This window comes from Patulibacter minatonensis DSM 18081 (genome assembly GCF_000519325.1).
GTDB lineage: Bacteria > Actinomycetota > Thermoleophilia > Solirubrobacterales > Solirubrobacteraceae > Patulibacter > Patulibacter minatonensis.
On record NZ_KI912613.1, the window covers coordinates 2581415 to 2636500 of the forward strand.

The 55086-nt window shown below is 73.3% G+C and carries 56 protein-coding genes, 1 tRNA gene and 1 pseudogene (1 of these 58 running past the window's edge); 29 read left to right on the top strand and 29 right to left on the bottom strand.

Features of this window, described 5'->3' with window-relative positions; genetic code table 11:
- Positions 1-470, bottom strand: a 470-nt coding sequence (locus PATMI_RS29475) for a TetR/AcrR family transcriptional regulator (protein WP_051471441.1), incomplete at its 3' end; no start/stop codon positions are given.
- A gap of 118 nt (positions 471-588) precedes the next feature.
- Between PATMI_RS29475 and PATMI_RS29480 the strand changes: the two genes are divergently transcribed.
- Genes PATMI_RS29480 through PATMI_RS0111910 form a run of 4 tightly spaced genes read left to right on the top strand, consistent with a single transcriptional unit; the run spans position 589 to position 4017 of the window.
- Positions 589-1326: a class I SAM-dependent methyltransferase gene (locus tag PATMI_RS29480; RefSeq protein ID WP_051471443.1), complete on the top strand. Its 738-nt coding sequence runs from the start codon at positions 589-591 to the stop codon at positions 1324-1326.
- Between the two features lie 14 nt (positions 1327-1340).
- Positions 1341-2621, top strand: a complete 1281-nt coding sequence (locus tag PATMI_RS29485) for a molybdopterin-dependent oxidoreductase (protein WP_211241728.1) — start codon at positions 1341-1343, stop codon at positions 2619-2621.
- The gene (locus tag PATMI_RS29490; protein WP_157260731.1) at positions 2618-3253 is read left to right on the top strand and encodes a hypothetical protein; all 636 of its coding nucleotides are present in this window, start codon (positions 2618-2620) and stop codon (positions 3251-3253) included. Before PATMI_RS29485 ends, PATMI_RS29490 begins: the two co-directional genes overlap by 4 nt.
- Positions 3250-4017: a DUF427 domain-containing protein gene (locus PATMI_RS0111910; RefSeq protein WP_026911059.1), complete on the top strand. Its 768-nt coding sequence runs from the start codon at positions 3250-3252 to the stop codon at positions 4015-4017. The genes PATMI_RS29490 and PATMI_RS0111910 overlap by 4 nt, the downstream gene beginning before the upstream one ends.
- 24 nt (positions 4018-4041) lie before the next feature.
- On the opposite strand, the gene PATMI_RS0111915 is transcribed toward PATMI_RS0111910, so the two are convergent.
- The 4 genes from PATMI_RS0111915 to PATMI_RS37925 form a co-directional block, all read right to left on the bottom strand.
- On the bottom strand, positions 4042-5103 hold the full coding sequence (locus PATMI_RS0111915) for a fatty acid desaturase (protein WP_051471446.1): 1062 nt from the start codon (positions 5101-5103) through the stop codon (positions 4042-4044).
- 204 nt (positions 5104-5307) lie between these two features.
- Positions 5308-5541, bottom strand: a complete 234-nt coding sequence (locus PATMI_RS0111920) for a hypothetical protein (RefSeq protein WP_157260732.1) — start codon at positions 5539-5541, stop codon at positions 5308-5310.
- Positions 5542-5656: 115 nt separating this feature from the next.
- On the bottom strand, positions 5657-7054 hold the full coding sequence (locus PATMI_RS0111925; RefSeq protein ID WP_026911062.1) for a wax ester/triacylglycerol synthase domain-containing protein: 1398 nt from the start codon (positions 7052-7054) through the stop codon (positions 5657-5659).
- Positions 7055-7162: 108 nt separating this feature from the next.
- Positions 7163-7375, bottom strand: coding sequence for a hypothetical protein (locus tag PATMI_RS37925; protein ID WP_211241729.1), 213 nt, complete (start codon positions 7373-7375; stop codon positions 7163-7165).
- Between PATMI_RS37925 and PATMI_RS29495 the strand changes: the two genes are divergently transcribed.
- Complete coding sequence (locus PATMI_RS29495; protein WP_211241730.1) at positions 7346-7708, top strand: NAD(P)H-dependent oxidoreductase; 363 nt, start codon at positions 7346-7348, stop codon at positions 7706-7708. The genes PATMI_RS37925 and PATMI_RS29495 overlap by 30 nt on opposite strands.
- A 3-nt stretch (positions 7709-7711) precedes the next feature.
- On the opposite strand, the gene PATMI_RS0111940 is transcribed toward PATMI_RS29495, so the two are convergent.
- From PATMI_RS0111940 to PATMI_RS29510, 5 genes and pseudogenes are all read right to left on the bottom strand, one after another.
- Positions 7712-8050, bottom strand: coding sequence for a hypothetical protein (locus PATMI_RS0111940; RefSeq protein WP_026911063.1), 339 nt, complete (start codon positions 8048-8050; stop codon positions 7712-7714).
- A 130-nt stretch (positions 8051-8180) separates the two neighbouring features.
- On the bottom strand, positions 8181-8996 hold the full coding sequence (locus tag PATMI_RS29500; protein WP_051471451.1) for an XdhC family protein: 816 nt from the start codon (positions 8994-8996) through the stop codon (positions 8181-8183).
- Entirely contained in the window at positions 8993-9331 is a 339-nt protein-coding gene (locus tag PATMI_RS0111950) for an XdhC family protein (protein ID WP_026911064.1), read from the bottom strand. The genes PATMI_RS29500 and PATMI_RS0111950 overlap by 4 nt, the downstream gene beginning before the upstream one ends.
- Before the next feature lie 104 nt (positions 9332-9435).
- Positions 9436-9909, bottom strand: a pseudogene (locus tag PATMI_RS29505) ((2Fe-2S)-binding protein); the annotation flags it as partial.
- A 9-nt stretch (positions 9910-9918) separates the two neighbouring features.
- Positions 9919-12414 (bottom strand): molybdopterin cofactor-binding domain-containing protein, encoded by a 2496-nt coding sequence (locus PATMI_RS29510; protein WP_084269891.1) that lies wholly within the window; start codon positions 12412-12414, stop codon positions 9919-9921.
- A 396-nt stretch (positions 12415-12810) separates the two neighbouring features.
- Between PATMI_RS29510 and PATMI_RS0111965 the strand changes: the two genes are divergently transcribed.
- The 3 genes from PATMI_RS0111965 to PATMI_RS29520 all read left to right on the top strand — a co-directional run bounded on the left by PATMI_RS0111965 (position 12811) and on the right by PATMI_RS29520 (position 15299).
- Positions 12811-13461, top strand: coding sequence for a LuxR C-terminal-related transcriptional regulator (locus PATMI_RS0111965; protein ID WP_157260733.1), 651 nt, complete (start codon positions 12811-12813; stop codon positions 13459-13461).
- Positions 13461-14135 carry a nucleotidyltransferase family protein gene (locus PATMI_RS29515; RefSeq protein ID WP_051471453.1) on the top strand — a complete coding sequence of 225 codons (675 nt, stop codon included), beginning with the start codon at positions 13461-13463 and terminating at the stop codon, positions 14133-14135. Before PATMI_RS0111965 ends, PATMI_RS29515 begins: the two co-directional genes overlap by 1 nt.
- Before the next feature lie 228 nt (positions 14136-14363).
- Complete coding sequence (locus PATMI_RS29520; protein ID WP_036725740.1) at positions 14364-15299, top strand: hypothetical protein; 936 nt, start codon at positions 14364-14366, stop codon at positions 15297-15299.
- A 12-nt stretch (positions 15300-15311) separates the two neighbouring features.
- Here PATMI_RS29520 and PATMI_RS36680 read toward each other — a convergent pair whose 3' ends face one another.
- The 4 genes from PATMI_RS36680 to PATMI_RS29530 form a co-directional block, all read right to left on the bottom strand.
- Positions 15312-15488 (bottom strand): hypothetical protein, encoded by a 177-nt coding sequence (locus tag PATMI_RS36680; RefSeq protein ID WP_157260735.1) that lies wholly within the window; start codon positions 15486-15488, stop codon positions 15312-15314.
- Positions 15489-15656: 168 nt separating this feature from the next.
- The gene (locus PATMI_RS34460; protein ID WP_051471455.1) at positions 15657-17219 is read right to left on the bottom strand and encodes a CYTH and CHAD domain-containing protein; all 1563 of its coding nucleotides are present in this window, start codon (positions 17217-17219) and stop codon (positions 15657-15659) included.
- A 111-nt stretch (positions 17220-17330) separates the two neighbouring features.
- The gene (locus tag PATMI_RS0111990; protein WP_026911066.1) at positions 17331-17540 is read right to left on the bottom strand and encodes a hypothetical protein; all 210 of its coding nucleotides are present in this window, start codon (positions 17538-17540) and stop codon (positions 17331-17333) included.
- A 273-nt stretch (positions 17541-17813) separates the two neighbouring features.
- Positions 17814-18779, bottom strand: a complete 966-nt coding sequence (locus PATMI_RS29530; RefSeq protein ID WP_169738360.1) for an oxygenase MpaB family protein — start codon at positions 18777-18779, stop codon at positions 17814-17816.
- Here PATMI_RS29530 and PATMI_RS38205 point away from each other — a divergent pair.
- Together PATMI_RS38205 and PATMI_RS0112005 are read left to right on the top strand one after the other, a co-directional pair.
- Positions 18778-19623, top strand: coding sequence for a glutaredoxin family protein (locus tag PATMI_RS38205; RefSeq protein ID WP_245604159.1), 846 nt, complete (start codon positions 18778-18780; stop codon positions 19621-19623). The genes PATMI_RS29530 and PATMI_RS38205 overlap by 2 nt on opposite strands.
- A gap of 44 nt (positions 19624-19667) precedes the next feature.
- Entirely contained in the window at positions 19668-20702 is a 1035-nt protein-coding gene (locus PATMI_RS0112005) for a hypothetical protein (protein WP_026911067.1), read from the top strand.
- A 106-nt stretch (positions 20703-20808) separates the two neighbouring features.
- Here the strand turns inward: PATMI_RS0112005 and PATMI_RS0112010 are convergent, their stop codons facing one another.
- Entirely contained in the window at positions 20809-21624 is an 816-nt protein-coding gene (locus PATMI_RS0112010; RefSeq protein WP_026911068.1) for a ferritin-like domain-containing protein, read from the bottom strand.
- A 476-nt stretch (positions 21625-22100) separates the two neighbouring features.
- Between PATMI_RS0112010 and PATMI_RS29540 the strand changes: the two genes are divergently transcribed.
- The 3 genes from PATMI_RS29540 to PATMI_RS0112025 all read left to right on the top strand — a co-directional run bounded on the left by PATMI_RS29540 (position 22101) and on the right by PATMI_RS0112025 (position 25620).
- Complete coding sequence (locus PATMI_RS29540; protein ID WP_051471459.1) at positions 22101-23543, top strand: chloride channel protein; 1443 nt, start codon at positions 22101-22103, stop codon at positions 23541-23543.
- A 10-nt stretch (positions 23544-23553) separates the two neighbouring features.
- Positions 23554-24207 carry a TetR/AcrR family transcriptional regulator C-terminal domain-containing protein gene (locus PATMI_RS0112020; RefSeq protein ID WP_026911069.1) on the top strand — a complete coding sequence of 218 codons (654 nt, stop codon included), beginning with the start codon at positions 23554-23556 and terminating at the stop codon, positions 24205-24207.
- Between the two features lie 456 nt (positions 24208-24663).
- Complete coding sequence (locus PATMI_RS0112025; RefSeq protein WP_026911070.1) at positions 24664-25620, top strand: hypothetical protein; 957 nt, start codon at positions 24664-24666, stop codon at positions 25618-25620.
- A 516-nt stretch (positions 25621-26136) separates the two neighbouring features.
- Here PATMI_RS0112025 and PATMI_RS38515 read toward each other — a convergent pair.
- Together PATMI_RS38515 and PATMI_RS34475 are read right to left on the bottom strand one after the other, a co-directional pair.
- On the bottom strand, positions 26137-28206 hold the full coding sequence (locus PATMI_RS38515; protein WP_051471461.1) for an FG-GAP-like repeat-containing protein: 2070 nt from the start codon (positions 28204-28206) through the stop codon (positions 26137-26139).
- The gene (locus PATMI_RS34475; protein ID WP_051471463.1) at positions 28206-30362 is read right to left on the bottom strand and encodes an FG-GAP-like repeat-containing protein; all 2157 of its coding nucleotides are present in this window, start codon (positions 30360-30362) and stop codon (positions 28206-28208) included. Before PATMI_RS34475 ends, PATMI_RS38515 begins: the two co-directional genes overlap by 1 nt.
- A 224-nt stretch (positions 30363-30586) precedes the next feature.
- On the opposite strand from PATMI_RS34475, the gene PATMI_RS0112040 reads away from it, so the two are divergent.
- The 3 genes from PATMI_RS0112040 to PATMI_RS0112050 all read left to right on the top strand — a co-directional run bounded on the left by PATMI_RS0112040 (position 30587) and on the right by PATMI_RS0112050 (position 31725).
- A complete protein-coding gene (locus PATMI_RS0112040; RefSeq protein ID WP_026911071.1) occupies positions 30587-31018 on the top strand; it encodes an SRPBCC family protein in 432 nt (143 codons plus the stop codon).
- 154 nt (positions 31019-31172) lie between these two features.
- On the top strand, positions 31173-31358 hold the full coding sequence (locus tag PATMI_RS0112045) for a hypothetical protein (RefSeq protein ID WP_026911072.1): 186 nt from the start codon (positions 31173-31175) through the stop codon (positions 31356-31358).
- Positions 31359-31368: 10 nt separating this feature from the next.
- Positions 31369-31725, top strand: a complete 357-nt coding sequence (locus PATMI_RS0112050; protein ID WP_036725744.1) for a VOC family protein — start codon at positions 31369-31371, stop codon at positions 31723-31725.
- A gap of 16 nt (positions 31726-31741) precedes the next feature.
- Here the strand turns inward: PATMI_RS0112050 and PATMI_RS0112055 are convergent, their stop codons facing one another.
- Positions 31742-32104, bottom strand: a complete 363-nt coding sequence (locus PATMI_RS0112055; RefSeq protein ID WP_026911074.1) for a hypothetical protein — start codon at positions 32102-32104, stop codon at positions 31742-31744.
- 90 nt (positions 32105-32194) lie between these two features.
- On the opposite strand from PATMI_RS0112055, the gene PATMI_RS0112060 reads away from it, so the two are divergent.
- The gene (locus PATMI_RS0112060) at positions 32195-33727 is read left to right on the top strand and encodes an FAD-dependent oxidoreductase (protein WP_026911075.1); all 1533 of its coding nucleotides are present in this window, start codon (positions 32195-32197) and stop codon (positions 33725-33727) included.
- A 54-nt stretch (positions 33728-33781) separates the two neighbouring features.
- Here PATMI_RS0112060 and PATMI_RS34480 read toward each other — a convergent pair whose 3' ends face one another.
- Positions 33782-34006, bottom strand: coding sequence for a hypothetical protein (locus PATMI_RS34480; RefSeq protein ID WP_026911076.1), 225 nt, complete (start codon positions 34004-34006; stop codon positions 33782-33784).
- A 70-nt stretch (positions 34007-34076) separates the two neighbouring features.
- Positions 34077-34346, bottom strand: a complete 270-nt coding sequence (locus PATMI_RS34485) for a hypothetical protein (protein WP_026911077.1) — start codon at positions 34344-34346, stop codon at positions 34077-34079.
- A gap of 262 nt (positions 34347-34608) precedes the next feature.
- Here PATMI_RS34485 and PATMI_RS0112075 point away from each other — a divergent pair, with 262 nt between their 5' ends.
- From PATMI_RS0112075 to PATMI_RS37445, 4 genes are read left to right on the top strand one after another with little or no spacing between them, the layout of a single operon-like run.
- On the top strand, positions 34609-35697 hold the full coding sequence (locus tag PATMI_RS0112075; protein ID WP_169738361.1) for a phosphotransferase: 1089 nt from the start codon (positions 34609-34611) through the stop codon (positions 35695-35697).
- Positions 35698-35732: 35 nt separating this feature from the next.
- Entirely contained in the window at positions 35733-36812 is a 1080-nt protein-coding gene (locus PATMI_RS0112080) for a ResA-like WAxxUGC motif-containing protein (protein ID WP_036725746.1), read from the top strand.
- 55 nt (positions 36813-36867) lie between these two features.
- A complete protein-coding gene (locus PATMI_RS0112085) occupies positions 36868-37869 on the top strand; it encodes a DUF7064 domain-containing protein (protein ID WP_026911080.1) in 1002 nt (333 codons plus the stop codon).
- Entirely contained in the window at positions 37866-38273 is a 408-nt protein-coding gene (locus PATMI_RS37445; RefSeq protein WP_026911081.1) for a nuclear transport factor 2 family protein, read from the top strand. Before PATMI_RS0112085 ends, PATMI_RS37445 begins: the two co-directional genes overlap by 4 nt.
- 20 nt (positions 38274-38293) lie before the next feature.
- Here the strand turns inward: PATMI_RS37445 and PATMI_RS0112095 are convergent, their stop codons facing one another.
- The 6 genes from PATMI_RS0112095 to PATMI_RS29565 form a co-directional block, all read right to left on the bottom strand.
- A complete protein-coding gene (locus tag PATMI_RS0112095) occupies positions 38294-38758 on the bottom strand; it encodes a tautomerase family protein (protein WP_026911082.1) in 465 nt (154 codons plus the stop codon).
- A 117-nt stretch (positions 38759-38875) separates the two neighbouring features.
- A complete protein-coding gene (locus PATMI_RS0112100) occupies positions 38876-40030 on the bottom strand; it encodes a CaiB/BaiF CoA transferase family protein (RefSeq protein ID WP_026911083.1) in 1155 nt (384 codons plus the stop codon).
- Positions 40027-40815 (bottom strand): enoyl-CoA hydratase/isomerase family protein, encoded by a 789-nt coding sequence (locus tag PATMI_RS0112105; protein WP_026911084.1) that lies wholly within the window; start codon positions 40813-40815, stop codon positions 40027-40029. Before PATMI_RS0112105 ends, PATMI_RS0112100 begins: the two co-directional genes overlap by 4 nt.
- Entirely contained in the window at positions 40812-41282 is a 471-nt protein-coding gene (locus PATMI_RS0112110; RefSeq protein WP_051471466.1) for a Zn-ribbon domain-containing OB-fold protein, read from the bottom strand. Before PATMI_RS0112110 ends, PATMI_RS0112105 begins: the two co-directional genes overlap by 4 nt.
- A complete protein-coding gene (locus tag PATMI_RS0112115) occupies positions 41279-42487 on the bottom strand; it encodes a thiolase family protein (RefSeq protein WP_026911086.1) in 1209 nt (402 codons plus the stop codon). Before PATMI_RS0112115 ends, PATMI_RS0112110 begins: the two co-directional genes overlap by 4 nt.
- Entirely contained in the window at positions 42484-43596 is a 1113-nt protein-coding gene (locus PATMI_RS29565; RefSeq protein WP_051471469.1) for a thiolase C-terminal domain-containing protein, read from the bottom strand. The genes PATMI_RS0112115 and PATMI_RS29565 overlap by 4 nt, the downstream gene beginning before the upstream one ends.
- Positions 43597-43652: 56 nt before the next feature.
- Between PATMI_RS29565 and PATMI_RS29570 the strand changes: the two genes are divergently transcribed.
- From PATMI_RS29570 to PATMI_RS29580, 4 genes are all read left to right on the top strand, one after another.
- Entirely contained in the window at positions 43653-44228 is a 576-nt protein-coding gene (locus PATMI_RS29570) for a TetR/AcrR family transcriptional regulator (RefSeq protein WP_036725749.1), read from the top strand.
- Between the two features lie 77 nt (positions 44229-44305).
- Positions 44306-45862, top strand: coding sequence for an aldehyde dehydrogenase family protein (locus PATMI_RS0112130; protein WP_051471474.1), 1557 nt, complete (start codon positions 44306-44308; stop codon positions 45860-45862).
- A complete protein-coding gene (locus PATMI_RS29575) occupies positions 45859-47520 on the top strand; it encodes a GMC family oxidoreductase N-terminal domain-containing protein (RefSeq protein WP_084269900.1) in 1662 nt (553 codons plus the stop codon). Before PATMI_RS0112130 ends, PATMI_RS29575 begins: the two co-directional genes overlap by 4 nt.
- Complete coding sequence (locus PATMI_RS29580; protein ID WP_036725751.1) at positions 47517-49349, top strand: AMP-dependent synthetase/ligase; 1833 nt, start codon at positions 47517-47519, stop codon at positions 49347-49349. Before PATMI_RS29575 ends, PATMI_RS29580 begins: the two co-directional genes overlap by 4 nt.
- Before the next feature lie 150 nt (positions 49350-49499).
- On the opposite strand, the gene PATMI_RS0112145 is transcribed toward PATMI_RS29580, so the two are convergent.
- Positions 49500-49572: transfer RNA gene (locus PATMI_RS0112145), tRNA-Thr, on the bottom strand.
- 65 nt (positions 49573-49637) lie between these two features.
- Here PATMI_RS0112145 and PATMI_RS0112150 point away from each other — a divergent pair.
- From PATMI_RS0112150 to PATMI_RS0112165, 3 genes are all read left to right on the top strand, one after another.
- Positions 49638-49910 carry a GlsB/YeaQ/YmgE family stress response membrane protein gene (locus tag PATMI_RS0112150; protein ID WP_026911088.1) on the top strand — a complete coding sequence of 91 codons (273 nt, stop codon included), beginning with the start codon at positions 49638-49640 and terminating at the stop codon, positions 49908-49910.
- Between the two features lie 128 nt (positions 49911-50038).
- Entirely contained in the window at positions 50039-50986 is a 948-nt protein-coding gene (locus PATMI_RS0112160; RefSeq protein WP_026911089.1) for an oxidoreductase, read from the top strand.
- Between the two features lie 8 nt (positions 50987-50994).
- Complete coding sequence (locus PATMI_RS0112165) at positions 50995-52353, top strand: hypothetical protein (protein ID WP_026911090.1); 1359 nt, start codon at positions 50995-50997, stop codon at positions 52351-52353.
- 7 nt (positions 52354-52360) lie between these two features.
- Here the strand turns inward: PATMI_RS0112165 and PATMI_RS0112170 are convergent, their stop codons facing one another.
- A complete protein-coding gene (locus tag PATMI_RS0112170) occupies positions 52361-53842 on the bottom strand; it encodes an MFS transporter (protein ID WP_026911091.1) in 1482 nt (493 codons plus the stop codon).
- Positions 53843-53979: 137 nt separating this feature from the next.
- On the opposite strand from PATMI_RS0112170, the gene PATMI_RS34490 reads away from it, so the two are divergent.
- Positions 53980-54468, top strand: coding sequence for a MarR family winged helix-turn-helix transcriptional regulator (locus PATMI_RS34490; protein WP_051471476.1), 489 nt, complete (start codon positions 53980-53982; stop codon positions 54466-54468).
- An 18-nt stretch (positions 54469-54486) separates the two neighbouring features.
- On the opposite strand, the gene PATMI_RS0112180 is transcribed toward PATMI_RS34490, so the two are convergent.
- A protein-coding gene (locus PATMI_RS0112180; protein WP_026911092.1) for an ATP-binding cassette domain-containing protein crosses the window boundary here: on the bottom strand, positions 54487-55086 show its 3' portion. 1104 nt of this gene lie beyond the right edge of the window; only the last 600 of its 1704 coding nucleotides appear in the window; its start codon lies off the right edge, out of view; its stop codon occupies positions 54487-54489.

Here is a 55086-nt window from a genome sequence, read left to right on the forward strand (position 1 = left end):
CCGGGGCGGAGCTCGCCGCGGTCCGCCATCGCGCGGAAGCCGTCGGCCAGCGGGCGCTCCCAGGCGTCGAAGGCCTCGGCCAGCACGGCGCGGGCCTCGTCGTCGTGCTCGGAGAGCTGCGCCACCAGACCGCCGAGCGGACAGCCGCGGCGGCCGTGGGGGCCCGCCTGGGCGTCGACGATGTCGTCGCACCACGCCTCGAAGCGCTCGACCTGCCCGAAGCCCTGCTCGACGTGGCCGTCCTGCGCGCCGAGGACGAGGCACGCCGTGTTCCTGGCCACCGCCCGCAGCAGCTCGCGGCGGCCCGGGAAGTACAGGTAGAGCTGGCTCTTGCTCGTCCGCGAGCGCTCGCGGACGTCGTCCAGGGCCACCGCCGCGACGCCGCGCTCGGCGATCAGCTCGGTGGCGCTGTCGAGGATCCGCCGACGGGTGGCCCGGCCGTTGGCGGTTCGCGGGAGGAGCTCGGGCACGACCGCCAGCGTAGTGGACCTGGACCATGAGGTCCAAGTTCGTGGGTGACGGTGTAACGCCCGGCCGTGACGGTGGACCGACGGGGAACGCCCGCAGTCCGAAGGAGCAGCAAGAGCGATGCCGAGCAGCACCCAGACGCGCGTCCCCCGGGACGCCCCGCAGCCCGCACCGCCCGCCACGACCGGCGGGCTGCGCGTCGTCGGCCGCACGGACGCCGTGGACCCCATCGCCCTCTTCGGGGACCTCCTCGACGCCGCGCCGAGCAGCGCGACGCTCCGGACGATCGACGGCGGGGTCCGCGAGATCGGGATCCGGCGGTGGCTCGGGCCGGCGTGCCCGATCGACGAGCGGGTCCTCGATCGGGCCGACGGCCCGGTGCTCGACGTGGGCTGCGGACCCGGGCGCCACCTCCACGCGCTGGCGCGCCGCGGCGCGGTCGGCGTCGGCGTCGAGGTCTCCCCGGCCGCCGTCCGGCACGCCCGGGCCGGCGGGGCGGTCGTCCTGCAGCGCTCGATCTTCGACGTGCCCGCGACGCGACGGTGGCGGAGCGCGCTGCTCCTGGACGGCAACGTCGGGATCGGCGGCGACCCGGTCGCGCTCCTCGCCCGTGTCGGCGAGCTCCTGCATCCCGGCGGCCGGATCCTCGTGGAGCTCGAGCCGTCGGGCGGCGCGTGGCCGCCCGGTCCGGGGCCGACGATGGTCCGCATCGAGTCGGACGCCGAGGTCAGCCGGTGGTTCCCGTGGGCCTGGGTGACCTCCGCCGGCGTCGACGCCGTCGCCGCCGGGGCGGGCCTCACCGTGGCCGAGCGCTGGGCCGACGGCGGCCGCGAGTTCTGCGCGCTGGAGCGCTCGTGAGGCTGCCGCGCTTGGTGCCGAAGGATCCGCCGCCGGGTCCCGCACGCCCGGACTTCTGGCGCTCCCCGGTCCGGGGCCCGTGGCTGACCGCCATGTTGGGGATCGTGCTGCTGATCGGGTTCCCGATCGTGTTCGTGACCGGGGTGCTCTCGCACGCCGCGTACATGCCGCAGCTGGGCAACAACGACGTGTTGCCCAGGGATCTGGACCTGCAGTTCATCACGTTCGACTGGCCCACCAACCCCGTCTGGCTCTACGCGCTGAACCAGGGCGCGCACGTCACGATCGGGATCCTGCTCGTCCCGGTCCTGATCGCGAAGCTGTGGTCGGTGATCCCGAAGCTGTTCGCGTGGCCTCCGGCTCCGAACGCCGCGGAGGTGCTGACGAAGCTCGCGAACCTGCTGCTCGTCGGCTCCGCGTTCTTCCAGCTGGCGACGGGGATCGCGAACATCCAGCTCTGGTACCCGTGGCAGTTCAACTTCGTGGTGGCGCACTTCTACGGCGGCTGGGTCCTGATCTTCTCGATCCTGCTGCACGTCGCGATCCGGATGCCGAAGGTCCGCGCCGCGATGCGCACCAACAAGGACCTCAAGCCGCTCCGCACCAACCTGCAGAACACGCGGCCGGAGCCGTACGAACCGCACGGCCTCGTCTCGCCCAACCCCGCACCGGCGACGATCTCGCGGCGCGGCGTCGTCGGGCTGGTCGGTGCCGCGTCCGGCGCGCTGCTGGTGACGACCGTCGGCCAGTCCGTCGGCGGACCGCTCCGCAGCCTCGCCGTCCTCGCGCCCCGCGGCAACGGGATCGCGAAGGACGGCCCGAACGGGTTCCCCATCAACAAGACTGCCCACGTCGCGAACATCACGAGCGCGATGGTCGACGGGACGTGGGCGCTCCAGCTGTCGGCCGACGGCGAGGAGCTCGAGCTGGACCGGCAGGCGCTGCTCTCCGGGAAGCTCGTCCCATTGCGCACCTACGACCTGCCGATCGCGTGCGTCGAGGGCTGGTCCACCACCCAGTCGTGGACCGGCGTGCGGCTCTCGGACCTCTCGCGTCTGGTCGGTGCTGACCCCGGACACGTCCTGCACGTGGAGTCGCTGCAGCCGCGCGGGGCGTTCCGGCAGACGACGCTCTCGAAGAACCAGGCGCACGCGGACAGGTCGCTCCTGGCGCTCCGCGTCAACGGGGTCGACCTGTCGATGGACCACGGGTTCCCGGCACGCATCATCGTCCCGGCTCTGCCCGGGGTGCACTGCACGAAATGGGTCTCCGGACTGGAGTGGTCGCACGCATGAGCGACGAACGGGCCGCCGACGACGAGGCGACAGGGGTGCCGGACGGCGAGGGCCTTCCGGGTGGCGGCTCGGGCGATCGTGACCGCGGCTCGTCGCACCCCGTCATGAACCTGTGGCGCCGCTCCTACGGTGCCTCGCCCGCCCACCTGCTCCTCCACCTCGGAGGCATCGCCCTGGCGGCCTGGGCGCTGTCGCAGTCCTTCGACGGCCGCTACTCGGCGGCGTACGGGAACCTCGTGGTCTGGATGGTCGGCGGAGCGATCCTCAACGACTTCGTCGCGCTCCCGCTGTACGTCGGCGCGGACAAGGCCGCGCGGTTCGTGTGGGGTCTCGTCCGTGGTGCGCGGCCCGGCGTCGCCGTCGCCGCGCCGCCGCGCTCCGCACCGCCCCGGGTCCTCGGCAACGGCCACGTCCGCGTCCCGCTCGTGATGTCGGCAGTGCTCCTGCTCGTGTACTTCCCGAACGTCGCGCACAAGGCGCCGCTGAACCACACGCTCGCGACCGGGCTGGCCGAGCAGCCCGACTACGCCGGCCGCTGGCTCGCGATCACCGCGGGCCTCATGATCGTGTCGGCACTCCTCTACCTCGCGCGCCTGGCGCGCGCCCGGACCCGGACGGCGACCACCACATGAGCACGTACCCGCAGCCGATCACGCCCGTCGACCACGTCGAGCCCGTTCCGCGGCGCATCCGCGCCACGCTGGCGGGCCGCACCGTGCTCGACACGATCCGCGCGCAGTACCTGTGGGAGTGGCCGTTCTACCCGCAGTTCCAGATCCCGATGGAGGACATCGACCCGGACGTCCTCGTCGACGAGGAGCACGAGCACCGCGTGAAGCGCGGGACCGTCGCGCGCTACGGGCTGCGCGTCGGCGACGAGCACCGGCCCGGCGCGGTGCGCCGGTACCTCGAGTCGACCGTCCCCGGGATCGCCGGGACCGCCCGCCTGCACTGGGACGCGCTGGACGCCTGGTTCGAGGAGGACGAGCAGGTCTTCGTCCATCCCCGCAACCCGTACGTCCGGGTCGACGCGCTCCGCTCGACCCGCCACGTGCGCGTCGAGCTCGACGGCGTGCTGCTCGCCGAGTCGACCGCGCCGGTCCTCGTCTTCGAGACCGGGCTGCCGACCCGCTACTACCTCGACCGCAGCGCGGTCGACCTGTCGCGGCTGGTCCCGACCGACACCGTCACGCCCTGCCCGTACAAGGGCCGGACGAGCTCCTGGTGGTCGGTCGACACGGGGAGCGAGGTGCACCGCGACCTGGCGTGGTCCTACGACTTCCCGACCCGCCAGCTCCTGCCGATCTCCGGCCTGATCGCCTTCTACGACGAGCAGGTCGACGTGACGGTCGACGGCGTCGCGCAGGAGCGGCCGGTCACGCACTTCCGCAGCTGAGCCGGCCGGGCTCGCGACGGCGTCCTACCGCGGCACGGCCGCGGCCTGGCGCCACGTCACGAGCCGGCCCTGCCGCGGGTCCCAGAGCTTCAGCCGCAGCGCCTTGACGCCGTCCCAGGCGGTCAGGACGGGCACCTCGCGCAGGATCGTCGTGTTGTCGTGCGCGGCCTGCAGGCGGTAGTTCGGCACCTTCGCCGACAGGTGGTGCACGTGGTGCAGCCCGATGTTGCCGGAGAAGAACTGCAGCACCCGCGGCAGCTTGAGGAACGAGCTGCCCTGCAGTGCGGCCTCGGCGTAGTCCCACGTGCCGGAGTTCTCCCAGTACGCGTCCTCGTACTGGTGCTGCACGTAGAAGAGCCAGATCCCGGCGGCGCCGGCGAGCCAGGTGATCGGGACCTGCACGAGCAGGAACTGCACCGGGCCCATGATCCAGCAGAGGACCGCGACGATGACGGCGAGCGCGACGTTCGTCCCGATGACGCTGCGCTTGATGCGCGTGCGGTCGGTGCGCTTCCAGATGCGCGTCTGGATCAGGAGCTCCCAGACCGGGCCGAGCGTGAGCATCACGGCCGGGCTGCGGCCGAAGCGGTAGAGCAGGCGCCGGTGCCACGGGAGCGCGCGGTACTCGTCGACGGTCAGCGTGGCCACGTCGCCCTCGCCACGGCGGTCGAGGTCCCCCGCGGTCGCGTGGTGGACGGCGTGGTGGTGCCGCCAGGCGGCGAACGGCGTGAAGACGATCAGCGCGGTGACCACGCCGACGACGTGGTTGGCCCGCTTGGACGGCAGGAAGCTGCCGTGCGCGCAGTCGTGGAAGACGATGTAGGTGCGGACCGCGAAGCCGGCGGTCGGGACCGCCACGAGCAGCGTCAGCCAGTACGAGACGTCGAGCAGGAGCGCCATCGCGGTCGAGAGCGCCAGGTACGGGACGACCGACGTCAGCAGGCCGGCGACGGCGCGCGGCGTGCTGGGCACGGTGTACGGGGCGAGGTCGGCCCTCCAGCCGCGCTTCGGCCTCGGGGCTGCTGCCGCGGCGGGGGCCTCGTGGCCGTCCACCGCCGGGGCGGGGTGCTGCAGGGTCGCGGACATGGGACCTCCGGGATCGTCGCGCGGGGTGCGACACCGGACGTCACGCCGAGGTGTCGGCCGTCGGTCGGGGACCGTCGGACTGCGTGCTCCCCACGCTAGTCGCGTCCGCGAGGCGTCTCGCTGGGGCATGCCCCCGACCGGCGCTCCACGTGGTGGGGCATGCCCCCGGAAGCCGTTCCCGGGCCGCCCCCGGTCGCCGTCGGGTCAGCCGACCCTGCGGGTCCGGGCGCGACCACGCAGCACGACGTTGTAGGCGATGGCGAACGCGGCCATGAACGCGCCGAAGATCGCGCCCTCCGCGAGGCCGTGGGAGACGTCCTTGGAGGCGGCCATGACGATCCCGAAGATCACGCCGGCCAGCAGGCCCTGCAGGAGGCTGCGCAGCACGAGCGCAGAGGTGGGGGCGTCGGGGGCGACGCGGATGGTCCAACGATGCATGCATGACCTGTACCCCGTATGCGCGCCCGTTTGCGCGACTCGGGACCTCCTCATCGCCTGGCCCTCGGGCGACAGGACGATGAACGTCGTCACGGCGATCCCGCCGCTGTGGCGCTCAGTCGCGGAGGGTCGTCCGGCTCCCGGTCGGCGCCAGGGCGAGGATCTCGTCGAACGCCTCGACCAGGCAGCGACGGAACGTGTCCGGCTCGGCGATCGCCGCCGCGTCGTGGTTGATCGTCACGCAGCACGTCGCGCCGTGGCTCATGAGGACGATCATCGCCGCGACGCCCGGCAGGGGCCCGAAGCCGTAGAGCCGCAGCACCTGGGCGCCGGCGACGAAGACCTCGGCGTCGCGGATCCCGGGGATGTTGCTGGCCTGCACGTCGCTGGTGGACGTCATCTGCCGGACGGCGCGCGCGAGGACCGGGGTCGGCAGGCGGGCGAGCGCGGGGGAGAGCCCGTCGAGGGCCTCGATCGCGGGCTCGTCGCGGATCGACCGCACGACCGACCGGATCGCGAGCATCCGCTCCGTCGGGTCGGCGATCCCGGTCGGGGCGCTCAGCCGCGCGGCGGCGAAGCGGTTGCCACCGCTCGTCTCCTCCGGCCGGCGGATCGAGATCGGGATCGAGAGCGGGAGCTCGTCGACCGGGCTCCCGACGGCCTCGTGGTAGCGGGCGAAGGCGCCGGACACGGCGGCGAGGTACGCGTCGTTGAGCGACGCGCCGGCCTGCTTCGCGGCGGCGGAGAGCCCGGGGAGCGGGACGTCCAGGGCGACGAACCGCCACGTCCCGCTGCGGTTCGCGAGCTCCGGGGACGGGGAGGCCGAGACCGGCCCGAGCACGCGCCGGAGCGACGCGAGGTAGCGCGCGGTCCGCGCGGGCCGGAGGGCCACGCTCCCGGTGGAGCGGAGCAGGCCGACGCCCTTGCCGGCCAGCGCGAGCTCCCGACGCACCGCCGACCGCAGCACGGCCGGCCGTCGCGGCTCGGGCGGGGCGGGCTGCGGCTTGTCCGCGGAGTGCTCGCGCTGCCGAGAGTGCAGCCCGGCGAACAGCTGCACGCCCGCCGCGCCGTCCAGCGTCGCGTGGTGCATCTTCAGGACATAGGCCGCCCGGCCGCCCTGCAGGCCGGTGAGGAGCAGGGCCTCCCACGGCGGTCGGGACGGGTCGAACGACGACTGCGCGACGGTCGCCGCGCGGTCGAGGACGTCCTGCCAGGAGGCTCCGGGCATCGCGGAGCGGAAGACGTGGTGCTCCAGCGAGAAGTCGCGGTCGTCGACCCACGCGGGGTAGCCGAGCGGACCGTCGACGACCCGCTGACGAAATCGGGGGACCATGCGGCTGCCCCAGTCGTGGGCCGTGAAGAACCGGTCCCAGTCCGGGGCCTGGTCGAGCTCCTCGACGGCCATGATCGTCGAGCTCAGCGCAGGGTCGGACTCGGCCTTCCACATGACCGCCTCGATGGCGTTGAACCCGGGGCTCCCCCACTGCATCGGTGCATCGGTGCGCTCAGGCATGCGGTTCCGGCTCTCCTCGGGTGTCCGTCGTCGTGTCGCGAGCCTACGGCAGGCGCGGTCGGCCGAGGACGTGCGGAGAGCCGCGTCGGAGGGCGTCGCGATGTGGCGTCAGACGGCCGCGGCGATGATCCGCTCGAGGGCCGTGCGGGCCGCGGCGTCGTCGATCTGACCGTGCGCCATGGCGCGAGCGACGCCGTCGGCGGCCCCGAGGACCGCGTGCATCGTGGCGTCGGTGATCGTGCCGCCGGTCGCGAACGGTGCGAGGAGCGGATCGAGCGGGCGGACGCCCTCGTGCTCGTCCTCCCGGTCTACTGGTGGCACGCCCCGGCCCTGCTCAAGGGCTGGATCGACCGCGTCTTCCAGTACGGCTGGGCGTACGGCGACGAGGGCGGGGGCCCGGTCCGGGGCGAGGCGATCGCCGCGCTGGACGTCCACCTCGTCGGGCTCGCCCAGGCCGACGCCGGCGTCTACGGGCGCCACGGCTACGCCGACTCCCTGCGCGTCGGGATCGAGCACGGGATCTTCGAGTGCTGCGGCGGTCGCGTGAGCTCCTCGCGCCTCGTCCACTGGGCGGACGGCGACGCGGGGCGGGCCGCGGACGAGGCCGCCGCCGCGGTCGTCGCGGAGGTCGGGCGGGCGCGGGCGGCGACCTAGGCCTCAGGCCGCCGCGGCCTCGTGCCCGAGCTCGAGGAACCGCCGGGCGTCGTGGACGATCTCGTGCCGCTCGATGCGCGGCTCGGTGCGCCACCCCTTCGGCCGGTACTCGAGGGAGGCGTAGGCCTCCTCGGTCTCGCGGTCGTGCCGCCGCATGCGGTCCTCGTCGTCCCAGAGCGAGACGGTCGTGACCGCTCCGGCGTCCCAGTCGACGAGGACGAACGCGTTCAGGCACCCGAACGTGTCGAGGGTCGACGGGATGGCGTTGCGCTCGAGGTCGTCGATCGTCGGCTGCATCCGGGCGGGCTCCAGGCCGGCGAAACGATGGAACGTGGCGAACATGGGGAACTCCTTCTTCGGTCCCTCGACGATACGCCGAAAATGGTCCGATCGGGGAATCTTCGTAGGGGCGCGAACGTGGCCGGGGAACGGTTCGCCGCCGCCGCCCGGGCGCGGCGACGGTGCCCCGGCGTCAGCCCCGCCGCACCGACGCGGCCACGGCCGCGTCCTCCGCGACCGGCAGCCCCGGGAGGGGGTCGGAGGTCGGCGGGTGCACCGGCCCCGACGCCGCCCGCAGCGCGCCGCCGGGCCGGCCGGCGCGGACGGCGACGATCTCGGCCACGATCGACAGTGCGGTCTCCGCGGGCGACGCGCCGCCGATGTCCAGGCCGCAGGGCCCGTGGATGCGGGCCCGGTCCTCGGCGCGCATCCCGGCCTCGTCGAGTCGGGCGGCCCGGCGGGACTGCGTGCGTCGGGAGCCGAGGGCCCCGACGTAGAAGGCGGGGGACCGCGTCGCCTCGACCAGGGCGGGGACGTCGAAGCGCAGGTCGTGGGTGAGGACGAGGATCGCGGCGTCGGTGTCGAGGCCGGCCTGCGGCAGCGCCTCCTGCGGCCATCCGAGGACGAGGCGGTCGGCCGACGGGACGCGCTCCTGCGTCAGGAACGTCTCGCGGGCGTCGACGACCGTCGAGCGCCATCCCATCCGCCGGGCGAGGAAGCAGAGCTCCTCGCCGATGTCGTAGGCCCCGACGACGACGAGGTGGACCGGGGGGCCGAAGAGCTCGGCGAGCACGCGGAGCCCGTCGTGCTCGATCGTGGTCGAGCGCCCGACGATCCGGACCTCGTCCACGGCGCCGGCGAGGGCGGCCGGCGCCGACCCGCTGACGGCGCCGGTCTCGAGGTCCACCACGAGCTTGCGACCGATGGCGGGGCCCTCGAGCACGGTGAACGCCACGCCGCGGTGCCCCGACGCCGCGAGCGCCGCGACGTCGTCGCTCTCGGTGCTCACAGCGCCTCCACGAAGATGTCGATCTCGCCCCCGCACGGCAGGCCGATCTCGAAGGCCTCGTCGTCGGCGATGCCGTAGGTCACGAGGCGCGGGGTCCCGGCGAGGAGGACCTCCTGCGCGACGCGGCAGACGTCCGCCTCGACGCAGCCCCCGGAGACCGAGCCCGCGACGGCGTCGTCGGCCCGCACGACCATCCGGGTCCCGACGGGGCGCGGGGCGGAGCGCCGCGTCGCGACGACCACGGCCGACGCGACCGGGTGGCCCTGCGCCTTCCAGCCGTGACCGACCGCGAGGGGATCGGTCGCCGCCGCGCCGGCGACCGCGGTCGTGCTCACTCGGTGGACCCGGTGATCTCGGCGCCGCTCTTGCTCGGCTTCCGCGCCGCCGGCTTCTTCTTCTTCGCCTTGCGCTTCTTCGGCTTGGTGACCTTCAGGACCGGCATCGCGGCCTCGCCCTGCCGGATGGCCTGACGGATGCGCGGGTAGGTCCCGCAGCGGCAGACGTTGCGGATCTGGTCGAGGTCGTCGTCGGTGACCTTGCGCTTCTGCCGCTGCGCCGTCTTGACGACGTCGACGGCGGCCATGATCTGGCCGGGCTGGCAGTACCCGCACTGCGCGACGTCGACGTCGAGCCAGGCCTGCTGCATCGGGTGGATCGCCTTGCCGACCGACGGCGCGAGCCCCTCGATCGTCGTCACCTCGTCCGTCGGCAGGATGTCCTTCACCGGCGTGACGCAGGGGTTGAACGCCTTGCCGTTGAGGTGGCAGGTGCAGGCACGGCAGACCCCGATGCCGCAGCCGTACTTCGGGCCGTGGATCTTCAGGACGTCCCGCAGCACCCAGAGCAGGCGGACGTCGTCCTCGACGTCGACCGAGACCTTCTTGCCGTTGACGATGAACGTGTGGTTCGGCATCGGGGTCCCCTACTTGCTCGTCGTGCTGGTGGACGTCCTGGTGGCGGGCTTCTTCGCCGCCGGGCGCTTCTTCTTCCGCGCCGCGCGCTTCTTCTTCGTGGTCTTGCGCTTGATGCCGGCGCGCTCGAGGCCGTCGGAGGGGACCTCCGGGACCGGGGGCGACGCCGGGTAGGGCGTGAAGTGCAGGGGCGAGTTGTGATTGATCGGGAACTCGGTCGGCATCTTCCCGGTGGCCCGCGCGTAGGCGCAGGCCACGGCGGCCATCGTCGTACCGACCGACGCCTCACCGGCGCCGCCGGCGACCTCGGAGGTCTGCGGCATGACGATGATCTCGACCACCGGCGGCACGTTCCACTGCCGCGTGTAGGCCGAGTTGTCCCAGCTCGCCTCGATGAAGTTCCCGTCCTTCAGGTGGTGGCTGTAGGTCAGCGCCTGCGCGATGCCGTCCATGCAACCACCCATCACCTGCGCCTTCAGCCCGAGCGGGTTGATCGGCAGGCCCACGTCGATGGCGAAGACGATCTTCGTGACGCGCGGGCCGGTGACGGCCTGACGGATCTTGCGGTTGACCGTCGGCGGCGTGCAGTCGATCTCGACGAGGCAGGCGGTCCGGCCCTTGTACTCGTTGCGCATGGCGATGCCCTGCGCGGTGTTCGGGACCATCTTCCGGCCCCAGTTGCCTGCCTTCTTCACCGCGTTGAGAACGCCCTTCATGCGCTCGTCCTTCGCGAACGCCAGGCGGAACTCCATCGGGTCCCGGCCGAACTCCTTCGCGACCCGGTCGACCATGAGCTCCGTCGCCGTCGCGACGTCCGGGCTGTAGACGTTGCGGACGCTCGACGTGTTGAACGTGTTGAACGCGTCGATCTCGTTGAGCAGCTGCGTGACGACGCCGAAGTTGTACGGCACGTTCGCGGTCGTCGTGAACACGGTCTCGGAGAACTGCGCGAAGTTCTGCAGCGGCAGGCGCGTCTCGGCCGCGGTCAGGTAGTCGCCGAGACCCTGGGTGAAGTCCGTGGGGACGGCCGTGTGGCGCTGGTCGTACTGGAGGACCGCCCCGCCCCCGGTCGTGATCCGGACCTTCGAGGTCGTCAGCGGGTGGTGGCGGCCGTGGCGCGCGTCGTCGGCCCGGTGCCACATGAGCTTCACCGGCTGCCCGATCGAGCGCGAGATGACCGCGGCCTCGAAGGCCCCGTCGCAGAACAGCCGGCGTCCGAAGGAGCCGCCTCCGTCCATGACGTTGACCTTCACGGACTCGACGTTGAGCTTCAGGAGCTCGGCGATCTTGCCCTGCGCCCACTGCGGCGACTTCAGCGGCGCCCAGATCTCCGCGCGGTCCTTCCGGACGTCGGCGACGGCGCAGTTCGTCTCCAGCGCGGAGCCGGAGCGGAAGTTGAAGGTGAAGGTCTCCTCGATGACCTTGCCGAGCGCCGGGGTCATCGGCAGCTCGGCCTTCGCGAGGTCCTGCTTGATCGACTGCTCGGTGCGCCCGGCGATCGGGCCCTTCGTCCAGCTGACCTTGAGCGCCCGGATCGCCTCGATGCACTGCCCGAAGGTCCGCGCGACGACGGCGACGCCGCCCTGGACGTCGTCGGAGTGCGGCACGAGGAGCACGTGCGTGACCCCGGGCATCTTCAGGACGGCGGCCTTGTTCTGGATCGCCGTGGCCGCCGCGTTGAGCGTCGGCGGGCGACAGATCATCGTCGGGCTGGCGTCCTTCGGCTGGAGATCCATCGTGAACGTCTTGCGGCCCATCACGATGTCGAGCGCGTCGACGCGCTTCTGCTCGGTGCCGATGAGCTTCTGGGCCGACGCCTTCTTCAGCTTCGGCTCGAACTCGATCATCCGCTTGACCGCGGCCTTCTCGGTCAGGGCGCCGAAGTCGATGCTGCCGCCGTGGCTCGCCGTGAAGACGCCGTCCTTCAGCGTCAGGTCGCGGCCGGGGACGCCGAGCTCGCGGGCGGCGGTCCGCTGCAGCTGGGTCCGGGCGACGGCGGCCGCGCGGCGGACGGGCTCGTAGAGCGTGAACACGCTGCTGGACCCGGCCGTCAGCTGATTGAACAGGAGCTTCGGCTCCGCCGGCATCAAGGTCACCTTGACCTTGCTCATCGGCAGGTCCATCTCGTCCGCGATGATCATCGTGAACGTCGTGGTGATGCCCTGACCGTTCTCGGAGCGGGGCAGTTGGAAGTGCGCGTTGCCCTGCTTGTCGATCGTGATCGCCAGGAGCCCGTAGGTCGGCGCGGCGACGACGTTGAGGACATCGGAGAGGTCGAAGAACTCCGGGATCGTCGGTCCCGGGAGGCCCTCGGCGGCCGCCGGCTCCGGGTCCATGAAGCGGGCGGCGGCGACGAGCGTCGGCGCGGCGAGGAGGTAGCCGACCATCCGCCGCCGGGAGATCCGCCTCTCGGTGGCATCGGGCAGCGACGACCCTTCGGGCGCGTCAGCGGCGTCCGGGCGGCGTGCCGCGGGACCCCCGTTCGTGGAACGGTCGGGGTCGGGCATGTTCGTGCTCCTTCGTGAGGGACCGGGGGAGTCCGGGTCGTGCTGCCGGTTGACCGTGCAACGACCGCGTTCCTGCGAGCTTCCTCGCGTCTGGGGACCCGATTCGGCAGTCCCGCCTTTTGGTGGTGTCGTGCCGGGGCACTGCTTGGGCACCGTGCAGCTCCGCGGTCCCGGGAGGGCGGCACGCGGTCGGCCGCGAACGCGACCTGCGGTAGCGACGGCCCGTTCGGGTACCGGAGAAGCGTGAACACGGGCACACACGGCCTGGTCCGGGAGAACGCGCCCGGCGAGCCGGCGACCACGGCGGACCGGTCGCCTTCCGACCCGTCCGCCGACGACCCGACCGGATCCGCGTCACCTGCTCCGACGTCCCGGGGCGGGGCGCGCGTCCGCGGGTTGCACGGTCTGGTCATCGACGACCAGGGCGTCGCCCGGCGAGGGATGCTGTCGCTCGCGTGCGAGGCCTTCGCGGACGCGGCGTCGTGGATCGGGGCGGAGTCCGGTGCCGCGGGCCTCGAGCTCGCCCGGCGGCAGCAGCCCGACGTCGTCCTGATGGACATGCACCCGCCGGACGTCCCCAGCGGGCCCGCCCTGCTCGGGCAGCTGCGGACGGTCGTGCCGGCGGCGCAGATCGTCGTGATGTCCGGTGGGACCCCCGGCGACGCGGTCAAGCAGTGCCTCGAGTCGGGCGCGGACGGCGCGCTCTGGAAGGGCTCTCCCGAGCAGGAGATCACCCTCCTCCTCCGGCAGGTCGCCGCCGGGGACCGGATCATCGACACCCGGGTCGCCGCGGCGCTGGCGGCGCGGGAGGAGGGCCGTCGCCGGGCCGCCGTGGCCCTGACCGACCGCGAACGCGCGGTGCTGGGGCTCCTCGCGGAGGGGTGCTCGAACCGCGAGATCGGGCGCCGGCTGCTCCTCTCGCCGGCCACGATCAAGGACCACGTCCGTCACCTGCTCCAGAAGCTCGACGCCTCGTCCCGGCTGCAGGCCCTGGTGAAGGCGTTCAACGCCGGCCTCCTCGACGACGGCAGCCGGTGGGTCCCGTAGTGGGTCGGACCAGGTCGGGGGCGGGCGACGCTCGATCGACGGGTCCGGACGGCGCACCGCCGCGAGCACGGCGGTTCGCGGTCGTCCTCGCCGCGGGGGAGGGCCGGCGCTTCGGCGCCGCCAAGCAGCTCGCGCAGCTCGACGGTCGGCCGCTCCTCCGTCACGCGATCGACGCGGTCGCCCCGCGCTCCGACGTCGACGGCACGGTCGTCGTCCTCGGGGCGCACGCCCCGGCGATCGTCGACGCGGTGGACCTCGACGACGTGTCGGTCGTGCATTGCGAGGCGTGGCGGTCCGGCCCGTCGGCGAGCCTCGCGACCGGCCTGGACGCTGCGCTCCGCCTCGGTGCGACCGAGGTCCTGATCACGCTCGGGGACCAGCCCCTCCTGCGCGCCGCGACGGTCGACCGCGTGCTCTCGCGACCCGGCGCCGTGGTCCGCGCCGTCCACGACGACCGGCCGGGACACCCCGTGCTGCTGCGCGGCGCCGCGATCGGGCGCGTCGCCGCGCTCGGCGACGACGACCGGCGGGCGTTCCTGGCCCGCTCGGCGGTGCGGGTCCCGGTCGGCGACGTCGACGCCGGGACCGACGTCGACCGACCGGGCGACCTCGCGGCGCTCGAGCGGACGTCCGCGGAGGGGCCCCGGGGAGGCGAGCGCGCGCCCCGACCGTGACGCACGCGCGAGTGCCGGCGGATTCGGCCCCCGCCGAGGATCGGGCGCCGGCCGGCACCGGGGTGATTCGTGCTCCGGGGTCTGGCGGGCCCGCGAGGTGGTCGGTACGGTCGCGTGGTGCGCGCGGGGGCAGCCATCGCGGATCGTGGTTTCGGGGCTCGGGCGCGCCGGGCGCGACGGCTCGCCCGTGACATCCACCGCGGGCACGTCGACCGTTCCGGCGAGCCGGTGATCGACCACGTCGTCCGCGTCGCGCTCGAGGTCCCCGCCGACGCCCGCGTCGTCGCGCTGGTGCACGAGGTGTGCGCGTTCTCGGCGGACCCGCCGTCCGAGGTCGCGTACCTCCTCGATCTCGATCGCCACGAACGCGAGGCGCTCGAGCTGCTGACGCCGGCGCCCCGGGAGTCGCTGACCGCGCACGCCCGCCGGATCGCGGGAGCGCCCGCCGGCTCGGGCAGGCGGATGGCGCTCGCCGTCCACGAGGTCGATCTCCGCGATCATCAGGCCCACGACCCGAGGAGCGCGTCCAGGTACGCCGAGGCGCGAGCGGCGCTCAGCGTGGAGGCCCTTGCGACGGCCGTTCCCGCTGCCGCCGAGGCGGCCGAACCACCGTCCGCCCGTCCGGCACCGGACCGGTCGGCGGACCCCGCGGTACCGCAGGTGGAGGAGGGACGGTCCGTGGCGGCGGCGGGCGAGGACCTCGAGCCCGGGGCGAACGAGTACGTTCCCGTACAGCGGGCCGTGGTCCGGCCCGGGATCCGGACGTCGGTGCAGGGGGATGCGGTGCGGTCGATGGTGCGCGGGATCGTCAGGTTCGCGAGGGGTGCCCGCCGGGGGACCTCCGACGACGCCGCGACGACGGGCGCACCATGCGACGAGCACGGATCGGGACTGCCTCGCGACGTCGTGCGCGCGCTCCGGCACGAGACGCTGGCCGTCCGGACGATGCTGGAGGACGTGGCACGCGGCGACGCCCCGCTCCCGACGACGGACCTGCAGACCGCGGCGGGCCGCATCGGCCTGCTGCGACGGGAGATCCAGTCGTGGACCGAGGTGGGTGTCCCGGCCGACACGCACGACGACCTGGAAGAGGCGCGGGCGGCGATCGAGCACTCGCTCCTGCTGGTGTGGCAGATCGCCGACCGTCTCGACCGGATCGGCTGACGCCCGGCGCCGCTACTCGTCCTCGGGCGGCGGGGCGTCGCCCGGAGGGGCGTCGGTCGCGGGAGCCTTCAGCGCCCGGTCGACCGTGTCGAGCGCGTCGACCAGCTCGTCCTTCAGGCGCGCGACGATCGTCAGGTCGTCGTCCTCGACGTCCTGACGATCGTCCCGGGGGCCGGGCGCGCCGATCACGAGCGGGTCGTCCCGCGCACACGGCAGCGCGCCGCGGGGCCTTCGGTGTCGTCCGGCGCGTGCATCCCCACTGGTCTACGTCGCCGACACGTCGATCGCGTATCGGGACCATGGCCGTCCGGTGATCGTGCGTTCCGGATGGACGGATGAGCGAGCCTGCGCGTCCGATCAGACGGGCGTCGCGGACCCCTGCCACTCGTCGAGGCACCGTCGAAGGCGCCTCGTGTGCGCCTTCGGGGTCTCGGCGTAGACGCGGCGCCCGAGGGTGAGCGCGTCGCCGAGCAGCTCGGCGCGGCGGCGGTCGACGAGGTCGAGCAGGCCGTCGACGTCGGCCGCGGGGTCGTCGATCGGTGCGCCGGTGAGCCGGTCGCGGAGGACCGCGAGGTCGTGGTCGTCGCCGAGCAGCTCGGAGAGGTGGTGGGCCTCCTCGGCCTGCGGCTGCAGGACAGCGGGCCAGGCGTTCTGGAGCAGCAGGCCGTGATACCAGAGGTCCTTCACGCGCTTGCGCCACTCGTGCAGCTCGTCGGCGGTGGGCCGGTCCCCGTCACCGGGGAGCTGCGCGTGGCCCGCCGCGTAGGCGCGTCCCTCGCCCTGGAGGACGCTCGTCACGGTCGTCGCGTCGAGGGGCCAGGACGGGATCCGCTCCAGCACGCCGCGGACGCCCGCGATCGCGTCGTCGACGGGCACCGCGCGGTCCGCGGACGCGCTTCCGGCGAGCGCGTCCCTGACGGCCGTGAACGCCGCGGCCGGCAGCCGGCCGGCGTAGCGGTCGGCGAGGGCCTCGACGGTCTGCACCAGGACGTCGGCGTCGCGGGCCGCCGACAGGGTCGCCGCGGCCGACCGGAGCGCGGCGTTCTCGCGGCGCGCGACCTCCCGGCCGATCGCGGGGCGCGAGAGCCGCAGGAGCGCCCGCGTCTTCTTCAGCCGCTTGCGCGCGTCGTGGACCGCCTTGCCCGGCTCCTCCGCGATCCGGCGCTCGAGCGCGTCGAGCGCCCCGGTGAGCTGGTCCGACGCGCTGCGCCGCAGGCCGTCCGCGAGCGTCTCGTGCGCCGCGACCTGGAATCCGGGGGCGGCGTCGCGCCGCGGCGCGGGCGCGCTCGCGGACCGCGCCTCGTCCCCGGCCGCCGCTCGGGCAGACCGGGGTTCGGCCGGCGGCCGCCCGGCACCGGCGAGCGCCGCATTGCGGTAGCGCCGGTCGGCGGTCACCTCGACGCGCAGGAACGGGGGAGGGACGAACGCGGCCGAGGCGTCCTCGCCGTCGAACTCGACCTCGGCCAGGACGAGGCCCGCGAGCGGTCCGCCGAAGCGGTCGACGGTGCAGAGCGGCGCGTCGGGCGCGCCGCCGAGCCGGTACTCCGTCCGCAGCTTCTCGATCCGGCGGCCGTCGGTGACGACCCAGAGCTCGTCGAACTCCTCCGCGGTGATCCCGACCTCGACCTCGGTCCGGACGACGGCGTCCTCGCCGGCGCCGGGTCGCGCGGCCTTCGTCGTCAGCTGCCGGACCACGGGCGCCTCCGCCGTGCCGGTCGGCGGGGCGGGCCCCTCGGACGACTCCGCGCCGGGGGTGGGGCCCGCGGCCGGACGCGTGAGCCGCACCCGGACCTCGGGGTCCGCGCCCGGCGGCGTGACGTAGCCCTGCCGGATCTCCCACGACCGCGTCTCCGTGACGGCCGGACCCCACGTGGCGGGGTCGTCGTCGACCAGGAACTTGCGCTCGATCTCGATCCCCACCGGTCGAGCCTGCCACACCGACGACCCCCGGATCATCCGGTCTCCACGTCGCGCGCCTCTGGCACCAGGGCGCCATGTCGACCGACCACGAGAAGCCGCTCGTCCGACGAGCTACGGGATCGGTGCGCGGTCGTCCGGTCCGCCCGCGTCCCGCCCGTGCTCGTCCAGGACCTCGATCCAGTCGTCCAGCTGGTGGAGCAGCGACGCGAGGCGCTGGTGCAGCTGCTGCGTGGCGCGGTGCAGGCGCTCCGCGTCGGCGGGCCGCGGCGCAGGGCGTTCGGGGTCCGGTACGGGACCGGGGAGCGACGACGGGCAAGGCAACGGTCAAACCTCAGGATGGGGCTCGGGGCGGCGCGCGAGCAGGGGAGGCCTCGGTGATCCCGGGGGAGGAGGGTCCCCGGGGCCGCCGGACGAGGGCGAGGGATCCGGCCACCGGAGCACGGAGACCGACGATCACCTCCTAGAACGCAGCCGCGGCCCGTGCGGTTGCCATGGCGTGCACCGCGCGCCGAGCTGCCCCGGCCGGAACCGGGGCGCGGTCCCGTGCGCGGTGCTCCGCCTTCGGGTCGGCCGACGTCGCCGGTCCGTCTGCGCCTAGAGCGGGCCGTCGACCGCGCGGCGGAACGACACGCGGTTCGCGCGGGCGAGGTCGCGGATCGCCCGGTGCGCGATCGGGTGGTAGCGCAGCACCGGCGGCAGGACGCCGTTGAGCCCGCGGATGCCGGTCCGCAGGACCGCCAGGAGCTGCTCGTCGCGGTCGCGCCAGCGCACGCCGAGCGTCTCCCGCGCGCTGGGCGGCAGCGCGCCGATGCCGACCCAGAGCCATGCGCCGAGGAGCGGACGCTGCACGAGCCGCCAGACGCCGTCGGGAAGCCCCGGCACCGGGCACGGGACCCCGTTGCGCGCCGCGTCGAGGATGCCCTGGGACGTCGCGTTGCGCTCGAGGACCTCGGCGCACATGTGCTCGAACCACGCTTCGAGAGCGGCGCGGTCGGCCGGGACGGCGGAGTCGTCGGCGCCGTACCGGCGGTACCAGAGCAGCGCCTCCGCCCAGAGCTGGTCGAGCTCCTCGTCGGTGAGCGGGACCCCGAGCCGCTCGGTGCCGGCGACGATGCCGTGGACGAACGTGACGTGCGCCCAGAAGAAGGTCTCGCCGTCCAGGGCGTCGTAGTCGCGACCTTGATCATCCGTGCCCCGGATCGTGCGGTGGAAGCCCCGCACGAGCTCGCCGGCGTCGGTCGGGCCGGGTGCTGCGTGGGGATCGGCGTAGACCACCCGCATGATGTGGGGGACCGAGCGCATGATCCGGTCGAGCGGGTCGTCGAAGAAGTTCGAGTGCTGGACGAGCGAGGCCCCGATCGCGGGGTGCATCGTCTGCAGCAGCCCGACGGAGCCCGCGGTCAGCGCCATGTAGGACTCCCCGAACAGGCGCCACGTCAGGGAGCCGGGCCCGAGACCGAGCGGCGGGCCGTCCCCCGGCGGGACCGACGGCTCCGAGCTCGGCTCCGGCGATCGGGGGCCGCCGATGCGCGGGAGCCGGACGGGGAGCGGGATCCGCATGGCGACGCTACGTGCGGCGGCGCCCGGCGGACGTCGGCCGTCGCCGCACCCGCGCCCCGGCATCGCGGGCGCCGACCGGAGCCGGCCGGGGAACGCTCGGACACTCGGGCTGGCCCGCCCGGCCCGCCCGGGCAGGACACCCCCTGATCGGGTGGTCGGTCGGGCGCTTTGGCGCATCGACGGTCGCCCTCCCGTGCTTCGAGGGGGCAGGATCGCGACGGCGGCCGCCGGGCCATGCATCGACCACACGGGACATTCTCCGTCGTGGGCGGCCGTCACGGTGGCGCCGTCGTGCGTGCCTTACGCGGTACGGCACGGTGCCGGCGACCGTCGGTCGTCCCGTGCGCCCGTCGCGGACGCCTGCGCCGGACCACCCCCGACCTCCACCCTCGTGCTGCACCTCACCATCTTCACCGCGCCAGGCGACGAGCGATGCCGCCGGGCCCTTCGCACCCTCGGCAGGCACGGCGTGCCCTACGCCGAGGTGGCGGCCGACCGCGACCCGGACTTCCACCGACGACTGCGGAGGCTCACGGACGACCAGGCGCTGCCCCAGGTCGTCGTCGACGGGACGCACGTCGGCGGCCTGGAGGCGCTGTGGCGCCTGGACCGGCTGGGCATCCTGCGCGCGCTCGCCGACGGACGCGCGGACCCGGTGGTCCGCGTCCGTCGGACCGGGCACCTCGTCGGCGGCCGGACGTGGACGGCCGAGCGGTACGGCCTCGACGGTCGACGCATCGGCCGGGTCTTCGGCGCCACCGAGGCGGACGCCCGGGCCGCGCTGAACGCCGCGCCCCCGGCTCGCCGTCCCGCGATGCCGCCGCGCCCCACGACGCGACCCTGACCTTCACCCGTCCCGACACGCCCCCTCCGACCGAAGGACCAGAGATGGACGACCACGCCCCGAAGCACCGCACGAGCCGCAGGCTCCTGGCCATCGCCGCCGTCGCGCTCGCCGGCGTCGGCTCGACGGCGCCCGCACACGCTTCGACCACTTGGGGGATCGCCGACCAGAAGCCCGCGACGTTCACCGACCCGGCGTTCCTGAAGCTCCGTGTCGCCGGCATGAGGACGGCGCGCTACACGGTCCGGTACGACGCCCTCCGGTACCGCAGCAGCTCCCGTCTCGGGTACCACGCGCAGAACCTCGACGCGTGGCTCACGGCCGCGCGGGCGGCGGGCGTCCGCCCGCTGGTGACCTTCTGGGTGACCGCCTCGGGCTCGCGGTCGCTGAAGCGCCGGATCTCCACGACCCGTTTCCGGACCGAGTTCCGGCACTTCCGCAGGGCCTACCCGTGGGTCCGGGACTTCTCGCTCTTCAACGAGCCGAACCTCACCGGTCCGTACAAGCGGGATCCCGCGGCGCTCGGCCGGCTCTATCGGACGATCAGCAGGGACCTGCGCGGCTGCCGCAGCTGCCGGTTGCTCGCCGGCGACCTCCACCTGACCTCCGGTCGCTCGGCCGCGTCGTACGCCCTGAAGGTCCGTCGCGCGGCCAGGATGCCGGTCCGGATCTGGGGCCTCAACAACTACAACGACGTCAACGACCGCCGCTCCACGCAGACGTCGAGGTTCCTCCGCTCCTCCGCGGTGAAGCACGCGAAGGTGTGGATCACCGAATCCGGTGGCGTGTACAGCCGGAAGGCATCGTCGGAGCGGAAGAACCCGTTCCTCGCGCAGCGCCGGAAGGCGACGGGGGACGCCGCGCGGGAGCGGTACCAGTACGACGCCACGCGCTACCTCAGGACGATCGCCAGGCGCTGCCGGCGGCAGATCCAGCGCGGCTACGTCTACCAGCTTCGGTCCGAGCCCGACCCGTCCTGGGTGCCCGGCACGCGCAACGCCTCGTGGGACTCCGGGCTGCTGGACCCGCGGGGCGAGGAGCGCCGGTCCTACGGCTACGTGCTGCGGCACCTGCTGTAGCCCCCGCCGGTGGACGCGGAACGGGACCGGCGGTCGCAGACGCCGGTCCCGTTCGTCGGCCGCAGGCCGTCTTCCCGTCCGGTCCCCTTCCGGAGCGGGAGGAGTCCTACGAGGGCTTGATCGTGTTGACCCCCGCGATCGTCGGCGTGCGGGCGGAGACCTCGCCGTACTTGTACGCCGTGCCCGGCTTGCTGCCCGGCTTGCCGAACCCGAACCCGGCCGACTCGAGGACCGTGACCGCGTCACCGATCACGTAGAAGCCCGGGGTCCCGGTGGTGGCCAGGCCCTGGGTCTGCTCGCGCTGGGCGAACTTCGAGTACGCGCGGTCGTTGCCGAGCTGCCCCAGCGACTGCAGCGCGAGCGCGCGGTGCACGGCCTCGACGCCCATGATCTCCGCGGCGTAGCGCGCGAGGCGGGAGCCCTGGAGGGTGCCCATCCGCGCGAACACCGTGGTGCCGAGCAGGTAGGCGTTGATGAACACCTGGTCGCCGACGGCGAGGGTGCGCAGCAGGTTCTCCGGCGAGGCGAAGACCTCGTCGGGCACGTAGATGGTGTCGGTGACGGCCTTGCCGCCCACGGCCGGGGAGGTCAGGACCTCGTAGTGGTTCTTCTCCTGCTGCGCGGCGGCCTGCACGTTGCGGAGGGTGACCGGGTCGAGCTGGCCCTTGAGCTTCTCCGCGCCGACCGTGTTGACGATCGTCGCGAGGACCTCGGCCGTCGCGGCGACCGCGGCGATGTTCTCGACCTTGTTCGCATCGGCGGTGTTGACCTTCGCCTCGGCGGTGCCGGTCGCGAGCCCCATGAGGCCGAGCGAGCCGAGCGCGACCGCGGTGCCCTTGACCAGGTTGCGGCGGGTCGCCGCGGGCTGGTCGGCGTTCTGCCGGTCGATGGTCTCGTAGAGGTGGTTGGTGACGTCCGTCATGCGGACTCCTTCGTCGTGATGGGAGCTCCCGAGTGCGAGATGCGGGTCCGGGTCACGGACCTGGTCGACCGCCGCGGGCGGCGACCTCGGACGACGCGCACGACCGGATCGCGAGGGGGCGTCGACGGAGAGCTCGGTGGCAGGAGCGGGGCATGGTGCGGAGGGCGCGCCGGGGCGGGGTCCCCCCCGTCGACATCCTGACTCTTACAACGTAAGAGTCGATCCGTCGGATGCATCCATCCCGCCCGGTCGTGCGGCGTCTCATCGCGCGTCTGGCGCTGCGGCGCTCGAGATCGACCCGCCGGACGGGTGGTTATCGACGGCGGGCATGCTCCGCCGGGGTCGTCGTCGGCGGCCCCGGGAGGGCCGCCGTCGTCGGCGTGGGTCGGCGGCGCCGCGCGGTGGCGTGCTCGGGCCACGTCACAGGTCCGTCACCTGTGCCGAGGCTCACGATCTTACGTTGTAAGGTTCGTCCGGTGACCGTCCCACCCGGCCGTGCCGAGACTCCGAGAACGCTCCGTCGGACCGTCCTGGGGGAGTGGGAGGCCCACCGCGGGCTCGTCGTGCTCGCGATCCTGATCGGCCTCGGGGGCGGCCTCGGCGCGATCGCGTTCCGGGAGCTGATCGTCGGCATCACCCACCTGGCGACCGGGCACGACGACTACGCCGGGCTCGGACGGGTCGCCCACCCGCAGCTCCCCTGGCTCGGTCCGTGGTTCCTGCTGGTCGTGCCGGTGCTCGGCGGGCTGGTGTACGGGCCGCTCCTGGCGTTCTTCGCCCCCGAGGCGCGGGGCCACGGCGTCCCCGAGGTCATGCTCGCCGTCGCGCGTGACGGCGGACGGATCCGGCCGCGGGTCGCGATCGTCAAGGCCCTGGCCTCCGCCGCCTGCATCGGGACGGGCGGCTCGGTCGGGCGCGAAGGGCCGATCGTGCAGATCGGCTCGGCGCTGGGCTCGACCCTCGGGCAGCTCTCGCGACGCTCGGGCGACGAGCTGCGGCTCCTCGTCGGTTGCGGCGCCGCGGCGGGGATCTCGGCCACCTTCGACACGCCGATCGCCGGCGTGTTCTTCGCGATGGAGGTCATCCTCCGGCGCGTGGACGCGGCGTCGTTCGCGCTTCCCGTCCTCTCCTCGGTCGTCGCCGCCGCGGTCGGTCGCGCCGTCTTCGGCGACGAGCCGTTCCTCGCGCTCCCGCACGTGACGCTCTCGTCCGCCGCGGACTACCCGCTGTTCGTGGGCCTCGGGGTCGTGGCGGCGATCGTCGGCACCGGGTTCGTGCGCACGCTCTACGGAGTCGAGGACCTCGCCGACCGCCTCTGGCGCGGACCGGCCTGGGCCCGCCCGGTGGCCGGCGGGGTGCTGCTCGGCGCGATGCTGCTCGCCCTCCCGGAGCTCTACGGCGTCGGCTACCCCGTGCTCACGAGCGTCGTGGAGGGACACCACGCGCTCGGGCTCGTCCTGCTGCTCCTCGTCGCCAAGGCGGTCGCGACGAGCACGACGATCGCCATCGGCGGGTCCGGGGGTGTGTTCGCCCCGTCGCTCTTCCTCGGCGCGATGCTCGGGTCCGCGTTCGGACGGGTCGGGCACCTCGTCCTCGGGGGCGCGATGGCCGCGTCGAGCGCCTACGGCGTGATCGGGATGGGCGCGGTGTTCGCCGCCTGCTCGAGGGCCCCGATGACCGCGGTGCTGATCCTCTTCGAGCTCACGGGCGACTCCGGCGTGATCCTCCCCGCGATGCTGGCGATCGTCGTCGCCGTGGCGACCGCCCGGGCGCTGGGCCACGACGACATCTACACGCTGAAGCTCCGCCGACGGGGCATCGACATCGACGCGCCACGACCACCCGCCGAGGACGACGCGTCGACGGCGACCGACGGCGCCGGGATCCGTCGACCCACCCCCGGATACGGCGTTCCCTAGTGTCTCCCGCATGCCCGTCGCAGAGGACCGGTCGCGCCGCGACGGACCACTCAGTCGCACGGCCGTGCTCGATGCGGCGATCGCCCTGGTGGAGCGCGACGGCGCGAACGCGCTGACGATGCGCCGCCTGGGGGCCGAGCTCGGCGTCGAGGCCATGTCGCTGTACCACCACGTGCCCAACCGCGACGCGGTCCTCTCGGGCATGGCGGAGCGGCTGATGTCGCAGCTGCAGCCGCCGCCGAAGGGGGCGGGGTGGCAGGACGCGGGCGAGTGGTTCGCGAGGCAGCTGCGGATCGTCGCGACCAGCTCACCCCAGACGTTCGCCCTGACCGCGATGCGACCGCTCCTGGAGACGCGTGCCCTCGAGCCCGTCGAGGCGCTGCTGGCCGCGCTGGTCCGGGCCGGGGCGTCTCCGGCCGACGCGCTGATGGCCTACCGGGCCCTCGCGAGCTACGCGCGCGGCTACGCGCTCGCCGAGGTGGCCGGGTTCACGGTCGACGCGACGTCCGCCGACGGCGAGGGCGCGCTCGGGGCGCTCGACACGGACGCCTTCCCGATCCTCGCGGGTCGCCGGGACGAGCTCCGCGACGTCCGCGCCGACCGGGCCTTCGACGTCGGGCTGGAGGCGCTGATCGCGGGGCTCTCCGCGACGCTCGTCCGCTGACGCACGCGGGCCTCGCGCCATGCGCCTGACCGGGGTCGCGAGCCAGCCCGTGCCTTACCGCGTAATGGGCGCGATCGGGTCGTGGTCGCGTCGGGCTCGGTCGGGCGGGAGACGGCAGGACGACGCGACCGGGGTCCCCCATGGTCCCCGGCCGCGCCGTGATCGTCCGCCCTGTGTCAGTCGCAGATTCGGGAGTGATGGGGGGACGGATCTCGGAGTGCTGATGGTGGTCGTAACCGGGCCGTCCGGTGAGAGTTGCGGTGCGCGATGTGGCGTGCTCGCCATCGTTCGGCGCGCACGGCGGTATGCCGTTTCTGGCGCTACCCCCGCTGATCGGGGGGTATCTGCGGCGTGTTGGCGCATCGGCGGTCATTGGGACGCCTTGTGACAGGTGTCCAACGACGGCCACGACCCGGACCCCGGGCGGCCGCGGATCCACGACAAGGGAGCACCCCCATGCATCTCGACCACGACACGAACCAGACCACCGACACCGAGCGCACCGGGCTCCGTCGCCTGCTGCCCCGCCGCGGCTCCGGCCGGACGCGGGCGGTGCTGCTCGGCACGGGCGTCCTGGCCTTCGGGGTCGCACCGCTGACCTACGCCGCAACCGGCGGCACGCTGACCCTCGGCGAGCGCAACGGCGCGAGCTCGGAGACCGAGATCATCTCCAACGAGGGCGCGGGGACCGGCGCCAAGGGCGGGTACTCGACCCGCCAGTCGAACCTCTCGTCCACCGGTGGCGGAGCGATCTACGGCTGCCGCTCGACGGCGCGGACGACCGCGAAGGACGAGAAGAACCCGTGCCTCCGGGCGAACAACCTGTCCAACGGTCTGGCGTTCGAGTTCCGCTCGACCCGCGGCAGCGTCGCCGGAGACATCAGCGTCGGCAACGGCGGCGACGGGGCCAAGCCGTTCACGACCAACGCCACCGGCGTGGCGACCGGCCTGAACGCCGACCGCGTCGACGGGTTGAACGCCGAGGACATCGCCAAGGCCGCGACCGCGATCGCCGACAAGGCCGCCACCGACAAGGCCGCGGCGGCGAAGTCGCGCTGGGCCCTGGTCAACGAGAAGGGCGAGATCGAGGAGCAGTCCGGGGGCTTCAAGGTCATCGACTGCTACACGACCAACGACAACTGCTATCTGGACGCCGGTGCCACGGTCGCCGGCCACGGCGTGAGCGCGACCATCGCGCTGCAGAACCAGGTCGACGTCGACGGCACCGCCGGCGCCGATGCGAACTTCTCGGGCGAGGTCTCCGCCGCGCGCTGCCAGGTCGCCAACGTCGTCGCCTGTGCCCCCGACGGCGCGAAGACCGAGAACGCGTTCGTCGTCAGCCCGCGCAACAGCGACGGCACGCCCACGAAGGCCGGCGCCCGCAAGCGCTTCTACGTCGAGATCACCGGCTGATCGAGCCGTGACGGACCGGCGTACCCGCCGGCGCCGATCCGGCACCGGCGCCTCGGGCACCACCGTCCGCATGGTCCTCGGTGGGCTCGCCCTGGCGATCGTCGCACCCCTCGCCGCGACGATCGTCCGCCGCTGGTCGCCGCGAACGCGCGAGCGAGCGGCCGCACCGGGGAGGGCGGCGTGTCGCACGGCACCTCCGGCGACCACCACGCGGCACAGGGGGGAGACCGCCCGGACGGTCTCGCGGAGGCCGAGCGACCCGTCGTGCCAGGCCCACGCACCGCTGGACGGCGCGGCCTGGGTCGACCCGCGCCGAGGTGTCGGCCGGGTCGAACGGCCTCGGCGCGGGCCGAGCCGGTCGCGTCGCGGACGAGATGAACGCCGCGGAGGCGCGGGCCGTCCGCCCGCAGGCCTCCGAGCGGCCTCGAACCGCCGACCCGTCCGCGACGGCGGTCTCCGAGGGTCACGAGCCGTCGCGCCCGGTTCCGCGAGAACACGGTCGACGCTCGTGCCGGGTCAGCGGATGGCGCGGGCGGTGAACGTGCTCGTGAAGGTGACGGTCCTCCGGCCCTTCTGGCGGATCGTGACGCGGATCCGGTGGCGGCCGCTGCGGGCGTCCTCCTTCGGGATCACCTCGACGCGCGGGCGGCCGGTGCGGCCGAACGTCCGGCTGCCGGAGGCGATCGTCCTGCCCCCACGGGTGATCCGCACGCTGACCGTGCGCCGGCCGCTGCCGGCGGGGGTCTCGCCGGTGATCTCGACGACGCACCGCGCGCGGCTCCGCTTGTACTGCCGCTCGCAGCGGTAGAACACCCCGAGCCCGCGCGACCCCTTGGGGCCACGGAGGCCGACGGGCCCGGTCGGCCCGGGCAGGCCCGGGGTGCCCTGGGGGCCGACGTCGCCCTTGCCGCCGGTCGCACCCGTCGGGCCGGTCGCACCCGGGGTGCCGTCGGCGCCCGGGGCTCCCATGGCGCCCGTGGGGCCGGTCCCGCCGGCGGGACCGGTCGTTCCGATCGGACCCTGCGGACCCTGAGCGCCCTGCGGACCGGGCCCGCCGGCCGGGCCGGTCGCCCCGGGTGCGCCGTCGTTCCCGGCCGGGCCGGGCGCGCCCGGGGGGCCGGCGGGGAGCTCCGCGGCGGTGCCCGTCAGCGGGACCGCGGCGTTCGAGAACGCGTCGTCCGAGACGACCGCGAGCTGGGCGGCGCGCGCAGCGGTGGCGACCGGTGCCCCGGGCGCGAAGCGCACGACGACCTCGCAGGTGCCGCCCGCCGGCAGGGACTGGCCGGTGCAGGTGTCGCCGCCGATCAGGAAGTCGTCGCGGTCGGCGCCGGTCGTCCGCACGGCGCGCACGGCCGAGGGCACGACGCCGCTGTTGGTGACCGTCACCGGCTGCCCGGCGCTGACGGTGCCGACGGGCTGGGCCCCGAACGCCGCGGGGGCCGCGAACGTCAGCGGGCGCGGCGTGGCGTTCCGCAGCACCCCGACCGCGTTGTTGTCCGTGTTGGTCATGGCGACGTCCGGTCGTCCGTCCCCGTCCAGATCACCGATCGCCAGGGCGAGGGGGAGCGCGCCGCCCGTGTCCGTCGACTGGGCCGTGTACCCGTTGCCGGTGGCGTTCTTCGTCTGGACCGTCACCGCGTTCGCGTTCGCGTCGGACGTCGCGATGTCGGGGCGGCCGTCGCCGTTGAGGTCCCCGATCGCGACGCTGCGCGGGTAGGCGGCGGTGCGCGCGGCGACGGCGGACGAGAAGCCGCCGCCGGCACGGTTCGTCAGCACCGTCACCGTGTCGGAGTAGCTGTCGGAGGTGGCGACGTCCGGTCGTCCGTCGCCGTTGAGGTCGCCGATGGCGACGGAGCTCGGGATGGAGCCGGTGGTGCCGAGGGTGGCGGGCGCGTAGCCGGCACCGGTCGCGTTCTTGATCAGGCCCGTGACCGTGTCGGAGCCCCCGTCGGCGGTGACGATGTCGGGTCGTCCGTCGCCGTTGAGGTCGCCGATCGCCAGTGCCTGCGGGGCGCCGCCCGTGGCCCCGGCGGTGGAGGACGTGAATCTGTCGCCGACGGCGTCCTTCGTCAGCACCGTCACCGAGCCGGTGCCCGTGGTCGCATTCGCGGTCGCGAGGTCGGGGCGGCCGTCGCCGTTGAGGTCGCCGATCGCCACGGCGGTCGGGACCGGGCCGGTCGGCCCTGCGACGGCGGCCGTGTACCCGACGGCGTCCTTGAAGAGGACCGTCACCGTCTCGTCGTCCTGGTTCGCCGTGGCGATGTCGGGCCGGCCGTCGCCGTTGAGGTCGCCGACGGCCACGGACACCGGCTCGTCGCCGGCGGGGAAGGCGGCGCGGGTGAAGGTGCCGTCGCCGGCGTCCTGCGTCAGCACCGTCACGGTGTCCTTGTTGGCGTCGGCCGTGGCGATGTCGAGCCGCCCGTCGCCACTGAGGTCCGCGAGCGCGATCGAGACGGGACGACCACCCGTCGAGCCCGCGACCTGCGCGGGAGCGAAGGTCGGGGGTGCGGCCGCGGCGACGGCCGGGAGCACGGCCAGCGCGGCGACGGTGAGCAGAGCGGTGCGGGCGGACCGGGAGGCGGGCATCAGCGGGATCCTTCGGCGACGAAGAGGCGGGTCAAGGTGGTCGCGCGGCGCCCGGGGATCCCGGTCGTGACGCGGAGGCGGTAGCGGGCGCCGGGGCGGAGCCGGGCGCCCGCGGTCGACGTGAGCGCGATGCGGTGCGGTCGCCCGGAGCGGACGGTGCGGACGCCGGTCGCCACGGTGCGGCCGTTCCGGGTGATCCGGACCGCGACCCTGCGGGCGGCCAGGCCGGCCGAGTCGCTGTAGGTCAGGTAGCACGCCCGGACGAAGCCCCCGCCGCGTCGCGCCTTGCGGCAGCGGTAGACGGCGATCGGTCCGTCCTTGCCGCGCGGACCGGTCAGCCCGATCGGTCCCGCCGGGCCGGGGACGCCCTGCGGTCCCTGGTCGCCGGTCGGGCCGGTCGCTCCGCCGGGTCCGGCCGCCCCGGTGGTCCCGGGCGTACCGGTGGTGCCGCCCGGGCCCGATGCGCCCGGTCCCCCGGGAGGACCGGTCAGGCCATCCGGTCCGACGGTCCCGAGGACGCCGGTGGGTCCCTGGCCGCCGACGGGTCCGGCGCCGCCGGTCGGCCCTCCGCCGCCGTCGGGACCCGGCGGTCCCGCGGTCCCCGGGGCGCCCTGCGGTGCACCGCCGGCGGTCCCGCTCAGCGCCACGGTCGTGCCGAAGAGCCCCCCGCCGGTCAGGACGCGCAGCGTGCCCGTCCGGGTCGGCCGCGAGGTGTCGAGGGCGGGCAGGAAGCGCACCCCGACGGTGCAGGTCCCGCCGGCGGGGACGGTCTCGTTGGTGCAGTCGTCGCCGGAGAGCGCGAAGTCCGCGCCGTCGACCCCGCTGATCTGCAGTCGTTCGACACGTGCGGGCGTCTCGGCGGTGTTCCGGATCGTCACGCGCTGCGCGCCGCTGACCGTGCCGCCGGCCTGCACCCCGAACGCGGCCGGGGTCGTGACCGTGACCGTCGGTGCGCTCGTGTTGGTCAACACGCTGACCGTGTCGGAGCCCCCGTCGGCGGTGGCGAGGTCGGGGCGTCCGTCGCCGTCGAGATCCGCGATCACCACCGAGTCCGGGCTGCTGCCGGTGGAGCCGGCGGTGGTGGTCGTGTACCCGGGGCCGGTGGCGTCCTTGGTCAGCACCGACACCGTGTCGGCGTCGAGGTTGGCGGTGGCGAGGTCGGGGCGTCCGTCGCCGTTGAGGTCCCCGATCGCCACCGAGTAGGGGAAGCTGCCTGCGCCGGTGGAGCCGGCGTTGGTGGTCGTGTACCCGGGGCCGGTCGCGTCCTTGGTCAGCACCGACACCGTGTCGGTGCCCGAGTCGGCGGTGGCGAGGTCGGGGCGTCCGTCGCCGTTGAGGTCCCCGATCGCCACCGAGTACGGGCTGCTGCCGGTGGAGCCGGCGGTGGTGGTCGTGTACCCGGGGCCGGTGGCGTCCTTGGTCAGCACCGACACCGTGTCGGAGAAGCGGTCGGCGGTGGCGAGGTCTGGGCGTCCGTCACCGTTCAGATCCGCGATCGCCACCGTGAACGGGCGACTGCCGGGGATGCCGGTGGTGGTGGTCGTGTACCCGGGGCCGGTGGCGTCCTTGGTCAGCACCGACACCGTGCTGTCGGACTGGTTGGCGGTGGCGAGGTCGGGGCGTCCGTCGCCGTTGAGGTCCTCGATCGCCACCGAGACGGGAAACCTGCCGGTGCTCCCTGCGATGGTGGTCGTGTACCCGGGGCCGGCCGCGTCCTTGATGGACACCGACACCGTGTCGGAGAAGTAGTTGGTGCTGGCGAGGTCGGCGCGTCCGTCGCTGTTGAGGTCCCCGATCGCCACCGACTGCGAGACGGCGCCGGTGGTCCCGGTCGCGGTGGTCGTGTACCCGGGCCCGACCGCGTCCTTGGTGAACAGCGACACCGGGCCGGGGCTCGAGGTGAAGTTGGCGGTGGCGAGGTCGGGGCGTCCGTCGCCGTTGAGATCCCCGACCGCCACCGACTGCGGGCTGCTGCCGGTGGTGCCGGCGGTCCGGGTGGGGGCGAACGTCGGCGCGCCGGCGGCCGTCCCGGTCGCTGGGACGAGGGCCAGCCCGAGCGCGGCTGTCGCACACGTCGCGCCCACCCGCCGCAGGGCCTTGCCGGGTGGCGCGGTCCCGAGGCCCGTCGCTGTCCGTCGGGCGGAGCCACGCTGCATCGCTCCGACCCTAGGGTCCCGGACCCCTCAGCCGGGCCCGCGACGGGGTGATCTACCGGGGTGATCTTCGGCGCCGCGTCCGCGTCGCGGTCTCGGCCACGCCCGGGTGGGGCGCGTCACGATCCGGATCACGGAGGACGACGAGCGCCGGCGAGATCCCGGCGATCGTTCCCGGTCGGTGGCGCCGATCGTGTCGTCGGGGCGTCAGTGGGTAGGTCACGGCCATGGCGAACTACACCGGGACCGTCGAGAGCCCGAAGCCCCCTGCGGAGGTCTTCCCGTACATGGCGGACTTCTCCAACACGAAGCACTGGGATCCGAACATCACCGAGACCTCGGTGACCAGCACCGGGGAGCCGGTCCGGGTCGGGGCGACGTTCCACGTCGTCCAAGGCAGCGGCCTGTCGAAGGTGGAGCTCGACTACGAGACGATCGAGCTGACCGACGGCCGGAAGGTCGTCCTGCGGGCGGAGACCAGCAGCCTCGTCTCCATCGACACGATCACCGTGGAGGCCGACGGGACGGGATCCATCGTCACCTACGACGTCGACATCACGCTCAAGGGCGCGCGGAAGCTCGCGGAGCCGGTGATGGCCCTCATGCTCAAGCGCATCGGGAACGAAGCACGCGACGGCCTGCGCGAGCGGCTGCAGTAGTCCGCCGGTCCGGGGCGGGCGGACGACCGACCCGTGCCCGCCGGTCCGGCGCGCCGATGAGGACGGGTCCGATCCGTTCGCCGTATGGGACCGGCGTCCGTGGGTAGGGACCCGCGCACCGCACCCGGACGGGTGCCGACAGAGGAGCAAGCGCATGACCGATCCGAAGCGCGACGAGGAGCCCACCACCGGGGTCGTCGATCCCGACACCGGCGAAGCCCACCCCAACTCGGGGCCGCAGGGCGGACCGCAGGACAGCGACGAGGGCACCCAGGCCCGCGACGTCGCCAAGAACGGCACCGCCGGCACCGAGGCCGACGACACCACCCCGACCGACTGAGGAGCAGCACATGACGAACACGATCAAGCAGATCGACGCGATCTGGCTGCCGGTCTCCGACATGGACCGCGCCGTGGAGTTCTACCGCGACACCCTCGGGCTCGACGTCCTCGAGCACGACGGCGACTGGTCCGAGGTCACGGCCGGGGACCAGCGGATCGGCCTCAACGCCTCCGAGTCGCCGTCCGGTGACGGCGGGGCGGTCATCGCCTTCGGGGTGAACGGCGCGATCGCCGACGCGGTCGACGAGCTCAAAGAGAAGGGCGTCGAGTTCCCCGGCGGCCTCACCGAGCACCCGTGGGGCAAGATCGCACCGTTCAAGGACCCGGACGGCAACGACCTGCAGCTCTACGCGCCGCCGGCGTAGCCGCGTCGCGCGGTCCTCACGGGACCGGCAGATCGCCGCCGAGCTTGCGGTCGAGGTTCGCGGCGTGCGCGTTCGTGTCGCGCGCGATCGCCTCGGTGGAGCGCAGGAGCGAGATCCCGCGGGTCGTCAGGCGCTGCGCGGCGGGGCGGTCCGCCGTCGCCGCACGAGCCGCCGGAGTCACCGCTCCTGCCAGCGGCAGCGTCGCGCGTTCGAGGCGACCGACGGCGGTGGCGAGCCTCCCGTCGACCGTGGTCCGGGTGTCCTGGAGCTGGAGGACCAGGATCACCAGGACGATGATCAGGGGCGCGTAGGCCAGGACGCCGACCGCGAGGACCCATCGCGGCAGGGACGGACGGACGAGCTGCGGGGCGGGCTTCACCGATGTGCCCTACCCGGATGCCGGCTCCCGGACCGCCGGTTGGCCCCGAGGACGCCGGGTAGCGACGGCTCCCCTCACCCGGACGGCCTGATGACGAACCCCGCGACGACCTCCCTCTGGCACGCCACCGCCCACCGCTCGCCGCCCCGGCGAGCGGTCCCGGACGCCACGACGCGCTTCGACGCGATCGTGATCGGAGCCGGCGTGGTCGGCCTGACGACCGCGCTGCAGCTGGGTCGCGAAGGGCGACGCGTGCTCGTGCTCGAGGCCCGCAGGGTCGGTTCCGGCGTCACCGGGTCGACCACGGGGAAGGTCACGGCCGCCCACGGCCTGCGGTACGCGCTCCTGCGGCGCGACCTCGGGGCCGAGCGGACGCGGCTCTACGCCCAGGCGAACCAGCACGCCGTGGGGTGGATCCGGGACCTGATCGCGACCGAGGAGCTCGCGTGCGACTGGCGGGACCGCCCGGCGTTCACCTACACGAGCGACCCGTCGCAGCAGGGGACGCTCGAGGACGAGGCGCGGGCGACGATCGAGGCCGGGCTGCCCGCCCACGAGGTCCGGGCGGTCCCCGCGCCCACGCTGCTGGTCGCCGGGGTCCGCGTCGACGGCGGCGGCGAGCTGCACGGCCCGAACTACTGCCTGGGGCTCGCGGACCTCGCCGAGCGGGCCGGCGCGACGATCGTCGAGGGCGTCCGCGTGACCGGGGTGCACGAGGGCACCCCGTGTCGCGTGCGCACGGAGGCGGCCGGGACGTTCGAGGGCCAGCACGTCGTCGTCGCCACGCACGTGCCGATCCTCGACCGGGGGCTCTACTTCGCCCGGCTGGAGCCGCAGCGGTCCTACGCGGTCGCCGCGCGCACGGGCCGGGCGCTGCCGCTCGGCAGCTTCTACGACGTCGCCGACCCGTCGCGCTCGGTGCGGACCGCGGCCGGCCCGGACGGCGAGGAGCTCGTGATCGTCGGTGGCGAGGGGCACGGCGTCGGCAAGGTCTCCGACACCGCCGAGCGCTACGCACGACTGGAGGCGTGGTCGGCGGAGCATCTCGGGACCAGCGAGGTCACGCACCGCTGGTCGTCGCAGGATCCGCAGACCCCGGACCGCGCGCCGTACGTCGGGCCGTTGCGCCCGGGGAGCACCCGTCTCTGGACGGCGACCGGCTTCGGGAAGTGGGGCCTCTCGGCCGGAACCGCCGCGGCGCATGCGATCGCCGGGTCGGTCGCGGGCCGGGCCGACGAGTACGCGGCGCTGTGGAACCCGTCGCGGCTCGGGCAGCTGAAGCCGCGGGCCGTGGCGCGCCTCGCGGTCTGGAACACGGAGACGCCGCTCTTCCTCGTCGGCGACCGGCTGCGGCCCGCCCGCCGCGGGGGCGTCGACGCGCTCGCGCCCGGCGAGGGCCGCGTCGTCCGCCACGGTGGCCGACGGACCGCGGCGTTCCGCGACGAGGACGGCGTCGTCCACGCCCACTCCCCGCTGTGCACCCACCTGGGCTGCGAGGTCCACTTCAACGGCGCGGAGCAGAGCTGGGACTGCCCGTGCCACGCGTCGCGGTTCGACGCCCGCGACGGCAGCGTGCTCGAAGGACCGGCCGTCCGACCGCTCGCTCCGCGCGACGCCGACTGACCGTCCGCGCCGCTCAGAGGCGGCGCAGCAGCGTGATCGATCGTGCCGCGACGGTCAGCGCGTGGCCCGGGGTGAAGCGTCCGTCCCCGCTCGCGATCGACGGCGCTTGACGTCCGGGTCCTCGGTGCCGAACAGCTCCTGGGTCAGCGACATCGTCTTCGGCTCGTCCTCCGGCGGCACCCCGAAGAGCCCCATGATCACGCGGAGCGGGAAGCCCTTGGCCCACCCCTCCGCGAGGTCGAACGGACCGGCGGCGGCCTTCTCGCGAAGCTCGCCCACCGCTTCGCGGGCGAACTCTGCAGCGACCCGCCGTTCATGCTCTCGGTGAACTCGTCGCCGGCCTGATCGGTCAGGGTCGGGTTGTGCGTCTCGGAGTTCGTTCCGCCGCCGGCCGGGAACACGGCGCACGTCGCTCGACGTCCATGATGTCGGCGTGCTTCGAGACCAGCCACAGCGGGTCGTACCCCTCGACCTCGACCTGCGCCAGCGGCGCGTTCTCGCGCAGCCAGCGGTAGGCCTCGAACAACTGCGCCTCGTCCCGATGACCCGTCGCCAGCACGACCCGCCGTGCGATGTCGTCCGGAACCGCGACGGGTGCCGCGGTGATCTCTGTGCTCATCTGCGCTCCTGAATCCGTTCGCCCGCTCTTCGGGTCGAACCTGAGGCCTGGAGAGCTCGAGGTCGATGTGACGCCGCAGAAGGAGCTATCGACTTTCCAAACATCAGCGCGCCGGACGTTCGTTGGCGCCCGAGATGCGAGACAGCCCGTCGACTGGTTCGAGCTGCCACCGGAGCTCGTCCCGATATGCCGGATACCGCTTGCCGCAGCGTGCCCTGACGAGCATGGTCGACCTCCGGAGATGCGGCGTAGAGGAGCGGGGATGTCGACGGTCGAGGCAGTGGTCGGGTACGAGGCGGTGACGCCGGAATGGCTCACCGAGGTGCTGACGACGAGCGGCACGCTCCGCAGCGGTGCGCGGGTGACGAACGTCGTCCGATCGCCGTGCGGGACCGGGCAGCTCGCGGACTCGTACCGCTTCGCCCTGAGCTACGACCAGCCGGACGCCGGGCCGGCGTCGGTAGTCGGGAAGTTCGCGTCCGAGGACGAGGCGAGCCGTGCGTTCGGGCAGCAGTCGGGGCAGTACCGCAACGAGATCCGCTTCTACCAGCAGCTCGCGGACGAGCTGGCGATCGCGGTCCCGGTGCCCGTCCACGCGGCGCTGGCGGAGAACGAGACCGATTTCGTGCTGCTGATGCAGGACCTCACCCCGGCGCGGGTCGTGGATCAGCTCGAGGGCTGCACGCCCGACGAGGCGGCGCTGGTGATGGATCAGCAGGCCGCGCTGCACGCGTCGTCGTGGGACGACCCGCGGCTCGCTCAACTGGAGTGGCTGCAGGGCACCGTCGCGGGCTGGGGCCAGATCACCGACGGGTTCGACGCGACGATCGCGGCGTTCCCGGAGGCGTTCGGGAGCCTCATCCCGGAGGCCGACCTCGCCGAGGCGGCGAAGCTCGTCCCGCTGCGCGACGCGTGGAAGCGCGAGCTGTCGACGCCGCGGTGCCTGTGGCACAACGACCTGCGCGCGGACAACGTGCTCTTCGACGCGCAGGCGGGGGAGATCCCGATCGCCGTCCTGGACTGGCAGGGCGTGACGTACGGCAACGGCACGATCGACCTCGCGTACTTCCTCGCCACCAGCCTGACGACCGAGGACCGCCGCGCCCACGAGCGCGATCTCGTCGCGCGCTACCACGAGGGACTGCTGTCCCACGGCGTGTCCGACTACACGCTCGAGCAGTGCTGGGACGACTACCGCGTGCTCGCGATCCATCCGCTGCAGACCGGCGTCTTCGGCCTCGGTGCGGTCAAGCGCAGCGAGCGCGGCGACCGCATGTGGTGCAACTGGATCGACCGGTCCGCGGCGATGACCCGCGACCTCGACAGCTTCGCCCTCCTCGCAACCCGCTGAACGACCGCCCACTCCGACAGAACGAGCGACCCGCCGTGATCTTCACCTCTCCGACCATCAGCGCCGACGAGCTGGCCGCGAGCACCGGCTGGGACGTCCAGCCGCACGGCGCCTGCAAGGGCGACGCGTGCGTCCCGCTGCCCGGCATGGACCCCGATGCGCTCGAGCTGCAGGAGCTCGCCCGTCGCCTGCGGATGACCGTCGCCGCCGACGAGACCGAGGGCCTGTGGGCGCTCGGCCCGGAGTGCGACGGGCAGACGATCTCCGACCCGCAGATCCCCGACATCGAGCTGCCCGACCGTCACGGGAATCCGTTCCGCCTCTCGTCGTTGCGCGGCAAGAAGGTCGTGCTCGTGACGTGGGCGTCGTGGTGCGGCTGCCGGTTCGATCTGCCCGTGTGGCAGGAGCTCCGCACCGAGCTGGCGGAGAAGGGCGTCGAGATCGTCACGGTCGCGCTCGACGTCGGAGGCGCCGAGGCCGCCGGCCCGTTCATCGACGCGGCCAAGCCCGATCATCCGGCGCTGATCGACGTCGAGCACTCGCTCGACGCGCAGCTGGGCATCGTCAACGTGCCGATGTCGGTGTGGATCGACGAGGAAGGCCGCATCGTCCGCCCGCCGGAGCAGGCGTGGCCCGGCCGCGCGGTGTTCAACGAGATGCCCCGTGAGCAGTGGGACGAGCTGCTGCCCGAGGAGGCGCGGCCGTACTTCCACGAGTCGCTCGACGAGGCGCACAAGATCAAGGCCAACCCGGAGCAGTACGTCGCCGCGCTGCGCGACTGGGCCGAGCAGGGCGCAGACAGCCGGTTCGCCCTGGACGAGGACGAGGTCGCGGGTCGGTCGATGCCGCGCACCGAGGACCGTTCTCGAGCCGCCGCGCACTGGGAGATCGGCCAGCGCCTGCACCGCGACGGGAAGTCCGAGGCCGCGGTGCCGCACTTCCGTCGCGCGCACGAGCTGCAGCCGGAGAACTGGACCTACAAGCGCGAGGCGTGGGGGACCGTCAACCCGCTGCAGGGTCCGTCGGAGCAGTACGACTCCGACTTCGTGAGCGAGATCCGGAAGGTCGGCGCCGAGAACTACTACGCCCAGTCCCCGGACCTCAGCGCCGGCTGACCCCGGCCCGACCCCGGACCACCCACCCCGGCCCCAGGCCGGACGAAGGACGCGCATGATCACGAACGACGACACCAGGTTCCACACCCCCGACGACGTGGCCCACGACTGGGCGGAGACGTACTACTTCGACATCCTGATCCCGGAGGCCGGGCTCCACGGGTTCGTGTACTTCGTCATGCGCGCCGGCGTCGGCGCGGCCGTCTGCGACGTCCAGTTCGTCGACCGCAATTCGGCAAGCCCGCACGCGGCGCGGTACGTCGACGTGCAGCACCACCTGCCGCTCCCCGAGCGGCTGGAGTCGTTCTCGCTCCCCAACGGCGCGAGCCTGGAGGCCCGGTCGGCGACGGAGTACCGGGTCGACTACGTCGGCGTCGACGACACCGAGGTCCACCTCGACTACACCGGCCTGATGGTCCCCTACGACATCCACGACCCGGAGATCGACCCGCTCGCGCCGCCGTTGCGCGAGGACGCGATCAAGAACAGCGGGTTCGGGACCGCGTACGCCAACCACTTCGACCTGGCGTCCCGCGCCACCGGCCACGTGATCGTGCGCGGACAGCGCTACGAGGTCGACGCGCCGGTCACGATGGACCACTCCTGGGGGCCCCGTCCCGAGCGCGCGATGGCCCCGATGACCTGGATCAACGCGAACTTCGAGGACGGCCTCCTGATGCACGGCATCTGGAAGTTCACGCCCGGCGAGCCGGGGACCGAGCACGAGTTCGCGCACGGATACGCGGTCGTCGACGGCACCACCCACGGCGGCGTGGGCGGCTCGATGCGGGTGGAGCGCGACGGGCTCCTGGGCCGCACGTTCGAGATGACGATCCAGGACCGGGACGGCACCGACCACCACATCACCGGGGCGCCCGTCACGAACCAGATCTGGTTCGCGTATGGCTGCTGCCCCGCCGCCGTCGCGATGGTCGAGTGGCGCACCGGCGACGGACGCGTCGGATACGGCACGTCGATGGAGTCCTTCCCGCTGGACCGCTTCACCGGCGGCAACCTCCCCGCGGCGATCGCATTGACGCACGAGGCGGCTCGGTGACCGGCACGCTGCCCCCGCTGATCGCGAACCTCCAGCGCGGCTGGGCCGGCGACTGCGACCTCCTCGTCGCCCAGTACGTCGAGGACTGCCGCTTCGAGGACAAGGCCTTCGGCGTCGTCCACGAGGGCCACGCCGGCATCCGCGAGGTCTTCGACTTCTCGTTCTCCCTGATGCCGGACTTCCGCGTCGAGTACCGGCGCTGGACCCTGAACGACGACGCCGGCGCCGCCGAGTGGGTCTTCACCGGCTCGTTCCACGGCGAGCACGACGGCACGAAGCACGAAGGAACCCCCGTGCGTCTGGAAGGCCTGTCGTTCATGACCTTCCGCGACGGCAGGATCGTCACGAACACCGACTACTCGAACATGGCGGCGCTCTCGGCCCAGCTCGGTCCGTCGCGTTAGGTACGGGCCGTTCGGGAATCTCAGCTCGTCGGCGTCGGTGAGGCGCGGCCCTCGCGCTTCCACCGGGCTTCCTCGGCGGACCACGGCGGCGGAGGCGCGAGTCCGTCGATCGCCCAGAGCGACGACGGGGTCTCGTCGGCGTGGAGCTCCCAGTGCAGCCCGCGATCGCCGGTGAACGGGGTCAGCGCCCGGATCACGCCGTCGAGCCAGGCGCGGCGGAGGTCGAGATCCGCGTCCACCCCGAGGTGCTCGGCGGCGTCGTCGAACCTGCGGGCGATGTGGTCGACGGCGATCCGGACGACGTCGCCGCGCGCCTCGCCGCCGACGAAGAACGTGCTCGGGTCCAGCTCGTGGAACAGCACCGTCACGTAGAACGCCGGAAGCCGTGGCCCGTCGGTGTAGAGCTTCGTGATCCCGGCCGCGATCGCGGCTCGATCGTCGGCCGAATACGTCGCGGTGGGCGAGGTGATCGTCCAGAGTGGCACCGGTGAGTCGTATCACACGACTCGAGACGCGGGCCGGGCTCGGCGGCTGTGCGGGCGCACCCGAGGTCCGTCGCCCGTTCGTAAATCGGGATGGCTCCCGCATGGGGGGCCGTTGAGCTACGACCCCGGCCTCCCGCCCCCGGATTCACCGAGGACCTTCGATTCGAGGAGTGCGTCGATCTCGCCGGCATCGAGACCCCAGTGGAGCAGCGCCTCCCGGTTGTCGGCACCGGGGTGCACGGGGGCGCGGTCGACGCATCCCGGGGTCCGGCTGAACCGGGGGGCGGGAGCGGGTTGGACCGTGCCCCCGACGTCGATGAAGGTCGAGCGCGCGCGGTTGTGCGGGTGCGCGACGGCCTCGTCGGGGTGCAGCACGGGGGAGACGCAGGAATCGACGCCGTCGAAGGCGGCGACCCATTCGTCGCGGGTGCGGGTGCGCACGACGCGGGCGATCCGCTCGCCGATCTCGGGCCAGCGCGTCTGGTCCCACTGCGGTGCGTCGTCGAGCTGCAGCACCCGGAGCACCTCGGCGTAGAAGTGCGGTTCGAGGGCGCCGATCGCGAGGTGCTCGCCGTCGGCGGTCTCGTAGACCTCGTACCAGGGGGCTCCGCTGTCGAGCCAGTTGCCGCCGGCCGGTGCGTCCCACATGCCGTTCGCCCGCATGCCGTGGACGAGCGCGCTGAGCAGGGCCGAGCCCTCGACCATCGCGGCGTCCACCACCTGGCCCCGGCCTGAGCCCCGGGCCTCGAGGAGGGCGCTGACGACCCCGAACGCCAGGAGCATGCCGCCGCCGCCGAAGTCGGCGACCAGGTTGAGGGGCGCCAGGGGACGGTCACCCGTGCGGCGGACCATGCCGAGCACGCCCGAGATCGCGAGGTAGTTGATGTCGTGCCCGACCTCGGCGTGCAGCGGACCGTCCTGGCCGTACCCGGTCATGCGCCCGTAGACGAGCCGCGGGTTGTCCGCCAGGAGCGCGTCCGGGCCGAGACCGAGGCGTTCCATGACCCCCGGCCGGAACCCCTCGAGCAGCGCGTCGCAGTCCTTCGAGAGGCGGGCGACGAGCGCCTGGCCGTCGGGATGCTTCAGGTCGACGGCGACGGAGCGTCGGCCGCGATTGAGGGGGTTCCAGGTGCCGGCCCCGGCGTCGGGCGGTCCGGCGCGATCGACGCGCAGGACCTCGGCGCCCATGTCGGCGAGCATCATCGCGGCGAACGGCGCCGGGCCGATGCCCGCGATCTCCAGGACGCGGATGCCCGCGAGGGGGCCGCTCACGGCTGGTCCGCCTGGAACTGCGGTGTCCGCCGCTCGACGAACGCGGCGACGCCCTCGTGCGGGTCGGGGGTCGTGAGGTGCATCTCGGTGAGCGCCAGCTCGTAGCGGGCGGCCATGTCCCACGTCATGTCGGCCTCGTCGTGGACCATCTGCTTCATGCGACGCAGCCCCCCGGGGCTCCCCGCCGCGAGGCCGTCGGCGAGCTCGGTGGTCGCCGTCTCGAGCTCCTCGTCGAGGACCGTGCGGTTCACGAGACCGGCGGCCTGCATCTCGGACGCGGTGTAGCGCTCGCCGGTGAAGAGCATCTCCTTCGCCTTCATCGTGCCCACGGCGCGGACGAGGTGGTGCGCACCGCCGACCGCCGGCAGCAGGCCGTACTTCGCATGACCGTCGGAGATCCGGGCGGACTCGGCTGCGACGACGAGGTCGCAGGCGAGGGCGAGCTCGAGGCCCCCGGCGACGCAGTGGCCGTTGATGGCCGCGATGACCGGCTTGCGCAGCGCCCGGAGGTCGCGCAGGACCTGGGACAGCGGCTCCAGGAACTGCGTGACGATGGCTTCGGCGTCGTGGCCGAGTCCGCGGACGAACGCGAGGTCGGCGCCGGCGCAGAAGACGGGCCCCGTCCCGGTGATCACGAGGCACCGGACCTCGGGGTCGGCGGCGACCTGGGCGATCCGGGCACCGAGGTCCGCGACGAGGTCGGGGTGCAGGGCGTTCATGCGGTCCGGGCGGGTCATGGTGATCCAGCCGACGGACCCGCGGAGCTCGTAGTCGAGAGTGCTCACGCGTCGAGCAGCTCGAAGCTGAAGTCGGTGATGCGGCCCTCGCGCTCCTCGGCGAACGCGACGCGGACCCGGGTTCCCGGGGCGATGGAGGCCACCGCGGCGTCGATGTCCGAGCAGTCCACGCCGTCGACGTAGTTCGCGATCGCGGAGTCGACGCCGTCGAGTCGGACGAAGGCGATCGCCACGGGGGTGGGGCGCTTGCCCTCGAAGCCGCGGACGACGACCGTGGAGGCCTCGATGACGCCCTCCTCGCCCGCCTCGGTCCAGCCGTCGCAGGGCTCGAAGCTGCGCTCGCAGTAGGCGCGCGGCGGGAGGTAGGCGAGGTCGGACGCCGAGCAGGTCGAGGCGAGGATCTTCCCGTCGCGCAGGCCGTCGAAGAACGTGCCGGCGACCTCGCCGATGGCGTAGTCGTAGCTGAGGGTCAGCTCCTGGTGCAGGACCGGGCGTGCGGCGGGTTCCGTGCTCATCGGGTGGGCTCCTGGGTGTCGCGGTGGTCGTCGCCGAAGAGGGTGACGTTCGTGAACTGCGCCATGCCGCCGATGGCGGTGGCGATCGTGTTGCGGACGCCGGTGGCCTGCAGCTCCCCGGCGGTCCCCATGACCTGGTTGGCGGCCTCGATCGCGCGCACCAGGCCGGTGATGGCGATCGGGTTGGTGCACAACGTGCCGCCGGAGGGGTTCACCGCCACGCCCCCGCCGTGCAGGTCCCAGGTCCCTTCGGCGTCCAGGCGCGGCGCCTCTCCGCCGGCACAGAACCCGAGCTGCTCGAGCTGGAGGTAGCCGATCAGCGAGTAGGGGTCGTAGAGCTCGGCGACCTGGATCTCACCGAACGGGTCGGTGATGCCCGCCCGGCCGAAGCATTCGCGGGCGGTCACGGCCGCGATCTCCATCTCGCCGAGGTCGAGGTCGGCCTCGTCGCTCAGGCGGTCGCCGAGCCAGTAGGTGTCGCTGACGCTGCTGAACCCGTTGATGAACGCCGGCCGGGGCTGGAACGCGTCGATCGTCTCGGCGTCGCCGAGGATCATGGCGGCACTGCCCGAGGACCGGGGGCAGACGTCGTAGAGCTTCAGGGGGTGCGCGATCAGCGGCGATTCGAGGACGTCGTCGACGGTGATCTCGCCTTTCAGGTGCGCGTACGGGTTCTTCAGCGCGCTGCGGCGCTGCCGGACCGGCGCTCGCGCGAGGTCCCGCTCGGTGAGGCCGTGGCGTTGGAGGTAGCGGCTGGCCATCAGGGCCACCGACGTGTTCGTCGACAGCGGCATGTCGCGCTCGTAGAAGGCGTCGAAGGTGAGGTTCAGGATCTCCTGGGCGTCCGCGGTCTCGTTCAGCCGCTCGGCGCCGACCACCAGGACGGAGCGGAACATGCGGGAGCGCAGCAGGCCGAGGGCGGCGTGGACGGCCGACCCGCCCGTCGATCCGCCGGTGTGGATCCGGAAGAACGGCTTGCCCGCGGCGAACACGTGGTCGACGGCCCACTGGTCGGCGTCGCTGACGCCCATGAAGAACGTGGGGGCCATGCAGTAGACGACCGCGTCGATGTCGTCCGGCCGCATGCCGGCGGCGTGCAGGGCGCCCACGGCGGCCTGTTGCGCCTGCTCGACGTACGTGACGTCGGGGTGCCGGGAGCCGAACCGGGTCTGGAAGGTGGAGATGACTCCGACGGGGTCGGTCATGCTGCGAGCCTCTCCGCGGCGTCGACGACGGTGACGACGCTGCCCTGGTGCGCGAAGCCGTTGCTGCTGTGCGCCACGGCTCGACGGACGTCGGGGACCTGGACGGGACCCGCCCGGCCACTGACCTGCAGGACCGCCTCGACGACGCCGACGAGGCCCGCCGCGGTCAGAGGGTTCTGCGCGAACGTCCCTCCCGAGGGCGAGACGCGGGCCACGCCGATCGGCAGCACGCGTGTCAGGGCGGCCTCGTGGAAGATGGTCGGCGTCTCGAGCTCGACGACGTCGACCGGCGCATCGCCGCCCGCCATGCGCAGGGCAGCGGCCCAGGCGGCGGTCGCCGACGCGGTCGCTCCGAGCCGTTCGCGGTCGAGCCGGTAGGAGTCGGTCGACCAGCCGACCCCGGGGATCGTCGCGATCGCCCGGTGCTCGGGGTGGCCGGCCATCCAGGCGTCGGAGGCGAGGACCAGGCAGGCCGCGCCGTCGGACTGCTCGGCGACGTGCCTGCTGCGGACCGGTGTGCTGACGTGCCCCGACGACGCGATCTCCTCGGGAGAGGCCACGGGACGCTCGACCGCTCGTGGGTTCTCCCGGGCTCGACGCATCGCGTCGTGCGTCCGCTGGTGCAGCTCGTCCTCCTGCAGGTCGTGCGCTGCGGAGACGGCCTGGGCGAAGAGTCCCTCGGCGACCGCGGCGTCCAGTCCGAGATCGCGATGGAAGAACGGTTCCCACCGGGAGTTCATCACGGTCGGGACGTCCGTCTTCGACGGTTTGCACCACGAGGCCACGAGCCCCAGTCCGAAGTCCCCGGAGAGGTGACGGGCCACCGCGAGGCCGAGCGCCGTGGCGCCGGAGTTCGTCACGCGGATCTCGTCCTTCAGGTACCCACCTGATGGCGCGGCGAGCAGCATGCTCGAGATCGGGCGGCCGTCGAGCTCGTCGCTCGCGCCCAGCGTGATGTTGTCCAGCTCGTCGCGCCGCACCCCGGCGTCGTCCAGCGCGGCCCGGGCCGTGCGGTAGGCGAGTTCCTCGAGGCGGACGTCGTCCCGCCGCTGCGCGGCGTCGGCGAGGGCGACGCCCAGAACGTGCACGGTCGGTCGGGATCTCGGCATGCAATTACCGTACAGTCGTTCAGTAGCAGGAGGCAACCCGACTACACTGCAGCCCGATGGCGACACGACAACGACTTCCGGGCGGGCAGCGACGCGAGCAGATCCTCCAGGCGGCGCTCGAGCTGTTCCGCACCCGCAGCTTCGACGCCGTCGGGATGCGCGACGTCGCTGCGGCCTGCAGCATGAGCCCGACGGGGATCTACTGGCACTTCGCGAACAAGGAGGCGCTGCTGATCGGGCTCTTCGACCGCCTCAGCGACCAGCTGCTGGACGGGGTTCGTACGGCGTCCCGGGTCGCCGATCCGCGCGCGAGGCTCGCGGGTCTCGTCGATTTCCACGTCGATCAGAGCCTGTCGGAGCCGGCGCTGATCCCCATCTACCAGCGCGAGGAGGCCGGCCTGCAGCCGACCGAGCGCGCCCGGGTGCGCCAGGTGCTCCGCGAGTACCTCGCCGCGTGGACCGATGCGCTCGTCGAGTACCGGCCCGACCTCTCGCCCGAGGCCGCCCGGACGATCGTGGTCGCGATCTTCGGGATGCTGAACTCGACCGCCTTCCACCGCAGCGACCTGTCGGGCCGACCGCTCCGAGCGCTGCTCATCGGACTCGCCGACCGGGTGATCGACCCGCCGTAGTGTGTCCGGCGCCGCACAACGTTTGCGCTTCTACCGTACAGCCGTTAGCGTCGCGTCAAGCGAAGTCGGAGGCGACGATGGCAGGGCAGGCGAGCACGGCGAGCACGACGGCGGTACCCGGGACGGCGGAGTCGATCGAGGTGCGCCGTCCGGCCGACGGCACCGTGATCGGGAACGTCCCGGTCCACACCGCGGCGGACGTGGCGGCGATGGCCGCGCAGCTCCGCGAGGCGCAGGTCGAGTGGGAGGCCATCGGCCCCCACGGCCGCAGGCTCTGGCTGCAGCGCCTCCGCGACTGGATGCTCGACAACGAGGACCGCCTGACCGAGCTGGTCGTCGCGGAGTCCGGGAAGGTCCACCAGGACGCGTCCGTCGAGGTCCCGACGTGCGTCGACATCATCAACTACTACGCCGAGCACGCCGAGGCGTTCATGGCCGATCGTCGCGAGCGTCCGCACAGCCCGGCGTACCTCACCAAGCAGCTGAAGGTCGTGCATCGGCCCCACCCGCTCGTGGGCGTCATCACGGCGTGGAACTTCCCGCTCGTGTCGCCGCTGATCGACGTGCCGCCCGCGCTGGCAGCGGGCTGTGCGGTGCTGTCGAAGCCCTCCGAGGCCGCGCCCCTGGCGTGGGGCGAGGTCGTCCGCGGGTGGCGCGAGGACCTCGCCGCACCGCCGGTGCTCGCGTGCGCGACCGGCTTCGGCGAGACGGGCGCGGCGGTCGTCGACGCGGTCGACATGGTCCAGTTCACCGGCTCCGCGGCGACCGGCCGGCGGATCGGGATCCGCTGCGCGGAGCGCATGATCCCCGCGGGCCTCGAGCTCGGGGGCAAGGACGCCATGATCGTCCTCGCCGACGCCGACCTCGAGCGCGCGGCCAACGGGGCGGTCTGGGGTGGCTTCTTCAACGCCGGCCAGGTCTGCGTCTCGGTCGAGCGCGTCTTCGTCGAGGCCCCCGTCTACGACGCGTTCGTCGAGAAGGTCGTCGAGAAGACCCGTGCGCTCCGGCAGGGCCCGGAGCGCGGACCGTTCGGAGCGGACGTCGGTGCGCTGGTGACCGACGCGCAGCTGCAGATCGTCGCGCGGCACGTCGACGACGCGCTCGCGCGGGGCGCGAAGGCCCCCGTCGGCGGAGGCAGGCGGCCGGGGCAGTACTTCGAACCGACGGTCCTCACCGACGTCACGGCGGACATGGAGTGCATGACCGAGGAGACCTTCGGCCCGACCCTCCCGGTGATGAAGGTGGCTGACGCCGACGAGGCGGTGCGGCTCGCCAACGCCTCGGAGTACGGCCTGTCGGCCGCGGTCTACTCCAAGGACCACGCCCGGGCGGAGGCCGTGGGTCGCCGGCTCGAGGTCGGCACCGTGAACATCAACAACTCCGCCATCAACGTCTTCCAGCTCTCGGTCCCGATGGGCGGCTGGAAGAACTCCGGACTCGGCGCGCGCTCCGGTGGCGCGGACGGGCTGCTCAAGTACTGCCGCAGCCAGACGATCACCGTGGACCGGTTCGAGCCCGCCTCGGAGCTCATCTGGTTCCCCTACACGCAGACCAAGGGACGGATCTTCAGCACCGTCTCGCGACTGATCGGCGGACGGGACCTCCGCCGTCGCTTCGGAATGAGGCCTCGATGAGGACGCACGACTACGACTGGATCATCGTCGGCTCCGGGTTCGGGGGGAGCGTCTCGGCGCTCCGCCTGGCCCAGAAGGGCTACAAGGTGGCGCTCATCGAGTGCGGCCGCCGCTTCGAGGACGACGACTACGCCGAGCGCATGACGCAGCTGCGCCGGTACCTCTTCATGCCGAAGTTCGGGATGAAGGGCATCCTGCGGCTGACGGCGTTCAAGGACGCGTTCATCCTCAGCGGCAGCGGGGTCGGCGGGGGCAGCCTCGTGTACGCCCAGACGCTCTATCGCGCCAAGCCCAGCTTCTACGACGACTGGCGCAGGGTCAGTGGCGAGGCCGAGGACCTGGCCGACTTCTACGAGGAGGCCGAGCGGATGCTCGGCGTCACCCCGACCCCGCGCCTGAGCGCCGGCGACGGGATCATGGCGGAGATCTCGAAGGACATCGGGGCCGGGGACACCTTCCACCCGACGCCGGTCGGCGTGTACTTCGGCGAGCCCGGCGTGACGGTCGACGACCCGTACTTCGGCGGCGACGGCCCGGCCCGCACCGGGTGCATCCAGTGCGGGCAGTGCATGATCGGCTGCCGCAACAACGCCAAGAACACGCTGCCCAAGAACTACCTCCACCTCGCAGAACGCCTCGGGGTCGAGATCATCCCCGAGCGGCAGGTCACGTCGATCGCCCCGATCGACGGGGACTCCGGCGAGACCGGGTACCACGTCGAGACCGAGCAGACCGGCTCGTGGATCTTCAAGCGGCACCGCCGGATGTCGGCCGCGGGCGTGGTCGTCGCCGCCGGCGCACTGGGCACCAACCAGCTGCTCGGGAAGTGCAAGACGTCCGGTGCGCTGCCGAAGATCTCCGACCGCCTCGGACAGCTCGTCCGCACGAACTCGGAGTCGATCCCGGCCGTCACGTTCCCCGACGACCGCGGGTGGAGCAACACCGTCGCGATCAGCGGCAGCATCTACCCCGACGAGCGCAGCCACGTCGAGGCGACCACGTACGGACCCGGCGGCGACCTCTTCAGCCTGATGTACACGCTGCTGACGCCCGACGGCAGTCGACTCACGCGGCCGCTCAAGCTGGTCGGCCGCATCGCGCGGCACCCGCGCGACTTCGCGAAGTCGCTGAAGGTCAAGGGCTGGTCGCGGCGGACCCTGATGCTCCCGCTCATGCAGACCGCCGAGGACTCCGTGCAGTTCGTGATGAAGACGTCGCGGCTGGGGCGCGCGAAGATGGCGACGAAGGTCAGCGAGGACAGCCCGATCAAGTCGTACCTCCCGATGGCCAACGAGGTCGCCGAGCGCGTCGCCGCGAAGACCGGAGGGCTGGCCCAGAGCACGACCGCCGAGGTCCTCGGCATGCCGATCACGGCCCACCTGCTCGGCGGTGCGGTCATCGCGGTGGACCCCTCCCGTGGCGTCGCCGACATGAACCACCGCGTCTTCGGCTACGAGAACCTCCTGATCTGCGACGGATCCTCCGTCCCCGCGAACCTGGGCGTCAACCCGAGCCTCACGATCACGGCGATGGCGGAGCGCGCGATGGCCGCGGTCCCGCCGGCGCCGGGTGCCGACTCGGCGACGACGGAGGTCGTGACCCCGCTCGACGTCCGGCTCGCGGAGCCGCGGGACGCGGCGGCGAGGGCGGCCCGGTGAGTTCCGCGGTCCTCGCGGAGGCGGCCGCCGACTGGCCGACGCTGGAGGCGCCGTCGCTCTGCGCGGCGTTCCAGCAGACCGCCGCTGCGCGGCCGGACGAGGTCGCGCTGCGGACCCCGGGCGGCGACGTCGAGATCACCTGGTCGGCGTACGCCGACCGGGTCCGGAGCATCGCCGGCGGCCTCGCGTCGCTCGGGGTGCAGGCCGGCGACATCGTGCTGCTCATGCTCACCAACCGGCCGGAGTTCCACCTCGTCGACACGGCCGTCATGCATCTCGGCGCGGTGACCGTCTCGATCTACAACACCTACCCGGAGGACGAGATCCGGGGCATCCTCAACGAGACCGGGGCGCGGGTGGTCGTGTCGGAGTCCGCGTTCGTCGACCGTGTCGCCGGTGCCGCCGGTGACGGCGTGCAGCTCGTCATGGCCGACGACGCGTCGCACCCCGGGACGATCACGCTGGGCGACCTGGAGGGCAGGGGCCCCGTGGACCCGGACTTCGACGCCACCTGGCGCGCCGTCGACGGCGACTCCGAGCTCACGCTGATCTACACGTCGGGGACCACCGGGCCTCCGAAGGCGGTCCGGTGCCTGCATCGGACGATGATGTTCCCGATGGGGTCGCTCCACCGGGTCGCCCCGATCGGACCCGACGGCCGGGTCGTGTCGTTCCTGCCCTTCGCGCACATCGCGGAGCGCTACTTCAGCCACTACGCCGCGATGGTGTTCGGCTTCTCGATCACCTGCTGCGCCGATCCCGCGCAGCTCGGTCGCGCCGTGGCGGAGGTCCACCCGACCCGGTTCTTCTCGCCCCCGCGCGTCTACGAGAAGGTCATGAGCGGGCTGCAGGCCGCCATCGCGGACCTGCCCCCGGACGAGCAGCAGACGACGCGCGCCGCGATCGAGGTCGGGTACGAGCGCGTCCGGGCCGAGCAGACCGGCGGTGGCGTGTCCGCGGAGCTCGCCGCCCGTCACGCCCGGGCCGACGACGAGGTCCTGCTCGGTCTCCGTCGACGGATCGGTCTCGACGTCGTGGAGTGGATCTCGGTCGGTGCGGCGCCGACGCCGTACCACGTGCTCGAGTTCTTCCACGCGATCGGCGTGCGCATCGCCGAGTTCTGGGGCATGTCGGAGTGCCTGCTCGCCCTCGCCAACCCGACGGCGTCCGCCCGGCTGGGCACGGTCGGCCGGGTCGTCCCGGGGGTGGAGGTGATGCTCGCCGACGACGGAGAGATCCTCGTCCGGGGCGAGAACGTGATGCCGGGATACCGCAACGCCCCCGAGAAGACCCGGGAGGCGATCGATCCCGCCGGCTGGCTGCACTCCGGCGACATCGCGACGCAGGACGAGGACGGCTACGTCTCGATCGTCGACCGCAAGAAGGAGATCATCATCAACTCGGCGGGGAAGAACATGTCCCCGTCGCGCATCGAGAGCCTCCTGAAGGGCAGCTCCGACCTCATCGGTCAGGCGGTCTGCGTCGGCGACGGCCGCAACTACAACGTGGCGCTGCTCGTCCTGGACCCCGAGGCCTCCAGGGCGTGGGCGCGGCAGAACGATCGGTCCGACGCGACCGTCGAAGAGCTCGCCACCGATCAGGCCGTCCGTGACCTCGTCGCGGAGGCGGTCGAGCGGGCGAACGGGCAGCTCGCCCGGGTCGAGCAGATCAAGTACCACGAGCTCCTGGGGACCGAATGGGTCGCAGGCGGCGAAGAGCTCACGCCGACCTCGAAGATCCGGCGCAGGACGATCAACGAGAAGTACGCGGACGTCATCGAGGGCATGTACGCCAGCGGCGAGCGATCCACCGCGGCGGGCAGGACCTGAGCCACGTCACGGGCGTGGCACCTCCGTCCGCGACGGCAAGGCTCGCGAATCGCCTCGTGGCCTCGACGCGTACTCGGGTCCCGGCTGAGGTCGAAACCGCCCCGCCCTGGAGAACGCGAAAGACCCGCCGAAGCGGGCCTTTCGTGAGAGAGCCTCCGAGCGGACTCGAACCGCTGACCCCTTCATTACGAGTGAAGTGCTCTACCAGCTGAGCTACGGAGGCCCGCGCGTCGTACGAGACGGGCGCGAGCGGGAAGAGTACCGACCCTGCCGCGATACCGTCCGCTCATGGGAATCCTCGCCTGGATCGTGCTGGGTCTGATCTCCGGGACCATCGCCCGGGCGGTCGTGCCGGGGCGCACGGACCTCGGGTGCCTGACCACCACGGCGGTCGGGGTGCTCGGCGCGCTGATCGGCGGAGCGATCGCCTCGGCGGCGGACGTCGGGGAGCTCGGCTCGTTCTACGACGGCGGGACGTGGGGCCTCGCGGTCGTCGGCTCGGTGCTCCTGCTGCTGGTGCTGCAGGCGCTCGGCGGGCGCAGGGGCGGCCGGCGACGCTGAGAGCACGTCCCGGTCCGGCGGGGTGCGCGCGGGTCGGGGCGCCGGCTCGATCGACGGGGTCCGCGGGTGGTCGACGGTCGCGACGACCGGTGCACCGGCGCTGATCCCGCGCCTCTAGTGTGCGGTGCATGTCCTGGAGCACGTCCGACATCCCGCAGCTCGACGGCCGGCGGGCCGTCGTCACCGGCGCCAACGGCGGCCTCGGCCTGCAGACGGCCCAGGAGCTCGCCCGGCGCGGTGCCCACGTGACCCTCGCGGTGCGCGACGTCTCGAAGGGGGCGAAGGCCGTCGACCGCATCTCGAAGGAGGTCCCCGGGGCGTCGCTCGCCGTCGAGACCCTCGACCTGTCGAAGCTCGCGTCCGTCCGGGCGTTCGCCGCCCGCGAGATCAGCGGCGGTGCGCCCCTGGACCTGCTCGTCAACAACGCCGGCATCATGGCGACCCCGCCGCGGGTCACCGAGGACGGGTTCGAGCTGCAGTTCGGCACCAACCACCTGGGCCACTTCGCGCTCACGGGGCTGCTGCTCCCGCTGCTGCAGGCCGCCGACGCGCCGCGCGTGGTGACCGTCTCGAGCGTCATGCACAAGGTCGGGACGATCGACTTCGACGACCTCAACTGGCAGCGGAGCTACGGCCCGTGGCGCGCGTACGGCCGGTCGAAGCTCTCGAACCTGCTGTTCGCCCGCGAGCTCCAGGCGCGGGCCGACGCCGCCGGCGTGCCGCTCCGGAGCCTCTCGTCGCACCCCGGGTACTCGTCGACGCACCTGCAGACCTCCGGGCCCGGCATGAGCGGCGGGATCCTCGGGAGGCTCAACGCCTGGGGCGGCCGGGTGGGCAACGCCCTGATCGCGACGAAGGACTCCTACGGCGCCCAGCCGTCGCTGTACGCCGCCACGCACCCGGAGGTCCCCGGCGGCGCGTTCGTCGGCCCGACGCGGCTGATGCAGACCCGCGGCCCGATCGGCCCGGTCCCGTCGAACGCGTCCGGGCGCGACATGGCCGTCGCGTCGCGCCTGTTCGACGTGTCCGAGGAGCTCACCGGCGTCTCGTTCGACCTGCAGCCCGCCGCCGGCTGACCCTGGCGATGCGTGTCCGTCCCCTGCGGTCGACCGGCGCCAGGATCGCCGCGACCGTCGTCCCCGTCCCCGCCCTCCTCGTCACGACCCTCGTCCTCGCCGGCTGCGGCGACGACGGGAAGACGGACCGCGCCGACGACGGGCCGCCCCCGGCGCGCTCGGCCCGGACGATCCAGGAGCTCCGGCCGGAGCGGGTGCTCGCCCGCGTCGAGGCCCTGCGCGGCCTGAAGGTGAAGAAGGCGCCGACGTTCGTCGTCCGGACGCCGAACGAGGCCCGCAAGGACGTCGAGAAGGCGCAGGACCGCGAGGCCGGCGGGAAGGAGAGCAAGCGGGAGGAGCGCACGAACCTGCAGCTCGTCACCCTGCTCGGCCTGCTCCCGAAGGGCATCGACCTCGACGAGCTCGCCGGGCGCATCACGTCACAGGGGACCCTTGGCTACTACGACGGCGACAAGAACGAGATGACGATCATCTCGAAGGGGCCGAGGCTCCCGATCGGCGTCGAGACGACGGTCGCGCACGAGCTGACGCACGCGATCGACGAGGAGCACTTCGGCGTCTTCGAGAAGGTCGTGGAGGACAAGGGCGACGACGACGCCCAGACCGCGTACCAGGCCGTCGTCGAGGGCAACGCCACCGACGTCGAGGAGCGGTACCGCAAGAAGTACCGGATCCCGCAGCCGGATCCGGCGGGCGACGCCGAGCAGCAGAAGCTGCTGCGCGACCTGCCGTTCGGGATCCAGCTCCAGCTCGGGTTCCCGTACGCCCTCGGGCAGGTCTTCATCGAGGCGATCCGCGGACGGGGTGGTGACGCGCTGGTGGCGAAGGCCCTCGGCAGGCGCCCTCCGCGCTCGACGGTCGAGATCCTGGACCCGTCCCGGTACCTCGAGCGGACGCCGGTGGTCAAGACCCCGCTCCGCCCGGCGTCCGCGCTCGGGCCCCGGTGGACGGAGCTCGACCGCGACTCGATCGGGGCGGCCGACGTCCTGGCGCTGCTGTCCGCGACCGAGGACGACGCAGCGATCGCCGCCCCGATCGCCCAGAAGTGGACCGGTGGCTCGTATCGCTTCCTGCGCCGCGGTGGAGCTGCCGAGAACGGGTGCGGCGTGCCGTGCGTCAGCCGCGACGCCGTCGTCGGGAGCGTCGCGTTCGGCGCGCCCGACGACGCCGAGGCGTTCGAGGAGGCGTTCGGGTCCCTGCTGGAGAAGCGCCGGGGGGCGAAGAGCGCCGGCGACCGGCGGTGGACCGTCGCCGGCGGCGGTGCCGCGGCGCGGGAGGACGGCTACGTCGTCACGTTCGCCTACGCCCCGACCCCCGGGCTCGCGGGACGCCTCGTGACCGACGCCCCGCAGACCCCGAAGCCCTGACGCGGGGTCAGTGCGCCATCGGCGCGACGACCCTCGGCGTGGCGTCCGCCGTCCTCCGGCGACCGGCCAGTGCGAACGCGATCACGACGTTCAGGACGGCGAGCCCGGCGGCGAGCTGGAGCCCGCGCTCGAAGCCGGCGGTCTGGGCGGCCGACGCGGCGACGCCCCGGCCGATCAGGTCGTCGACGTGGCCCGTGGCGATCGTCGTGATGATCGCCAGGCCCAGCGCCGAGCCCACCTGGTAGGCGGCCGAGAGGAGGCCGGAGGCCGACCCGGCGTCCTGGTCGGTGACGTCGGTGACCGCCCCGATCTGCGCCGGGACGCCGATCAGCGAGATCGACGCGCCGTAGAGCAGGAAGCCCGGCAGCAGGTCCGTCGCGTACGAGCCGCCGGCGGTCGCCGTGGACAGCAGCAGCAGCGAGCCGCCGCCGAGCAGGGCGCCGATCGCGATCGTGGTCCGCGCGCCGATCCGGCCGACGAGGTTCTGGGCGACGATCGCGCCGGCCACCGCGGTCACGCCCATCGGCACGAACTGCAGGCCGGTCTCGATCGCCGAGGCACCGCGGACGCCCTGGAGGAAGATCGCCGAGAGGTAGAACATCCCGATGAACGCGCTGCCGTTGAGCGCGAGCGCCAGGCCCGAGAGCGCCAGCGGGCGGGACCGGGCCAGGCGCGGCGGGACGAGCGGCGCGGCGGCGCGGGTCTCCACCAGCGCGAACAGGGCGAGCATCAGGGCCCCGCCGCCGAGCAGTGCGAGCACCTCGAAGGCGCCCCAGCCGAGCACGTCGGAGCGGATCACGCCGAGCACCAGGGCGCTGACGCCGGCGGTGCCGAGGACGGCGCCCGCCACGTCGAAGGACCGCGTGGTGGTGTCCGCGCGGCTCTCCCGGATCGTCAGCGGGATCGCGACCAGGGCGATCAGGGCGATCGGCACGTTGACGAAGAAGACCCACTCCCAGCCGAGGGAGTCGATGAGCAGGCCGCCCGCCACGACGCCGGCGGTGCCGCCGAGTCCGGCGAGGGCGCCCCAGACGCCCAAGGCGATGCCGCGCTCACGGCCGGGCGCGAAGGTCACGGTGACGATCGAGAGCGCCGCGGGGGAGAGCAGCGCGCCGCCGACCCCCTGCAGGGCGCGGGCGGCGATCAGCGCGCCGGAGCTCGGGGCGAACCCGGCGGCGAGCGAGGCGATCGCGAAGAGCCCGAGGCCGACCGACAGCATCCGCCGCCGTCCGAGGAGGTCGGCGACGCGGCCGCCGAGGAGCAGCAGCCCGCCGAACGTGAGCGTGTAGGCGCCGACGACCCACTGCAGGTCGATGGGGGAGAAGCCGAGGTCGGTCTGGATCGCGGGCAGCGCGACGTTGGCGATCGTCACGTCGAGGACGACCATGAACTGCGCGAGCGCCAGGACGGCGAGGGCACGCCAGCGACGCGGGTCGGGCGGTGCGGCGGTCGCCGGATCGGCGACGTCGGTGGGGGGTGCGGTGGACACGGGAGGTGCTCCGGTTCGGACGATGAACGATCCCGGTGGGAGAACGATTCATCACGTGAATGATCTGTCGGCGAGCACGATAGGGCACGGATCGAAATGATTCAAGTAGAAAATGATTCACGCGCTATGCTGGTCGGGTGATCGAGAACGATCCTTGCCTCGACGACGGCACCGACCCCGGCCTGACGGTCCTCCCCCGAGGCGTGGCCGAGCGTCGCGGGCTGCTCGTCTACAAGCTCGCCAACGAGCTGTTCATCCGGATGACCCCGCACTTCGAGGCCCTGGGCATCGACGGCCGCGACTACGCGCTGCTCGCCGTCCTCAGCAACGACGCGCCGGGGTCGCAGGCGGAGCTCGCGCGCCTCTGCTCCTTGCTGCCCGCGCAGCTCGTGCCGGTGCTCGACGCGCTGGAGAAGGGCGGGCTGGTCGAGCGCCGCCGCGACGACCGCGACCGCCGGCGCATGATCGTGCGGATCACCGACGGCGGCCGGGAGCGCCTGGCCGCCGCGGACGAGGCCGCCCGCATCATCGAGGACGAGCTGCTCGGCCCGGTCGACGACGAGGTCCAGGCGCGCCTGGGCGACGGCTTCCGCGCCGCGCTGCGCCAGACGACGCCCGCCGGCTGAACCCTCCGGCAGCCGGGCTCAGCGCGACCCGACGCCGGCGGTCAGCGCCTCGATGGCGCGCTCCGGGTCCGGATAAGGCCGCACCGACCCGTCGTGCGCGAGCAGCAGGAAGCGCTCGAGGCGGCGCAGGAACGCGCGATCGTGGGAGACCGCGACGATCGCGCCCTGGAACCCCTGCAGCGCGTGCTCGAGCGCCTCGCAGGAGTCGATGTCGAGGTTGTCGGTCGGCTCGTCCAGCAGCAGCAGGTTGCAGCCCTCGAGCTCGAGGCAGAGGATCTCCAGCCGCGCCTTCTGGCCGCCCGACAGCGTGTCGTGGGTGCGGTCGTTCGCGGCCACCAGGCCGTAGCGGGCGAGCGCCGACATCGCCTTGGCGCGATCGGGCAGCCGGCGCATGACGACCTGGAGCAGCGTGCCGTCGGCGAGCTCGGGCCGGACGTTCGTCTGCGCGAAGACGCCCGGCACGACCCGCGGGCCGACGACGAGCTCGCCGTGGTGGGCGATCCCGTCGATCACGGCCGCGGGGCCGCCCGGCTCCTGCGCCGCCCGGCCGCCCGCCGCGGAGCCGACGCCCGCGACCTCGGCCGCCGCGCCCGCGAGCAGCCGCAGGAGGTGGGTCTT

Bases quoted from the DNA above. Each gene is read 5' to 3' on its own strand.
- PATMI_RS0111940 (WP_026911063.1), bottom strand. From the start codon at position 8,050: ATGTTCGCCACGTTCCATCGTTTCGCCGGCCTGGAGCCCGCCCGGATG.
- PATMI_RS0112150 (WP_026911088.1), top strand. From the start codon at position 49,638: ATGGGAATCCTCGCCTGGATCGTGCTGGGTCTGATCTCCGGGACCATC.
- PATMI_RS0112075 (WP_169738361.1), top strand. From the start codon at position 34,609: ATGTCGACGGTCGAGGCAGTGGTCGGGTACGAGGCGGTGACGCCGGAA.
- PATMI_RS38205 (WP_245604159.1), top strand. From the start codon at position 18,778: ATGGCGACGCTACGTGCGGCGGCGCCCGGCGGACGTCGGCCGTCGCCG.
- PATMI_RS0112045 (WP_026911072.1), top strand. From the start codon at position 31,173: ATGACCGATCCGAAGCGCGACGAGGAGCCCACCACCGGGGTCGTCGAT.
- PATMI_RS29480 (WP_051471443.1), top strand. From the start codon at position 589: ATGCCGAGCAGCACCCAGACGCGCGTCCCCCGGGACGCCCCGCAGCCC.
- PATMI_RS0112010 (WP_026911068.1), bottom strand. From the start codon at position 21,624: ATGACGGACGTCACCAACCACCTCTACGAGACCATCGACCGGCAGAAC.
- PATMI_RS0112060 (WP_026911075.1), top strand. From the start codon at position 32,195: ATGACGAACCCCGCGACGACCTCCCTCTGGCACGCCACCGCCCACCGC.
- PATMI_RS29490 (WP_157260731.1), top strand. From the start codon at position 2,618: ATGAGCGACGAACGGGCCGCCGACGACGAGGCGACAGGGGTGCCGGAC.
- PATMI_RS0112110 (WP_051471466.1), bottom strand. From the start codon at position 41,282: ATGAGCACGGAACCCGCCGCACGCCCGGTCCTGCACCAGGAGCTGACC.
- PATMI_RS0112025 (WP_026911070.1), top strand. From the start codon at position 24,664: ATGCATCTCGACCACGACACGAACCAGACCACCGACACCGAGCGCACC.
- PATMI_RS38515 (WP_051471461.1), bottom strand. From the start codon at position 28,206: ATGCCCGCCTCCCGGTCCGCCCGCACCGCTCTGCTCACCGTCGCCGCG.
- PATMI_RS0112160 (WP_026911089.1), top strand. From the start codon at position 50,039: ATGTCCTGGAGCACGTCCGACATCCCGCAGCTCGACGGCCGGCGGGCC.
- PATMI_RS29510 (WP_084269891.1), bottom strand. From the start codon at position 12,414: ATGCCCGACCCCGACCGTTCCACGAACGGGGGTCCCGCGGCACGCCGC.
- PATMI_RS0112085 (WP_026911080.1), top strand. From the start codon at position 36,868: ATGATCACGAACGACGACACCAGGTTCCACACCCCCGACGACGTGGCC.
- PATMI_RS0112115 (WP_026911086.1), bottom strand. From the start codon at position 42,487: ATGACCGACCCCGTCGGAGTCATCTCCACCTTCCAGACCCGGTTCGGC.
- PATMI_RS0111925 (WP_026911062.1), bottom strand. From the start codon at position 7,054: ATGCCTGAGCGCACCGATGCACCGATGCAGTGGGGGAGCCCCGGGTTC.
- PATMI_RS0112165 (WP_026911090.1), top strand. From the start codon at position 50,995: ATGCGTGTCCGTCCCCTGCGGTCGACCGGCGCCAGGATCGCCGCGACC.
- PATMI_RS34475 (WP_051471463.1), bottom strand. From the start codon at position 30,362: ATGCAGCGTGGCTCCGCCCGACGGACAGCGACGGGCCTCGGGACCGCG.
- PATMI_RS0112005 (WP_026911067.1), top strand. From the start codon at position 19,668: ATGGACGACCACGCCCCGAAGCACCGCACGAGCCGCAGGCTCCTGGCC.
- PATMI_RS0111915 (WP_051471446.1), bottom strand. From the start codon at position 5,103: ATGTCCGCGACCCTGCAGCACCCCGCCCCGGCGGTGGACGGCCACGAG.
- PATMI_RS0112050 (WP_036725744.1), top strand. From the start codon at position 31,369: ATGACGAACACGATCAAGCAGATCGACGCGATCTGGCTGCCGGTCTCC.
- PATMI_RS0112130 (WP_051471474.1), top strand. From the start codon at position 44,306: ATGGCAGGGCAGGCGAGCACGGCGAGCACGACGGCGGTACCCGGGACG.
- PATMI_RS0111920 (WP_157260732.1), bottom strand. From the start codon at position 5,541: ATGCATCGTTGGACCATCCGCGTCGCCCCCGACGCCCCCACCTCTGCG.
- PATMI_RS29575 (WP_084269900.1), top strand. From the start codon at position 45,859: ATGAGGACGCACGACTACGACTGGATCATCGTCGGCTCCGGGTTCGGG.
- PATMI_RS0111910 (WP_026911059.1), top strand. From the start codon at position 3,250: ATGAGCACGTACCCGCAGCCGATCACGCCCGTCGACCACGTCGAGCCC.
- PATMI_RS29565 (WP_051471469.1), bottom strand. From the start codon at position 43,596: ATGCCGAGATCCCGACCGACCGTGCACGTTCTGGGCGTCGCCCTCGCC.
- PATMI_RS0112040 (WP_026911071.1), top strand. From the start codon at position 30,587: ATGGCGAACTACACCGGGACCGTCGAGAGCCCGAAGCCCCCTGCGGAG.
- PATMI_RS29530 (WP_169738360.1), bottom strand. From the start codon at position 18,779: ATGCGGATCCCGCTCCCCGTCCGGCTCCCGCGCATCGGCGGCCCCCGA.
- PATMI_RS0112020 (WP_026911069.1), top strand. From the start codon at position 23,554: ATGCCCGTCGCAGAGGACCGGTCGCGCCGCGACGGACCACTCAGTCGC.
- PATMI_RS29570 (WP_036725749.1), top strand. From the start codon at position 43,653: ATGGCGACACGACAACGACTTCCGGGCGGGCAGCGACGCGAGCAGATC.
- PATMI_RS34485 (WP_026911077.1), bottom strand. From the start codon at position 34,346: ATGAGCACAGAGATCACCGCGGCACCCGTCGCGGTTCCGGACGACATC.